A 55,030-nucleotide genomic window follows, 5' to 3' on the forward strand; every position below is an offset into this window, starting at 1 on the left:
GCGATCGCTCAGGGCCTCGAGACCGTACTCCTTATAGCGATCGAAGATCTTGTAGCCGGTCTTGCGCGATATGCCGAACTCGCGGCAGACCTCGGACATGGCTTCTCCTTCCAGAAGCCGGGCGACAAAGCGAAGGCGTTCTTCCATGACCGAACTCGCTCTCCACGGCATCGCCACCTCCCGCAGAACAAAAGCGGAAAGTGTAACCCATGTGTCCGGTACGTTCTGTCACCTATGTCTCGGGCCGCTCAGCAGAATCAATCCAGGTCTGGGCGTTCTTTCAGCTGAAAGCGCTCGTGTGACCGGCGCGAAAGCCCGGCGCAAGGATCGACGCGGCCGTTCAGCTCGATTCGCACCATCTTATATGTCTTATATGTGTGGGTATGCGTGTTGGTCCGCGCCTAGCGGTGGAACCGCCAGATCCGCCAATGCGAGGGCGAAATCAGCACCGCCTCGCCGGCCCAGACATTGTACCAGACGCCGGACCTGCGCCGGCACGGAAACGACCAGGGCAGAATCCCAGTCTTGTGCGGACGTCCGAGTTCCAGATCGCACTCATCGGGAGCGATCTGAATCGGCAGCCATCGTCCATTGGTATCGGGCTCGCTCATGCCGCACGGGTCTTATGTGGCGGCACGACGAAGAAACTTGATTCAGCGCAACCAGGCCCACCCGTGCGAACACGGGTGCGGATGCGATTCTCGGTTCAGTGCGTGGAGACCCACGCCCTCGCCTCGCGCTGTGCGGCCGAGATCTCGGCATCCGACATCTGCCCGGCGACTTCCTGGCGCAGCGTCACGGCGTCCTTGCGGCCCTTCAGGGCGGCGAGGTTGAACCATTTGTGCGCGGCGACGAGATCGACGAGCCCGGAACGGCCGCTCGCCCAATAGATCCCGCGCTCGAACAGCACGTCCGACAGCGCGGTCGCGTCGATCGGCGTTGCCGTCTCCAGATCGAAAGTACCCTGAAACATAACGCATCCCCTTTTTTTCTTGTGCCTTGCTCCCCCGAGCGCGGCTCCCGTCCAACTCTGATGTGCATGACCCTTGCTGGGACCGCGCACTGTTCAACTCATCCCTTGGGCTTCTTGCCCAACGCCGTTTGCCGGCTTGTTGGAGGCGATGATGGCGGGCAAATTTGAATGGCAGTTTAAGTATCGCGATGAAGCAGACGTAAACGCGAGCGCGCGGCGCCGGCGCGCAGAATTCAAGAAGTCGCTGATTTGCAGGCACTTCTGCGTTTCGTCAGATTTGGTTTACCCTGGGATTTTGGGACATCGATAACCATCGCGCGCGGTGGACGCATCCTGCGGCGTCCCCACTCGCTATCGTCGCCCGCGCCCGGGCTATCGCCAAGGCTTCGCCTGGCCCCGTCGTCCTTGAGCGCCGAAGCTTCGGCGAAGGCGGCAGAAGGGTGACCGGCACTCCAGAGATGGCAATGTCGCACGAGCAGCCCGGCGTACTGGATCGCCCGGCCGGAGCGCGGCGATGACACCGCGAATGGTGGAAGCGGCGTGCGAGCAGCGCGCAATCGGGCCGCAGCCCTCGCCTGCCCAAGGTGGAGCGGCCAGCGCAACGATGACGCCGTGGTCAGATCAGCAAGTGGGGAAAAGGAAATGCCGGCAATACCCCGGCCTCAGGAGAACGAGGGCGTCGGCGAACACGTCAGGACCAGATTCCACTTTGACCGCGAGGCCACTCGTGAAATTGCAGAACCGGAGAACCGGCCCCGCACCGAACGAAGAAAACTAGTTTCTTCTGCCGGACCGCAAAGAGAACGGTCCGACCGTTGACCTGATGTCTCGCCGACACCCTCTATCGTCGACCAGGACCTCTAGGAGGCGCTGATGACGTGCCGGCTGCTGGAGCCGGCAACTTCAGAAGCGAAGTTACTTCTTCTTCTTCGCGACCTTGCGGGTCTTCTTCGCAGTCTTCTTCACTGCGCTCTTCGCCTTCTTCGCCTTCTTCGCTTTCTTGGCCATGTTGCCCTCCGATGTGTGAGATGGCTTTAATCGCTGCGTGCAGTCGGGGATCGAATGCACACTCATCCCGAATACACCAACACAACGAAAAAAACAGCGTCTCGCTTAAAGAAGTGTTGACGACGCAACGCGCGTGCGCTTGGCGAACGCGATGCAAGCGCACCGAACGACACGTGCGAGCGACCGCACAGCGTGCGCGCAGCATCGACGTTCGCGGCGGATGCGATTGCAGAAAAACACTATGCAGCAAGTATTTTTCTTTGCGCGCGCATCGCGCGCGATCAACGCGATGATGCGCATCGCCGATCCCGCGATCACCTCGCAAGGGCGCTTCGCGGACTCTGAGTCGCGATTTTTGGCAACGAAAATATTTTCATGCTTAACGGCGCGAACGCTCGCCGGAGCGTGTGCGAGCCGCCGTTTTGCGCGAATCGCGTGACGGCGATTCGGCCGTTGCATCGCGTCTGGTCGGGATGAAGTTTACCGCCGAGGGTGCGCGCGAGCGTCGCATCGAGAACCGACAGCGAGGCGACGGAGCGTGTCCGTCACCTCGTTCGAACGCGCGAGGTTAGAGGCCGAGCTTCGACTTGAGCACGTCGTTGACGCTCTGCGGGTTGGCCTTGCCGCCGGACGCCTTCATCACCTGACCGACGAACCAGCCGAGCGACTGCGGCTTGTCCTTGACCTGCGCGGCCTTGTCGGGATTGGCCGCGATGATGTCGTCGACAACCTTTTCGATCGCCGAAAGATCCGTGACCTGCTTCATGCCGCGGCTTTCCACCAGCGCGCGGGGATCGCCGCCCTCCTGCCAGACGATCTCGAACAGGTCCTTGGCGATCTTGCCCGAGATCGTGCCCTCTCCGATCAGGTCGATGATGCCCGAGAGCTGCTCGGCGCTGACCGGAGAGCCCGTAATATCCCGGCCTTCCTTGTTGAGACGGCCGAACAGCTCGTTGATCACCCAGTTCGCCGCCATCTTGCCGTCGCGCGCGCGGTTGCCGAGCTTCTCGAGCACGGTCTCGTAGAACACCGCGCTCTCGCGCTCGGCGACCAGCACGCTCGCGTCATAGGGCGACAGGCCGAGATCGGCGACGAAGCGCGTCTTCTTCTGGTCCGGCAGCTCCGGCAGCTTCGCCTTCAGCTCGTCGACGAATTCCTGGCTGAACTCCAGCGGCAGCAGGTCGGGATCGGGGAAGTAGCGATAGTCATGCGCCTCTTCCTTGGACCGCATCGAGCGGGTCTCGCCCTTGTTGGGATCGAACCGACGCGTCTCCTGCTCGATCTGACCGCCGTCCTCCAGGATCTCGATCTGGCGCCGCGCTTCATACTCGATCGCCTGGCCGATGAAGGTGATCGAGTTCATGTTCTTGATTTCGCAGCGGGTGCCGAGCGGCCCACCGGGCTTGCGCACGGAGACGTTGACGTCGGCGCGCAGGCTTCCCTTCTCCATGTCACCGTCACAGGTGCCGAGGTAGCGCATGATCGAGCGTAGCTTGGTCACATAGGCCTTGGCCTGCTCGGCGTCGCGGATGTCCGGTTTCGAGACAATCTCCATCAGCGCCACGCCACAGCGGTTGAAATCGATGTAGGACAGCGACGGAGACCGGTCGTGCAGCATTTTGCCGGGATCCTGCTCCAGATGCAGCCGCTCGATGCCGATGGAGACACTGCGGCCGCCGTCGAGATCGATAATCACCTCGCCCTCGCCCACGACAGGCGACTTGTACTGGCTGATCTGATAGCCCTGCGGCAGGTCGGGATAGAAGTAGTTCTTCCGGTCGAACACCGAACGCAGATTGATCTGCGCGTTGAGACCGAGCCCGGTCCGGACAGCCTGCCTGACGCATTCCTCGTTGATGACGGGCAGCATGCCCGGCATCGCGGCATCGACCAGCGACACCTGCGTGTTCGGCTCGCCGCCGAACGCGGTCGAGGCGCCCGAGAACAGCTTTGAGTTCGACGTCACCTGGGCGTGAATCTCCATGCCGATGACCACCTCCCAATCACCGGTGGCGCCCTTGAGAAGCTTGTGCGTGGCCGTGCTCATGTCGTGCTCCCGAGCAGCGTGACAGCGATCCGCTCCCACTCCGCTTCCAATGAATCCTTTGCCGCGGGCTGGCCGGCCTGGCGGTACCAGTAGCCGGCATTGCCGAGATCGCCCTCGACGCGGTGCAGATAGGCGTGCACCCAGGCCGCGTCACGGCCGTTGTCGTCCTGGACGATCTTGTGCGCCTGATCCCAATCGCCCTTCGCGGCCCACCACAGGCCGGCGAGCGGCGCGCTCAGGTGTCGCGCGGGCGCCGCGCTGTCGAGGCTCGCGATGAACGCGGCGACATTCACCACCACCTCGCGGGCGTGAAGCGGCCGGCCGCCTGCTCGATCACCTCGCCGAGCGAGAACAGCGTCTCCTCCTCGAACGGACGGCCGATCAGCTGCAGGCCGAGCGGCAGGCCTTGCGCGTCCTTGCCGGCGGGCACCGCGATGCCGGGCAGGCCCGCCATGTTCACGGTCACCGTGAAGATGTCGTTGAGATACATCTCGACCGGATCCGCGCCGCCCTTCTCGCCGATGCCGAAGGCCGCCGACGGCGTCGCCGGCGTCAGGATCGCGTCGACGCCCCGCGCGAAGCAATCCTCGAAATCCTTCTTGATCAGCGTGCGCACCTTTTGCGCGCGCAGATAATAGGCGTCGTAGTAGCCGGCCGAGAGCACATAGGTGCCGATCATGACGCGGCGGCGAACCTCTGCGCCGAAACCTTCGGCGCGGGTGTTCTCGTAGAGCTCGACGATGTTCTTGGCCTGCTCGCGCAGGCCATAGCGGACCCCGTCATAGCGCGCGAGGTTGGAGGATGCCTCCGCCGGCGCCACGATGTAATAGGCCGGCAGCGCGTATTTGGTGTGCGGCAGCGACACCTCGACCAGTTCGGCGCCGGCCGCCTTCAGCCAGGCCGCGCCTTCGCTCCAGAGTTTCTCGATCTCGGCCGGCATGCCGTCGAGACGATACTCCTTGGGGATGCCGATCTTCATGCCCTTCACGGACTTGCCGATCGCGGCCTCGTAATCCGGCACGGCGATGTCGACCGAGGTCGTGTCCTTGGGGTCATGGCCGGCCATCGAGCGCAGCAGCATCGCGGCATCGCGCACGCTGCGCGCGATCGGGCCTGCCTGGTCGAGCGAAGAGGCAAAGGCGACAATGCCCCAGCGCGAGCAGCGGCCATAGGTCGGCTTGATGCCGACGGTCGCGGTGAACGCCGCCGGCTGGCGGATCGAACCGCCGGTGTCGGTCGCGGTCGCGCCCATGCAGAGCAGCGCCGCCACGGCCGAGGCCGAGCCGCCGGACGAGCCGCCGGGCACCAGCGTGGTGTTGCTGCCCTCGCGCCGCCAGGGATTGCCCACGGGACCGAAGCACGAGGTCTCGTTCGCCGAGCCCATCGCGAACTCGTCATTGTTGAGCTTGCCGAGCATCACCGCACCGTCGCGCCACAGCTGCGAGGTGATGGTGGACTCGTAGGTCGGCACGAAATTGCCGAGGATCTTCGAGCATGCCGTGGTGCGCACGCCCTTGGTCGCGAACAAATCCTTGATGCCGAGCGGAATGCCGGCGAGCGGGCCGGCATCGCCCTTGGCGATCTTCTCGTCCACGGCCTTGGCCATGTCGCGGGCCTGCTCCGGCGTCTCCATCACGAAGGCGTTGAGCACCCGCGCGGCTTCGATCGCGCTCAGATGCGCGTCGGTCAGCTCGAGGGACGTGAAAGTCTTGTCGGCGAGACCCTTGCGGGCCTCGGCGAGCGTCAGCGATGTCAAATCGGTCATTTATTGATCGGGCTGCAGAAGAACGGAGACAGGGTCTTGTCGTTGGCCGGGTCGTCTTTTTTGGCGGCCGCATTTGCAGCGGCCTCGATCTCGTCGAGCACGGCATTGACGGCGACGTTGGGATCGGCAGCCTTGCCCTGCCGCTCCATCTTGTCGAGGTAGTTCATGTAGGCCTGATAGGCCTTCTCATCGTCGCAAAGCAGGCACATCGGATCTAACCTGTTTATTCAACGACCTTGGGCACCAGGAAGAAGTGACCTTCGGTCGCGGGCGCGTTGGCAACGATATCGTCGGCGATCTCGCCGTCATCGACCACGTCCTGCCGCTTCTTCATCTGCATCGGGGTGACCGAGGTCATGGGCTCCACGCCCTCGACATTGACCTCCGAGAGCTGCTCGATAAAGGCGAGCATGGCGTTGAGCTCGCCCTGCAGATGCGGAACCTCGCCCTCGGAAACCGCGATGCGCGCCAGATGCGCGATGCGGCGGACGGTAGCGGCGTCGACGGACATTATATAAGGCCTCTCACGGCAAAACCTATGTGCCGTATAGCAGAGGCCGGTTTTGCGCCGCAACCGGCGCTAGCGCATGATCCGGAAAAGTGTGAAGCGGTTTTCCGAAAAGATCATGCGCAAACAAGAACCTAAAGCGCTTAGCTGGCCAGCGCTTTCATGCGGGCCAGCGCCGATTTGGCAAAATCCCGGGTCAATTCGGCCGCAGGGACCTCGCGGCCCAGCGCCACAGCCTGTCCGGCCCAGAGATTGGTGAAATCCACCCTGCCCTGCTTTTCGGCAGCCGTCTTCAATGGTCCCAGCGCGGTTGCGGCATGGGGAAACGGCGGGGCGTCCGGCGAGATCGGGCCGGCCTCGCGCATCAGGCGGTTCTGGATGCCGCGCGCCGGCCGGCCGGTCATGACATTGGTGATCACGGTGGAATCGTCCCGCGCTTCAGCCAGCGCCTTGCGGCCGCCGGCGCTGACCTTGGACTCCGGACAGCGCAGATAGGCGCTGCCGATCTGCACGCCCGAGGCACCGAGCGCGAAGGCGGCGGCGATGCCGCGCCCGTCCGCGATGCCACCGGCCGCGATCACCGGCACCTTCACGGCATCGGCGACCTGCGGCACCAGCGCGAACGTGCCGGGCTGCTCGGAGATCTTGTCGGTCAGGAACATGCCGCGATGGCCGCCGGCCTCGGCGCCTTGCGCAATGACGGCATCGACGCCGCGCTGTTCGAGCCAGACCGCCTCCTTCACCGTCGTCGCCGACGAGATGACGAGGCAGCCAGCGGCCTTGACGCGCTTGAGCAGCGCCTGCTCCGGGAGACCGAAATGGAAGCTGACGATCTCGGGCTTCAGCTCCTCGACGACCTGGCAGAAGGCGGCATCGAACGGCGCGCGGTTCGCCGCAGCGACCGGCGCCGCGGGATCGAGACCATGCTCGATGTAGTAGCCCGTGAGCCGCTGCTTCCAGCGCGCTTCAGCCTCAGTCGAAAGGTCAACCGGCGTGTGGCAGAAGAAGTTCATGTTGACCGGCGCCTTCACGCGCTGGCGGATGATGTTGACCTGCTCGCGCGCCTTCTCCGGCGACAGCATCGCGCTCGGCAACGAGCCGAGCCCACCGCCCTCTGCCACGGCGATCACCAGCTCCGCATCCATCACACCCGCCATCGGCGCCAGCACGATCGGAAATTCGGTCTTGAAGAGGTCGATCAGTCGACGGTCAGGCCACATCGTTCTTGCCTCGTATTCGCTCTTCCCCTCTCCCCTTGTGGGAGAGGGTGGATCGCCGCGCCAGCGGCGAGACGGGTGAGGGGTATCTCTCCTCAATCACCACCATACTAAGTTTGCGGAGAGATACCCCTCATCCGGCGCTTCGCGCCACCTTCTCCCACAAGGGGAGAAGGAAGGGCACCGGCCACCGAATTACGTTTTCCTTCCAACAGCTGCTCCGCCTCAATCGCAATCCGCTCGACGATCTCCGCCGCCGGTGGAATATCATGGATCAGTCCGACTGCCTCGCCGGCAATCACCGCGGCGACGTCGAAATTGCCGGCTGCCTTGGCCGCGGCATAATCCGCCGCGACCCCAGCGACATTCTGCATCAACTCGACTTCGCGACCACTCCAGCGCCGGGCATGATCATTGACCAGACACCGCCCGGTAAACGGCGCCGGCCAGACATTGTTGCGGGAGAGATCGAAGATGATGCCGCGCACAGTCGAGCCGCTGCTTGCCGCGCAGATGCGCCGCTTGGCCTCCTCTGCACCGTCGGCCTCCTCACTCGCATAGAAGCGCGTGCCAAGCAGCACGCCACTCGCGCCCAGCATCATCATCGCAGCAAGCCCACGCCCATCGGCGATGCCGCCGGCCGCAACCACCGGCACGCCCGCGGCAAGATCTACGATTGCGGGCACAAGATCGACCGTGGTGCGGGAGGCGCCGTGCCCGCCCGCCTCCGTCCCCTGCGCGATCAGGATATCGGCGCCGGCTTCGAGCGCCTGCCGCGCCATCGCCTCGTCCTGTACCTGGCAAATCAGACGCGCCCCGGCCGACTTGATCTTGTTCGCGAACGGCGCAGGATCTCCGAACGATAGCATGATCGCGGATGGTCTTGCGCCGAGCGCGATGTCGAGAAGCTCGGGCCGCTTGGCGAGGCTCCATGTAATGAAGCCGATCCCGAACGGCGCGGACAGCGAAGCGAGCTTCGCGGTCTCCCGCTCCAGCCACGTCCTCTCGCCATAGCCGCCGCCCAGAATGCCAAACCCGCCGGCGCCGCTCACGGCCGCGACCAGACGGCTGCCCGCGATGACATCCATCGGTGCCAGCAGGACGGGATGGCTGATCTCAAGCAGCGTGGTCAGCGGTGTCGCAATGGGCATGGTCCTTCCCCGATCTGGACAGCGAGAGTAAGTGCGATTAGCATTCTCGAAAATTGAATTGTTGCGAACGCTACCATCTCAAACGCGAAACGGTACGATGGAACTCAGCGATCTCCAGACCTTTGCGGCCGTCGCCCGCAGCGGCGGCATCACCCGTGCCGCGGAAGAGCTGAACACCGTGCAATCCAACGTCACCCAGCGCGTGAAAGCGCTGGAGGCGGAGATCGGCACGCAGCTGTTCGAACGCCATAGCCGCGGCATGACGCTGACCGGCGCCGGCAAGCGCCTCCTGCCCTATGCTCAGCGGATGGCCGCGCTGTCGCGCGAGGCCGTGCTTGCCGCGCGCGACGATGGCGAGCCGAAGGGACCGCTCGCGATCGGTTCGATGGAGACCACGGCGGCGGTGCGGCTGCCGCCGCTGCTCGCCGACTTCCATCGCCGCTTTCCCGCGGTGCGCCTGTCCTTGCGTACCGCGCCGACCGCCGACCTCGTCGCGAGCGTGCTCGAAGGCGCGCTCGATGGTGCCTTCGTCGCAGGTCCGATCGCGCACGACGACCTCACTGCGACGAGCGCCTTCCGCGAGGAGCTGGTGCTGGTCAGCGCGCGGCGCTGGACCTCCCTCGCCGAGCTGCGCGCCGGCACGCCGGAGTCCGGCCCGACGGCACTGGTGTTTCGCACCGGCTGCACCTACCGCCAGCGGCTCGAGCAGGTGTTCGTCGAGTTCGGCTGGCCCTCAGCCACGCGCTTCGAGCTCGGCACGCTTGACGGCATGATCGGCTGCGTCGCCGCCGACATGGGCGTGACGTTGCTGCCGCGTGCCGTCGTCGAGCGCAGCGCAATGAACGGCAGCGTCTCGATGCACACGCTGAGCACCTCGCACGCGCGCGTCGAGACACTCTTCATCCAGAGCCGCGCCGGACATCAATCCAGCGCGCTGAGCGGTTTTGCCGCTTGCCTGAAGACCGACCAGGACGTCATCGCAGCCTGACGCGGTGAGACGTTCCATCGCACGAAATTCAACGTCACAAATCTGCCGTACTTGAATCCGTCGACGTCGCGCTGCGTTCGGCGGCCGCAGCACCGCGCGCTGAAATATTTTGAAGCGCAGACGCCTTTGACGTTAGGATGCGGCACTGCCAGCGCAAATTACCATAACGAAGCCAAAACATCGGGAGGACTATCGATGCGCAATACGTTCGTGTTGTGCTGCGTCGCCGCGTTGTCGGCGATGTCAGGAACTGCAAGCGCTCAGGACTGGACGAAATCGAAATGGGGGCCGAACGACGAAATCGGCGCCGCCAACTACATGACGCCGGAGCTCGTGGTGAAAGCCGCCTCTCTGGTGAAGACCGGCAAGACCTACGCACTCGGCATTCCCGTCACGCCGCAGACGCCGGCCTATCCGCCGCGCGCCTTCAAGCTCACCATCGTGCAGCCCGGACAGGCCGGCATTCCAGGCCTCGGGCCCAACAAGGCCACCTATAACGACGACATCCTCGACACCTGGGTCGGCATCGGCAGCCAGCTCGACGGGCTCGGTCATCTCGGTGTCGAGCACGTCTATTACAACGGCAACAAGCTCGCCGACTTCGCCGATCCGAACGGATTGAAGAAGCTCGGCATCGAAAAGGTGCCGCCGATGGTCACGCGCGGCGTGCTGCTCGACATGGCCGCCTATTTCCAGACCGACGTGGTGAAGGAAGGAACCGCCTTCAACGTCAAGGAGATCGAGGAAGCCGCCAAGCAGCAGAACGTCGAAATCCGGCAAGGCGACGTCGTGATCTTCCACACCGGCTGGCTCAGCCTGATCGGCAAGGACGACAAGCGCTATTCCGCCGGTGAGCCCGGCCTCGGCGTCGAAGGCGCGAAGTATTTGACCGGCAAGGGCGTCGTCGCAGTCGGTGCCGATACCTGGGCCCTCGAGGTGCTGCCGTTCGAATCCAAGAACGTGTTCGAGGTGCACCAGATCCTGCTCGCGATGAATGGGACCTATATCCTCGAGAACATGGACACCGCCGCGCTCGCTCGCGACAAGGGCTATGAATTCCTGTTCGTGCTGGGCCAGCCGCGCTGGACCGGCGGCGTACAGGCAATGATCAACCCGATCGCGATCCGCTGACGTCGGACGCGCGTCTGGCGAAAGAAGCCGGGTGAGGACTTGCAGTGCCTCGATAGAGCGCACCGCTGCCCTCACCCGAACGTCGCCTCGGTTTCGCTGCCTCGCGAACCGAAGCGCTCATCAGAGTCGAATGTCCTCATAGGACTCGATCCGCCGCGGGCCGACCGAGGTCGCCTCGTGCGAATCCGCATCAGTGAGATTGCCGAAATCGAGCTTGGTCAATTTCGCGAGGTCCGCGATCGAGACCTGGAAGACACTGACATCCTCCTCCGACATCTTTTCGCGCAGATCCGCCTCCTGGATGCGATCGATCTCCATGACCAGCTTCCGCTGGCTCATCAGGAACGCCGCCGCCTTGAGAGCGTCGTCATCCTCGTTGCGTCGGATCAGAATCTTCCAGAAATATTTCGGGATCTGAACGCCGCCGAAGCTCGGATCCTTGTGCGGCCGCCCGGCCGGATTGGGCAGATCGGATCCATCGGCATCCGGCCCGTCGAACACCGGACCGTTCATGACGATGCCCTTCTCCTCGCCTTCAAGCAGGACATCGCGCGTGTAATCTTCCAGGCCCGCCCAGAGCTGCTTACCCTGGTTGAACGAGAAGAATTGCGGCGAGCAATTGGTGAAGTGGAAGGAATCGTCGCCATGCTGCTTGGCCGCGGCGACGGTGTCGCCCCAGGTCGCATCGAGGCGGCGCACGAGATGACCGCGATCGAACGGATTCTTGCTGCGGTCCGCTTCGAACGTGGCCTGCTTGCGGTAGAATTCGTCGCCGATCTGGGCATCGTCGTCGATGCGCGGATCGCGCAACCAGGAATCGCCTTCGCGCTTGCCGACGTCCTGTTGCTGCCCGCCGTCGATATTGACACAGCTGAAGAAGGCGAGCCGGCGCTCCTTGTTCATGACGACGCTGTAGTTGAAATATTTCAGCTCGGACTGCCTGGAGCTTCCCTTGAGCGTCGCGATTCTGGACTTGAGCGCGGCCGGAATCTTCGGCAGGGCCACCGAGAATTTACCGGTGCCGAGAAAATTTGCCTTGTATCCGGGACGCGATTTCAGCGTGCTCTGATCGATATGCACGGCCTCCATGGGCAGGCCGTTCGCACTGATGCGAGGCAGGAGGCCGGCCGGCGGAGCGATCAACGGCTTGCCACCGTTCGGCATACCGCCGTTCTGCGCCCCTCCGTTGCCCCCAGGCGGGCCCGGCTCGGGTGCCAGCGGCGCGAACGGAATCTCCTTCCGGAACATCGGCAATGGCACGCGGATCGGAACCACCAGCGAGGTGCCGTCGAGCGACTGCTCGACCCAGACATTGGCGCCGAACGCAGGCGCGGCGACCGGTGCGCGAACCTTCTCGACCTCGAGCCGGATCGGCGGCTCTTCCTCGTCCAGCACCGGCTTGATCAGGGGATGGGAGCCAACGGCGACCTTGAGATCGGCGACGATCGCGCTGATCCGGATGCCTTCATTGGCGATCCAGTCGATCAGAGATTCATCCATCGACGGCTTCCAGACCTTGCCATCCTTGGCCAGGGTGCGGCCCTGCGCATCCTTCCGGGGAACGCCGCTATGATGCAGCGCGACCACCTGCCAGAAGCGGTTGAACGCCGGCGAGCCCGACGATCCGGCCGTCGTATCGGTGTTGTACCAGAGGAAGTCGCCGACATATTTGAGCAGCTTGTTCTCGCGGACGCAGACCTGCTTCATCTGCCCGCTGGGGTGTTGGACGATGGTGAGGTACTCGCCGGGGTCTGCCTTGCCGGGCGCGCCGCGGAGCGGCAACCATCCCCAATCCTCGAGCTCCTCGTGGCCCGACAGCGAGGTCGGCGCCACCGCGACGACCGAGAAATCCAGCCTGTCATTGGTGTAGAAGAACTTGCCCGGCTCGAAACCGAACCGCACAGGCACACGCTCTTGTCCGGAGACGTCGAGCTCGTAGTTGAAATCGGCGATCGAATTGGCGGCGTCGGCCGGCTTGCCGAAGACATGATGGTTTGTCAGCAGCAGGCCCGGCCCGATCAGAAAGCCCGAGCCGTAGCCGAGCAGGTTCGACTTGAGATCCCTGAGCTGAATGCGGCAGACCGAGCGCGAGGCCGCAGTCCCCTTGGCGAGATAGTTGATGCTGTCGAGATCATTGCCCTGGATGATCCGCTCCAGGCCGATCTCGGCCTTCTCCACGTCCTGCGTCTCGGCCAGCAGCTGGCGCTGGCGCACGCGCATCTTCTCGACCGTCATCTCGATCGGACCGTCGCCCAGTTTCCGGTTCAAGGCTTCGGGTGAGAACTCGGCTTGCTTGAATCGCCTTTCTGAGCCCGCGATCAGGCTTGGCTTGATGAGCATCGGTGACCTCTCAAATGACTGGCGAATATTGGACCTGGTGAGCGCCTGAAAAAATCTGCGCGAAGTTGCAGCGCGGGCCGTATGGCCGATCGCTGCCGATCGTTCTGGAAATCGGGGCTCCGCCCCACACTACTTTAGACCGGTACATCTCCTGCCACGCAACCACCGGCATCATGCCATGGTCTGCAATGTCACCAGTGTGAGATTTCCCACATTTGATCGAAGCGCCCGCGCATCACGATTTCGCGCGCTGCTTGCTGCCGCTGGATCATCTACGGCTTCAGCTGCCACCGCCGCAGCGCCACGACGGCCCAGACCGCTTCGACCAGGCCGAACGGCCAGGCGCCCTGGAGAAAGCCATAGGCCGATCCGAGCGCGCAGGACGCGGCGAACAGCAGCACGAACCAATGGCTGCGATCTTCCAGGGCGTAAGTGACCAGCATCGCCGTGACGGCGAACAGGCCGAATAATGTCAGCGCGTCCATTGTTCCGGGTTCACTCCGCGGCGCGACGCATGATATGCGCTACGCATGCCGGCTCTTATCCTGCCCCTCATCGATGCTGCAACCCACTGGCCCGCCCGCGGCGCGCTGGTCGGGCTGGACCTCGGCACCAAGACCATCGGCGTTGCGGTGTCTGACCCGGACCGGCGGCTTGCGACCGGCGTCGAGACAATCCAGCGCAAGCAGTTCAAGCAGGATGCCGCCCGGCTGCTCGCGATCGCGGCCGAGCGCAGGGTGGTCGGCTTCGTGCTCGGCCTGCCCATCAACATGGACGGCAGCGAGGGTCCGCGCGCTCAATCCACCCGCGCCTTCGCCCGCAATCTCGCCGGCCTGACCGCCCTCCCCATCGGCCTGTGGGACGAGCGCCTTTCGACCGCGGCCGTCGAACGCGAGCTGATCGGCATGGACGTCAGCCGCGCCAAGCGCGCCGAGGTGATCGACGAGCACGCCGCGATCTTCATCCTGCAGGGCGCGCTCGACCGCCTCGCCAATCTGCGTCCAGGGACCGCCTGACCGATGGCCGTCGTGATCGCGGCGCTGCTGCCGGTCTTCATCCTCATCGTGCTCGGAATCGTGCTGAAGCGCAGCCTGATGCGGCTCGACACGCAATGGCACGGGCTGGAGCGACTGACCTATTTCGTGCTGTTTCCGATGCTGCTGATCCAGACGCTGGTGAAGGCCGACCTCTCCAAGGTGCCGGTCGCCGGCGTCGGCGGTGCGCTGCTGCTGTCGGCACTGGCGATGTCGCTGCTCTGCCTCGCGCTGCGCCCTGCCCTGGCCCGGCTCGATATCGACGGCCCCGCCTTCACCTCGATCTTCCAGGGCGCGACGCGCTGGCAGACCTTCGTCGGGCTGTCGGTGGCCGCCAACATGTTCGGCGATGTCGGGCTGGCGCTCGCCTCCGTGGCGATGGTCGCGATCATTCCCCTCGTCAACGTATTGAGCGTCGTGGTGCTCGCTCATTACGCCGCGCCCGAGAAGCAGTCCGCAGGCACGATCGTCATGACGGTGATCCGCAATCCGCTGATCTGGGCCTGCGCGATCGGGCTCTTCGTCAATGTCACCCACCTGCCGTTGCCAAAACTCTGGCACGACGTGGCGGACGCGCTCAGCCGCTCCTCGCTAGCGATCGGCCTGCTCGTCACCGGCGCGGGCCTGCATCTCGAAGGCCTCTTGCGTCCAAGCATGGCCGCGGCCATCGGCGTCGTCTTCAAGCTCGCACTGATGCCTGCGCTGGCGCTGGCGCTGGCCGCCTGGTTCGGCCTGTCAGGCGACAGCCGCGCGATCGTGGCGATCTGCGCGGCGGTGCCGACCTCGTCCAGCGCCTATGTGATGGCGCGCCAGATGGGCGGCGACGCGCCGCTGCTGGCGCAGATCATCACGCTGCAGACGATTCTGGCGGCCATCACGATGCCGATCGCGATCGCGCTGGCGGCCTAGCTCCCCAGCCACATCGTCAGCACCACCGCGGTCAGATTGTTCAGCGCGTGCAGCACGATGGTGAGCCAGAGCGAATTCGCCCGATAGCGCATATAGCCGAACCACAGGCCGATGGTGAAGACTTCGGCGAGGAAGTACATGTCGTATTGCAGGTGCACGATGGTCCAGACCAGCGACGACAGCAGGATCGCGCCCGGCACGCGCAAGAAGCTCGCCGACCAGCCGCGATAGAGGAAGCCGCGCGCCAGGATCTCTTCCGACACCGGCGCAGCCACGCTGAAGGCGAATAGCAGCAACAGCGCCGCGCCCTTGTCGCGGCCCGATTTCAACAGATCAGTCATGAAGCCCGGCGTCGCCTCGCGGCCGAGCGCACGCGACATCGTCTCCCAGACCAGCACCAGCAGGATGAGGCCGACCGCACCGAACAGGAGCTGCTTCCAGGACGGCCAATGCAGCGCGAGATAGTCGACGAAGGAGGCTTTCTTGATGGCAATGGCGAGCCACACCGCCAAAAGCGTCGCCGGCAGGCCCATGATGACCGACAGCGCGAGCGCCTGCGGATCGTGGCCGACCGCCTGGAGCGAGGCGAAGTCCATGGGAAGACCACGCTGCGCCACCAGCAGGACGACGGCGCCGATCTGCCCGACGAACATCGCGGCGAAGATAAAAAGGCCCCACAACGCGGTGCCCCAGAACATCCAGACGCGCGGCGGCGCTGGCGTCATAGTCAGCGGCGGATGGTCGGGATTGAGGGAGTCCATCAGAAGGCTTTCGTTGGGAAGACTCACGGCAGCGCCCGCTCCAGCAGCGCGCGGGCCTCGCCGCTCTCCAGCTCGACGGCGCCGTACATGCTGGCGTGATTGGCCGCAAGGCGCGTACTCGCGAACAGTTCGGCATTGCGCGGGGAAACACCGTTGAGAGCCACAGCAGCGGCCAGCAGCGCCAGTTTCTCGACGGCGAGACGCGCGAAGCGCTCGCCATCGGCGCGGCGGAAAGTCTTGCCGATGAACGCGGCCGCGTCTCCTGCCCCAGGCAAGCCCTTCGTCTCGGCCGCAAGCGATTGCAGCACAGCCGTCGCCGGCTCCGGCTCGCGCGAGAGCGCGCGGAGCACGTCGAGGCACATCACATTGCCCGAGCCCTCCCAGATCGCGTTGACCGGCGACTCCCGGTAGTGCCGCGCCAGAATGCCGTCCTCGACATAGCCGTTGCCGCCAAGGCATTCCATGGCCTCATAGAGGAACGGCGGCGCACTCTTGCAGGTCCAGTATTTGATCGCGGGCGTCAAGAGCCGCATGTAGGCGGCCTCCGCCGCATCGTGCGGTGTGCGGTCGAAGGCGCGGCAGAGCCGCATGACCAGGGCCGTGCTCGCCTCGACATGCAGCGCCATGTCGGACAACACCGCCTGCATCAGCGGCTGATCGGCGAGATGTTTCTGGAACACGCTGCGGTGGCGGGCGTGATGCAGCGCATGCGCAAGCCCCGAGCGCATCAGGCCGACGGAGGCGATCGCGCAATCCTGCCGCGTCAGCTGCACCATCTGGATGATGGTGCGGATGCCCTTGCCTTCCTCGCCGACCCGTTCCGCATAGGCACCGATGAACTCGACCTCGGACGAGGCATTGGAGCGATTGCCGAGCTTGTCCTTCAACCGCTGGAACTGGATCGCATTCACCGAACCATCCGGAGCGAAGCGCGGCATGAAGAAACAGGTCAGCCCGCTGTCCGCCTGCGCGAGCACCAGGAAGGCATCGCACATCGGCGCCGACATGAACCATTTGTGGCCGGTGATGCGGTAGGCCTCGCCCTCGCGCACCGCGCGCGTCATGTTGGCACGCACGTCGGTGCCGCCCTGCTTCTCGGTCATGCCCATGCCGAGCGTCATGCCGCGCTTCTGCCACCACGGCGCAAAGCTCGGGTCGTAGCTCCGGGTCGACAGCACCGGCATCACCCTGCCGAGCAGGTCCGGCTGCATCGCCAACGCGCCGACCGAGGCGCGCGTCATCGTGATCGGACAGAGATGGCCGGTCTCGACCTGTGCGGCCATGTAGAATTTCGCCGCGCGGATGACCTCGGCGGCATCGCCCGCCGGCTTTCCGTCTGCCGTCCAGGTCGAATTGTGCACGCCGGCATGGGCGCTGTGCGCCATCAGCTCGTGATAGGCCGGGTGAAACTCGACCTGGTCGCGGCGGTTGCCTTTTGCGTCGAAGGTGCGCAGCTTCGGCGTATTCTCGTTCGCGACGCGCCCGCGATCGGCCATCGCGGCCGAGCCCCACTGCTTGCCAAACTCGGACAGCTCGCGTTCCGCCGCCGCACCGCCATTGGCCTTCACCGCATCGACCAGCGGCCGATCCGCGGCGAACAGGTCGACATCCTCGAACGGCGGCGACTGGTTGAAGACCTCGTGGGTCGCGAAGCTCGGCTGGGTCATGGTGCTTCCTCGGCGCGGAATCAGTTCCGGCGCGGCTGGATCGGGAAATCATAGGCCGCCCCGCCGGCCCCCGGCAGGGAAAAATGCCACCACTCCTTCGAATAGTTCACAAAGCCTTGCCTGGCCATCGCAGCCGCCTGCGCCAGATGCGCTGCTCGGACGTAATCGCCGGTGCCGCGGTATGGCCCTTCGCATCGGTACAGTCGTAGCCGGTGCCCATGTCGACGCTGCCTTCCGGCGCGCGCGCTTCGACCGGCGCGGTGCAATCCGCATAGGCTCTTGATGGGTCGTATTTGGCGGAGTTGTCAGCCTTCAGATCGACCAAAGTGAGATCGAGCGCGGCGCCCGTCGAATGCTGCGACCGGCTCGCGATGTAGCCGAGGCGGAACAGCTCGGTCTTGGGAATTTTGGGATTGTAGCGCCGCTCGGCGGCGCTCTCGTGACCGTTCTGCGACCACTTGACCATGTCGAGCGAGGCCCGCGCCGGCCGGTAGCAGTCGAACATCTTGAGCGAGAGGTCTTGCGCCGCCAGCTCCTGCTGCACCGCCTTGAGCCGCAGCCCGACTTCGCGCTTCACCACGCACTCGCCGGCGTTGTAGCCGGCGAGCGGCCGGCCGACGAAATTGTTCGCGGTGGCGTAGCGGATGTCCTGGATGATGCCGGGAACGATGTCACGCAGATAGACGAAGCCGCCGGGGAGCGATTGGGCGTGGGCCGCGCTGATTGTTGCTGCAGCCAAGAGCACAGTCAGGATTGTTTTCACGAAATGCCCCCACATCGTCATGGCCGGGTTTATCCCGGCCATCCACGTTCTTTTTGCGTCAAATGCGATAGAAGAACGTGGATGCCCGGGACAAGCCCGGGCATGACGTCGAGGCCACGCCGCAGCGTCGGGACCGACAGATCAGGGGATAACTCCCCGCCCCGGCTTTGGCCCTTGCCCCCCCATCCATCCGCGCCTATAGCTCTCGTTTTAATGACATCGAAATCGACCTTCGTCCTTGGCCACCGGCATTTGCTGGGCATCGAGGGCCTTTCCGCGGCCGACATCACCGGCCTCCTCGACCTGTCCGAAGAATATGTCGAGCTCAACCGCCAGGTTGACAAGAAGCGCACCGTCCTGCGGGGACGGACGCAGGTGAACCTCTTCTTCGAGGCCTCCACACGGACCCAATCCTCGTTCGAGCTTGCGGGAAAGCGGCTCGGTGCCGACGTCATGAACATGTCGGTGTCCTCCTCGTCCATGAAGAAGGGCGAGACGCTGATCGACACCGCCATGACGCTGAACGCGATGCACCCGGATATCCTGGTGATGCGCCATCACGCCTCCGGCGCGGTGGAACTGCTGGCGCGCAAGGTTGACGGTTCCGTGATCAATGCCGGCGACGGCGCCCATGAGCATCCGACCCAGGCCCTGCTCGACGCGCTCACCATCCGCCGCAACAAGGGCCGGATCGAGGGGCTCGTGGTCGCGATCTGCGGCGATGTGCTGCATTCGCGCGTCGCCCGCTCGAACATCATCCTGCTCAACACGATGGGCGCCCGCGTCCGCGTGGTCGGCCCCACCACGTTGCTACCGCCGGGCATCGAGCGGATGGGCGTCGAGGTCGCGCGCGACATGCGCGAGGGGCTCAACGGCGCCGACATCGTCATGATGCTGCGGCTGCAGCGCGAGCGCATGAACGGCTCCTTCGTGCCGTCCTCCAGCGAGTACTTCAACTATTTCGGGCTCGACCAGAAGAAGCTCGCCTACGCCAAGCCGGACGCACTCGTGATGCATCCGGGCCCCATGAACCGCGGCGTGGAGATCGACTCGATTGTGGCCGACGGCGCACAGTCCCTGATCCGCGAACAGGTGGAGATGGGGGTGGCCGTGCGCATGGCCGTGCTGGAAGCGCTCGCCCGTAACCTGCCGAACGCGTGATGCCGATGTTGACCGATCGCCGCCCCATCCTGCTCGCCAACGCCCGCGTCGTCGATCCCTCCCGGGATTTCGACGGTGTCGGCGACGTCCTCATCGCCGACGGCGCCATCCGCGAGACCCGCCGCGGCATCGGCGCGGCCGGCGTCCCCGAAGGCACCGACATCGTCAACTGCTCCGGCAAGATCGTCGCGCCCGGCCTGATCGACATGCGCGCCTTCGTCGGCGAGCCCGGCTTCAGCCATCGCGAGACCTTTGCCACCGCGAGCCAGGCGGCCGCGACCGGCGGCATCACCACCATCATCTGCCAGCCCGACACCTCTCCGGTGATCGATAATTCGGCGACCGTCGACTTCGTGATGCGCCGCGCCCGCGACACCGCGATCGTCAACATCCAGCCGATGGCGGCGCTCACAAAGGGCATGCACGGCGATGAGATGACCGAGTTCGGTTTGCTCAAGGCCGCGGGCGCCGTCGCCTTCAGCGATGGCGTCAGAAGCGTGACCAATGCGCAGGTGATGCGCCGCGCGCTGACCTACGCCCGCGATTTCGACGCGCTGATCGTCCACTACACCGAGGATCCCGATCTCGTCGGCGAAGGCGTGATGAACGAGGGCGAGTTCGCATCGCGGCTCGGCCTGATGGGCATCCCGAATGCCGCCGAGGCCGTGATCCTCGAACGCGACATGCGCCTCGTGGCCTTGACCGGCGGCCGCTATCACGCGGCCTCGCTGACCTGCATCGACTCGCTCGAGATCCTCCAGCGCGCGCGCGACGCCGGGCTCGCCGTCAGCGCCTCGGTCTCGATCAACCATCTTGCGCTGAACGAGAACGACATCGGCCCCTACCGTTCGTTCCTGAAACTGTCGCCGCCGTTGCGGACCGAGGACGACCGCCGCGCACTGGTGGCCGCAATCGCCTCCGGCCTCCTCGACGTCATCATGTCCGACCACAATCCGCAGGACGTCGAGGTCAAGCGCCTGCCGTTCGCCGAAGCCGCTCCCGGCGCCGTTGGACTCGAGACCATGCTGCCCGCCGGCCTCCGCCTCGTGCATAATGGCGAGATGGAACTGAAGACGCTGATCCGCGCGATGTCGACCAGGCCGGCCGAACTGCTCGGCCTGCCCGGCGGAACCCTGCGCGCAGGCAGTCCGGCCGACGTCATCGTGATCGATCCCGACGTGCCCTGGGTGGTCGATCCCGCCGACCTTAAATCGCCCTGCAAGAATACTCCGTTCGACGAGGCCCGCTTTACAGGCCGCGTGGTGCGCACCATTGTCGGCGGACGCACGGTTTACGAGCATGTCTGACCTGTGCAATCGTTCGGCTCGGAAGTCGGGCCTTTGGAGCTGCCGCCATGGGGCTTGAAACATTTTTGCCGGTGGCCTTCGTCATCGGCTACCTCCTCGGCTCGATCCCGTTCGGGCTGGTCCTAACCCGGCTCGCCGGCACCCAGGATATTCGCTCGATCGGCTCCGGCAGCATCGGCGCCACCAATGTGCTGCGCACGGGACGCAAGAGCCTTGCCGCGGGCACCCTGCTGTTCGACGCCCTCAAGGGCACCGTGGCCGTGGTGATCGCCGGCTACATTGCGGGACCCAATGCCGCCATGGTCGCCGGGCTCGGCGCGTTCCTCGGCCATCTGTTCCCGGTCTGGCTCAAGTTCCGGGGCGGCAAGGGCGTGGCCGTCTATATCGGCATCCTGATCGGCCTGTTCTGGCCCGGCGCCGTCGTGTTCTGCCTGATCTGGCTGGCGACCGCCTTCACCACCCGCTACTCCTCGCTCTCCGCGCTGGTGGCGGCGTTCGTCACGCCGATGTTCCTGTGGTGGTTCGGGCATCTCGCCTTGTCGGCGCTGACGGCACTGCTGACGCTGCTGCTGTTCTACGCGCACCGCGAGAACATCAAGCGCTTGCAGACCGGCAAGGAGAGCCGGATCGGCGAGAAGGCCTGAAGCCGGACATCTACGGATATCGAAGCGACCCTTCTGCATTATATGCCAAATCCTGTTCGCAACTCGGCGCATGCTCGCGGCCGGCAGTAGCGAACAGGTTCCACGCCTGTCATCCTGACAGAAGAAACGGCGTTACGCGATTGCTCAGAATGAGCGAGAAGATTGACGGCGCGCATGACGGGGTTGGTTCGCAGGGCACGGCGGCAAGCCGGCTGCTGTCGGCGACCAATATCTGGTCCGATGCGCCCGCACCGCCGCCTGCGCCAACGCTCACTGCCGTTTCGCCGCCGGCTCCGCCACCTGCCCCCGTCGCTCCCGCTCCTGTTGTAGTCGAGGTCCGACCTGCGGCTGCCCAGGTTGCATCGGCGCAGGCTCGCGCCACCCCCTGGCCGCCGCGAAAGCTCTCGCTGGCGCTGCAGGGCGGCGGCACCTTTGCCGCCTTCACCTGGGGCGTGCTGGAGCGGCTGCTGGAAGAGCCGATCGAGATCGACACCATCAGCGGCGCCAGTGCCGGCGCCATTAATGCGCTCCTGCTCGCCTCCGGCCTTGCCGAAGGCGGCCGCGAAGCGGCACGGGCACGACTGAGCCGGTTCTGGCTCCGCCTGCTGCACGAGGCCTCGTTCCGCTCGCTGATGCTGGTCGGTGGCTTCTCGCCGGCGGGAAGCTCGGTCGCGTTCGGTCCGACGCTGCGCTCCGGCCAGTTCGATCCTTTCGATCTCGATCCGCTGCGACAGGCGCTGTCGCGCGACATCAATTTCGCCGCGCTGCTCAATCCGGACTGCCCGAAGCTCTTGATCGCGGCGACACGGATCCGCGACGGGCAGCAGCACATCTTCCGCAACGACGCCATCACCGCCGACGTCGCGCTGGCCTCGACCTGTCCGCCCCTGGTTCACTGCGCCGTCGAGATCGAGGGCGAAGCCTTTTGGGACGGCGGCTTTGGCGGCAACCCGCCCTTGCTGCGGCTGGCGCAGGACACGACGACGTCCGATGTCCTGCTCGTCCAGGTCACGCCGGCGCGCGACAGCTACGTGCCGATCACGCTCGCCGCGATCGACCGCCGGCTGGACCAGATCGCGGCCAACGCCGCCCTCAATGCCGAGATCGCGGCGATCGAATGGGCGCAAGCGCGTGCCGCGCCGTCGCTGCGCCTCACCAGGATCGCGGCGGAAGATTCCGTTGACGGCCTGGCACAACGTTCGTCCACCGATCTCGGCCGCGGCTTCATTCGCCTGCTGCACCGAAGCGGTCGCGCAGCCGCAGAGCGCTGGCTCGGGCAAGATGCAAAGGTCGGCGCACCGCTCTCTGCGCCCGCACAGTCCCTTGTCGCGTCCGAACCCGCGCTAGCCTGACTTCGCCAGCGCGTTCTCCAGGAACCATGCCGCCGCGAGTGCGACCGGATCGTTGCCGAAGCGCGCGATCACCTGCACGCCGATCGGCAGGCCGCCCGCCTTCAGCACCGGCACGTTGACGCAAGGATTGCCCATCAGCGTCCACAGCCGGTTGTAGCGAGGATCGCCTGTCGTCGCGAGCTCCTTGGCCGGTGCCGTGCCGGGCGCGGAATAGGTCAGGAGCACGTCGACGCCCTCGAACAATTCGCCGAGCTCGCGGCGGCCACGACGGCTGATCCGGCGTGCCTCGTCATATTCCTTCGGCGTCAGATGGGCGGTGGCATCGAGGCTTGCCCGCAGCATCGGCGCGATCTCGTCGTGACGTTCGGAAAACTCCCAGGCCAGCGCGCGATGCGCCTCAAAATCCTGGACGACGGGATGGATGCGCCAGGCCTCCTGCACCGCCTCGGGCAGATCAATGGCCTGCACGCTGGCACCGGCGCGCTCCGCCGCCTTGATCGCGGCCTGCAAGCCTTCTTCGGCCGCCGGCTCCACGGCACCGGCAAATTCCTGCCGGACGACGGCAATGCGTGGCGCCTTGGCCGGGACGATGCCGGAAAACTCGGAGCGGCCCGTCATCGCCAAAAGTCCGCGCGCAAGATCCTCCGCACGCGCGCCGAACAGGCCGACCGTGTCGAGTGCCCACGAATAGCACTTCACGCCAACCGTCGGCAGCATGCGGAACGACGGCTTGATCGCGGCAGTCCCGCAATAGGCCGCGGGCCGGATCACCGAGCCGCCGGTCTGGGTGCCCAGCGCCAGCGGGATCATGCCGGCACCGACCGCCGCCGCCGAGCCCGAGGATGAGCCGCCCGGCGAGTGGCCGAGATCGTGCGGATTGAGCGTCGGGGTTGGATCGCGCGACGCGAATGCCGTGGTCGTGGTCTTGCCGATGATGGTGGCGCCTGCCCGCTTCAGCATCATGACAACAGGCGCATCGCTGCGCGGCTGCCAGCCGCGATAGATCTCCGAGCCCATCTCGGTCGGCATATTGGCGGTGTCGATGATGTCCTTGATGCCAACCGCGATGCCCCGCAGCGGGCCGGAGGCCTGCGCCTTCGCGGATTTGTCATGACGGACGAAGGCGCGAACGTCCTTCTCTTTGGCCTCGATCGCCGCATGCGACTGGGCGATGGCGGCATCGGGCGAGAGCTCGCCCGCTTCGATGCGGCGCTGGAGGTCGGCGAGTGAGATCATGGCAATACCCTTCTTATTGGGATCGCTTTTAGCATCGGGGCGAGGCCACGCAAGCGCACGCCGCTGTTGCGCAACGCCCTCAGGTTGTTCCATGCTGCGGCCACAAGGAGACGCCGTGGACGCCATCAATCCGAGCGTGGAGCTGACCGAAGCTGAGCGGATCGACCGCATGCGGCTGATCCGCTCCGACAATGTCGGACCGCGCACCTTCCGTTCGCTGGTCGATCATTTCGGCAGCCCGCGCGCCGCACTGGAGCGGCTGCCTGATCTGGCGCGCCGCGGCGGCGCGCAGCGGTCTGGGCGCATCTATAGCGCGGACGAGGCCAAGGCCGAGCTCGCCGCCAGCCGCAAATTCGGCATCGCCTGGCGCGCACCCGGCGAGGACGGCTATCCGGCCCGGCTGGCGATGATCGACGATGCGCCGCCGCTGCTCGCGGTGCGCGGCGATACGAAGACCTTGATGCGGCCGATGATCGCCATCGTCGGCTCGCGCAACGCCTCCGGCGCCGGGCTGAAATTCGCAGGCCTGCTGGCGCGCGAGCTCGGCGAAGCCGGATTCATCGTCATCTCAGGGCTCGCCCGCGGCGTCGATCAGGCCGCCCATCGCGCCAGCGTCGCAAGCGGCACGATCGCGGTGCTCGCCGGTGGACATGATTGCATCTATCCGCCCGAGCATGGCGACCTGCTCGCAGCGATCCTCGACCACGCCGGCGCTGCGATTTCCGAGATGCCACTCGGCCACGAGCCGCGCGCCCGCGACTTTCCCCGCCGCAACCGCCTGATCTCGGGCGCCTCGCTCGGCGTCGTCGTGGTGGAAGCGGCGCACCGCTCGGGCTCGCTGATCACCGCGCGCATGGCGGCCGAACAGGGCCGCGAGGTGTTCGCCGTGCCGGGCTCGCCACTCGATCCGCGTGCCGCCGGCGCCAATGATCTGATCAAGCAGGGCGCGACCCTCGTCACGGAAGCTTCCGACATCATCAACGCGGTTGCACCGATCATGGAGCGGCCGCTGATGCACCCCGTCAGCGAGCCCGACAGCGAGCCGTTCGAGAGCGATCCGCAAAGCCACGACCGCAACCAGATCACCGGCCTGCTCGGCCCCACCCCGATCTCGATCGACGATCTCGTGCGGATGTGCGGCGCCTCACCTGCGATCGTGCGCACCGTGCTGCTGGAGCTCGAGCTCGCCGGCAAGCTGGAGCGTCACGGCGGCGGGCTGGTGTCGCTGCTTTAGCTCTCGTTGCGCTCGTCGAACTTCGTCCGCGCCGCCGCGATCTGCTGCTGATGCGCGATCGCCCACTCGCCGAGCGCCTTCACCGGCTGTTGGAGACCACGGCCGAGATCGGTCAACTCATAGTCGACCCGCGGCGGGATGGTGGGGAAGATCGTGCGCGTAACGAGGCCGTCGCGCTCCAGCCCCCGCAGCGTCAATGTCAGCATGCGCTGCGAGATGCCGTTGATCATGCGCTTAAGCTCGTTGAAGCGCTTCGGCCCGTCGCTCAGCATCATGATGACGAACACGCTCCATTTGTCACCGACGCGAGAAAGCACGGAGGCGACCCCACGGCAGTCCGCATGGTCGGGATGCGGCATTGGATCGGGCCTCGGCGTCGCAGGAAAACCGGTGTTCTTAGGTTTCAAAGATGTGCCCATGGCTCAAAAAAGTGCGTTCTTGCGGGGTTTTCGATAGTCACTCATGTAGCTCTGGTTACAAACTTATACCAAGGTGACCCCAAATGAAACTGCTTCATCTCGACTCCAGTGTGCTCGGCCCCCACTCCGTCTCCAGGCAGGTCTCCGCCGCCATCGTCGACCGGCTCCGGCAGGCGACGCCCTCACTGGACATCACTTATCGCGACCTGACCCAGACCCCGCTGGCCCACCTCTCGGGATCGCACCTCGCCGCCGCGCAAGGCGCGCCCGCGCCGGCGGAACTCGGACCCGACCTCGCCGCGAGCGCAGCTGCGCTGGATGAGTTCCTGGCCGCCGACATCGTCGTGATCGGCGCGCCCATGTACAACTTCACCATTCCCAGCCAGCTCAAGGCCTGGATCGATCGCATCCTGGTGGTGGGGAAGACCTTCAAATACGGCGCAGCCGGGCCCGAGGGGCTCGCCGGCGGCAAGCGCGTGATCGTGGCGATCTCGCGCGGCGGCTATTATGGCGCGGAGACGCCGTATGCGGCCGGCGAGCATCTCGAAACCTATCTGCGCTGGGTGTTCGGCTTCATGGGCATCGCCGGCGTCGAATTCATTCCGGCCGACGGAGTCCAGGTCGGCCCGGACCACCGCGAGAAGTCGCTGGCCGGCGCCCTTCAGGCAGCCACCAGCCTGCGCGCGGCATAGTCCTCGCGAGCGCAGAACCGTCCGGCGCAACACACGATCTGCGCCGGACGACTTAAGGCTCGGAGGAGCGATCAACCGCGATAGATCGGCGCGCCGCTCGGCGAGGCCACCGCGCCGCCGTCGACGAAGATCTCCTGGCCTTGTACGTGCGCGGAATCATCGGAGGCGAGGAACAGCACCGTCTTCGCAACGTGATCGGTTTCGCCGATGCGCCCCAGAGGCGTCGACAGCGCGATCCGTTTCTCGAACGCCTTCTCGGCTTCCGGTGTTGCCGTTGCAGGTCCCCAGATCGGCGTGCGGGTCGCGCCGGGGGCGACCACGTTGACGCGGATGCCGCGCGGCGACAGCTCCGAGGCCATGATCCGCGCCATCGCGCGCACGCCGGCCTTCGCGGCGCCGTAAGCCGAGTAGCCGGGAATGCCGAGCACTGAGATCACCGAGCCGTTGAGGATGATCGAGGCATTGTCGCTGAGATAAGGCAGTGCCGCCTGCACCGTGAAGAATACGCTTGTCAGGTTCGTGCTGATGACCTTCTCGAAGACCTCGAGCGTGGCCGAGCCGAGCGGCGTGCCGCCGGCGATGCCGGCGTTGGCGAACACGATGTCAAACTTGCCGAACTTCTCGGCGCCCTGCTTGATCGCAGCTTCCGTCGCGGCGATGTCGGTGGCGTCCGCGGCGAGCGCGAGCGCGTTCGGCCCGAGCTCCTTGGCCGCCGCCTCCAGCGTCTGTTTGTTGCGTCCGGTGATCACCACCTTGGCGCCTTCGGCCACGAACAGTTTTGCGGTCGCAAGGCCAATGCCGCTGTTGCCGCCGGTGATCAGGGCCGTCTTGTTCTTAAGTCTCACGTTCGCCTCCAGTGGTTGCATCATAAAACTAAGTTGCCATCTAGGGCACATGGTTTTATCATGCAACCACACAAGCGCGTGATCGGCACACCGATCGTGCGAACGCGACAGGACCGGAACGATGGTGAAACGAACCAGCTTCGAGGGCGATGCCTGCCCGATCGCGAGGTCGCTGGACGCGCTCGGCGATTGGTGGTCGCTGCTGATCATCCGCGAGGCGCTGTTCGGCCTGCGCCGCTTCGGCGAATTCCAGAGCAAGCTCGGCATGGCCAAGAATATTTTGTCGGTCCGGCTGCGCTCGCTGGTCGACCACGGCATCCTGGCAACCGCCCCCGCCTCCGACGGCAGCGCCTACCAGGAATATGTGCTGACGCCGAAGGGCCGCGGTACCTTCCCGATCCTGGTGGCGCTCAGGCAATGGAGCGAGGAGTTCGACGACGCGCCTGAGGAGATCGCGACCATTTTGGTGGATCGCGCCAAGGGCCGCCCGGTGAAGAAGCTGGAAATGCGCGCGGAGGATGGCCGGCTGCTTAGCCCGGCGGATACGACTCTAAAGCCACGGCCGGCGTCGCGACGGCGGTCGGCGTGACGAGCCCGGCTCTCGCCACACCGTCAATGCGAGGAACCCTTGCGACGAAGCAATCCAGTCTGCCCCCCGCGGAAAGACTCTGGATTGCTTCCGCCTTCGCCAAGGCTTCGGCGGACAAGTCGCTGTGCTCGCAAATGACGGGGATAGAACGGCGCCCATATCTTGCACCGTCACCCTGAGGTGCTCGCCTCTTCGGCGAGCCTCGAAGGGCGACGGCCCGGCTGCATCCCGGCCGTGCATCCTTCGAGGCTCCCGGCGCGATGCCGCGCATCGCGCCACTCGCGCCTCAGGATGACGGGTTGGATAGTGCCCTCACGACAGCTTGCGCTTGCTCCGCAGCCTCACATGCTCGTCGGCCTCGAGCTTGGTCATGCCCAGGAGATAATGCAGCACGTCGAGCTTGTGGCGCTCGGCGAGCTTGCGCAAGGCCCCGACCTGCTCGGCGATGAAGGCGACGGCCTCGTCCACGCCGCCCTCCCCCGGTTCCTCGTGACGCGAGCCTCCCGGCGCGCCTGATGCGGCGCGCGCCCGTTTCTTTCCCGGCCTAGTCACCAGACCCCACCCGAATCCATGCCCCGCGGAAACATTACGCCGATAGCGATCGCAACTCCAAGGTGGTATTTTGCAACTTTCTCGATATGAAACTTTTCCCATCCGGGCGGCTTTCAACAGCCCTCGATTTGACAGCGAGGGCCTCACCACCCATGTTCGGGGCGAAACGGCCGACCCGAGTCCTTTCGTTTTCGGCCTCAGATTTTCCCGTAAGTTACTGGAACTACATGAATATCGTCATTGTGGAGTCGCCGGCGAAAGCCAAGACGATCAACAAATATTTGGGCTCGTCCTATGAGGTTCTGGCCTCGTTCGGCCATGTCCGCGACCTGCCCGCGAAGAACGGCTCCGTCGATCCCGACGCCAATTTCAAGATGATCTGGGAGGTCGACCCCAAGGCGGCCGGCCGGCTCAACGACATCGCCAAGTCCCTGAAGAACGCCGACCGCCTGATTCTCGCCACCGACCCTGATCGCGAGGGCGAGGCCATCTCCTGGCACGTGCTCGAGGTGCTGAAGGAAAAGCGCGCGCTGAAGGACCAGAAGATCGAGCGGGTGGTGTTCAACGCCATCACCAAGCAGGCGGTCTCGGACGCGATGAAGCATCCGCGCCAGATCGACGGCGCGCTGGTCGACGCCTATATGGCGCGCCGGGCGCTGGACTATCTGGTCGGCTTCACCCTCTCCCCGGTGCTGTGGCGCAAGCTGCCGGGCGCCCGCTCCGCCGGCCGCGTGCAGTCGGTGGCGCTGCGCCTCGTCTGCGACCGCGAGCTCGAGATCGAGAAGTTCGTCGCGCGCGAATATTGGTCGCTGATCGCGACCCTGCTCACCCCGCGCGGCGATGCGTTCGAGGCCCGCCTGGTCGGCGCCGACGGCAAGAAGATCCAGCGCCTCGACATCGGAACCGGCGCGGAAGCCGAAGACTTCAAGAAGGCGCTGGAGACGGCCGCCTACACCGTGACATCCGTCGATGCGAAGCCGGCCCGGCGCAATCCGCAGGCGCCCTTCACCACCTCGACGCTGCAGCAGGAAGCCAGCCGCAAATACGGCTTTGCGCCGGCGCACACGATGCGCATCGCCCAGCGCCTTTATGAGGGCATCGACATCGGCGGCGAGACCACCGGACTCATTACTTATATGCGTACCGACGGCGTGCAGATCGCCCCCGAGGCGATCACCCAGGCGCGCAAGGTGATCGGCGAGGATTACGGCAACGCTTACGTGCCGGACGCGCCGCGCCAGTATCAGGCCAAGGCCAAGAACGCCCAGGAAGCGCACGAAGCGATCCGCCCGACCGACATGTCGCGCCGCCCCGACAGCATGAGCCGCAAGCTCGACGCCGATCAGGCGCGACTTTATGAGCTGATCTGGAAGCGCACCATCGCGAGCCAGATGGAATCGGCCGAGCTGGAGCGCACCACCGTCGACATCACGGCCAAGGCAGGCTCCCGCACGCTGGAGCTGCGCGCCACCGGCCAGGTGGTCAAGTTCGACGGCTTCCTCGCGCTGTACCAGGAAGGCCGCGACGACGAGGAGGACGAGGATTCCCGCCGCCTGCCCGCGATGAGCCCGAACGACGCGCTCAAGCGGCAGAGCCTGTCCGTCACGCAGCATTTCACCGAACCGCCGCCGCGCTTCTCCGAGGCTTCGCTGGTCAAGCGCATGGAAGAGCTCGGCATCGGCCGGCCCTCGACCTACGCCTCGATCCTGCAAGTCCTGAAGGACCGCGGCTACGTCAAGCTGGAGAAGAAGCGCCTGCACGGCGAGGACAAGGGCCGCGTCGTGATCGCGTTCCTCGAGAGCTTCTTCGCCCGCTACGTCGAATACGATTTTACGGCCGGTCTCGAAGAGCAGCTCGACCGCATCTCCAACAACGAGATCTCCTGGCAGCAGGTGCTGAAGGATTTCTGGACGGGCTTCATCGGCGCCGTCGACGAAATCAAGGATCTGCGCGTAGCCCAGGTGCTCGACGTGCTCGACGAGATGCTGGGCCAGCACATCTATCCGCCCCGCACGGATGGCGGCGATATCAGGCAGTGCCCGAGCTGCGGCAATGGCCGGCTGAATCTCAAGGCCGGCAAGTTCGGCGCCTTCGTCGGCTGCTCGAATTATCCGGAGTGCCGCTACACTCGTCAGCTCGCCGCCGATGGCGAAGCGACCGCTGACCGTTCGCTCGGCCAGGATCCCGAGACGGGTCGCGATGTCTGGGTCAAGGCCGGCCGCTTCGGGCCCTATATCCAGCTCGGCGAGCAGAAGGATTATGAGGAAGGCGAGAAGCCGAAGCGCGCCGGCATTCCGAAGGGCACCTCGCCCGGCGATGTCGAGCTCGAGCTTGCGCTGAAGCTATTGTCGCTGCCGCGCGAGATCGGCAAGCATCCGGAGACCGGTCAGCCCATCACCGCCGGGCTCGGCCGCTTCGGGCCGTTCGTCAAGCATGAGAAGACCTATGCCAGCTTGGAGGCCGGCGACGAAGTATTCGACATCGGCCTCAACCGCGCAGTGACGCTGATCGCGGAGAAGGTCGCCAAGGGCCCGAGCCGCCGGTTCGGCGCCGATCCCGGCAAGGCGATCGGCGATCATCCCTCGCTCGGCACCGTCACCGTGAAGAGCGGCCGCTACGGCGCCTATGTCACCGCGGGCGGCGTCAACGCGACGATCCCCGCCGAGTTCGAAAAGGACACCGTCACGCTGGCCCAGGCGATTGCGCTGATCGACGAGCGCGCAGCCAAAGGCGGCGGCAAGAAGCCGAAGAAGGCGGCGAAGCCGGCCAAGGCCAAGAAGACTACGGCGAAGGCTGCGGACGGCGATGACGCCGCACCGAAACCGAAAAAGGCCGCCGCGAAGAAGGCGGCCAAAACCAAATCCGAATCCACCAGCAAGGCGCGCGCAGCCGTGTCGTCGACCGCAAAAACGTCGCCGACCAAGGCCGCCGCCCCCAAGGCTCCGGCCAAGAAGAGCGCCGGCAAGACTTGAGATCAAGAATTAGAGGTTAAGTGAAACGCAAGAATGACCGTGGCTTTCCCGACAGGCAAGCCATCGTCGCCTTCATCAAGGCAAATCCCGGAAAGGTCGGGACCCGCGAAATTGCGCGCGAGTTCGGCCTGAAGAACGCCGATCGCGTCGAGCTCAAGCGCATATTGCGCGAGCTCGCCGACGACGGAACCATCAAGAAGAAGCGCCACAAGGTGTCCGAGCCGGACGCGCTGCCGCCGACGCTGGTCGCCGACATTACCGGCCGCGACGCCGACGGCGAATTGATCGCCTCCCCCACCGAATGGGACGAGGTCGAGAGTGGCGAGCCCCCCAAAATCCGCATCCAGATGCCGCGCCGGCCGAAGCCAGGCACCGTCGCCGGCGTCCGCGATCGCGTGCTGCTGCGCGTCGAGCGCACGGACGACACCGAAGGCCCGGCCTATCGCGGCCACATCATCAAGGTTTTCGACAAGGCCAAGAGCCGCATCCTCGGCGTGTTTCGCAGTCTGCCCGAAGGCGGCGGACGGCTCGTCCCCGTCGACAAGAAGGCCGCGGACCGCGAGTTGAACATCGCCCCGGCCGACACACACGGCGCGCAGGACGGCGATCTCGTCAGCGTCGACATCGTCCGCACGCGCAGCTTTGGGCTGGCGTCCGGTCGCGTGAAGGAGAAGCTCGGCTCGGTCAAGTCGGAGAAGGCGATCAGCCTGATCGCGATCTACGCCCACGACATCCCGCTGCAATTCTCGCCTGCCGCCGAGCGCGAGGCAGAAGCCGCTGAGCCCGCGAACCTGAAGGGCCGCGAGGATTGGCGCGACGTGCCGCTTCTCACCATCGATCCGCCCGACGCCAAGGATCACGACGACGCGGTGCATGCTGAGGCCGATCCCGATCCCAACAACAAGGGCGGCTTCATCGTCAACGTCGCCATTGCCGATGTCAGCTTCTACGTACAGCCGGGCAGCGCGCTCGACCGCGACGCGCTCGATCGCGGCAATTCGGTCTACTTCCCCGACCGCGTCGTGCCGATGCTGCCCGAGCGCATCTCCAACGATCTCTGCTCGCTGGTGCCGGGCGAGCCGCGTGGCGCGCTCGCGGTTCGGATGGTGCTCGGCCCCGATGGCCGCAAGCGCTCGCACAGCTTCCACCGCATCCTGATGCGCTCGGCGGCGAAGCTGAGCTACGCGCAGGCGCAGGCCGCGATCGACGGACGGCCCGACGACACCACCGGCCCCCTGCTCGATCCGATCTTGCGGCCGCTCTACGCCGCCTATGCCTGCGCCAAGCGCGCGCGCGACGAGCGCGATCCGCTCAATCTCGATCTGCCTGAGCGCAAGATCCTCTTGAAGAGCGACGGCACGGTCGACCGCGTCGTGGTGCCCGAACGTCTCGATGCGCACAAGCTGATCGAGGAGTTCATGATCCTCGCCAACGTTGCAGCCGCCGAGATGCTGGAGAAGAAGTCGCTCCCGCTAATCTACCGCGTGCACGACGAGCCGACCTTGGAGAAGGTCCACGCGCTCGCCGAATTTCTGGAGACGCTCGACGTTCCCTTCGCCAAATCAGGCGCGCTGCGTCCCACCACATTCAACCGCGTGCTGGCCCAGCTCGAAGGCCATGATTACTATCCGCTGGTCAGCGAGGTCGTGCTGCGTGCCCAGGCGCAGGCCGAATACTCGTCCGAGAACTACGGGCACTTCGGCCTGAATTTGCGCCGCTACGCGCATTTCACCTCGCCAATCCGCCGCTATGCCGACCTCGTGGTGCATCGCGCGCTGGTCCGCGCGCTCGGCCTCGGCGAAGGCGCCCTGCCCGACAGCGAGACGCCGGAAACCTTAAGCGAGGTCGCAGCCCACATCTCGGTGACCGAGCGGCGCGCGATGAAGGCGGAACGCGAGACCGTCGACCGGCTCATTGCCCATCACCTGGCTGATCGCATCGGCGCGAGTTTCCAGGGCCGGGTCTCCGGCGTCACCCGCGCCGGCCTGTTCGTCAAGCTCGCTGAGACCGGCGCCGACGGCCTGATCCCGATCCGATCCCTCGGCACGGAATATTTCAACTATGACGAGAGCCGACACGCCCTCGTCGGCACGCGCAGCCGCACCATGTATCAGCTGGGGGACGTGGTCGACGTCCGCCTGATCGAAGCAGCGCCGATCGCGGGCGCGCTGCGCTTCGAGCTGCTGTCGTCCTCCAGTGAGACCGCGCCGCGCGAACGCAGGTCATCCGGTCCGCAGCGCCGCCCCTCATTCAAGGCGCATCCCGGACGCAGCCCGGATAGAAAACGCAAGCCGCCGAAGCCAAAATCCGGCAAACCGAAGAAGGGCCAGGGAAAGAATAAAGGAAAGAACAAGGGAAAAGGTGGCGGTAAAAAGGGCAAAGCATGGTGACGATGAGCACGGCCCCAAAAATCTGGACGCGCGAGACGGGTCTCGTCGAGAAGCGCGATCTCTTGACGGCGATGAAGCGCGGCTTTCGCGGCCGCTGCCCGCGCTGTGGCGAGGGCAAGCTGTTCCGCGCCTTCCTGAAGACCGCAGACGATTGCGCCAAATGCGGCCTCGATTTCACGCCGCACCGCGCCGACGATCTGCCCGCCTATCTCGTCATCGTCATCGTCGGTCACATCGTGGTGCCCACGATCCTCTGGATCGAGACCAATTACACGACGCCGGTCTGGCTCAGCTTCGCGGCCTATCTGCCCTTCACCTTCGTCGCCTCGCTTGCGCTGCTGCAGCCGGTCAAGGGAGCTGTGGTCGGCCTGCAATGGGCTCTGCGCATGCACGGGTTTGACGAGAACCCTCCGGATGGTATTCCGCCTGTGTAAGCAAGAAGCAAAAAGCGTTTGGGTGAGGACATGACGGATATTGCGCAGGTCGCGGAGAAGGCCAAGGTCCACGAGGAAAAGGAAGCCGATCATCATCCCTATTTCCGTCCGAGGGATGCGGCAACGCTGATCCTGGTCGACCGCAGCGGCGCCATTCCGAAGGTGCTGGTCGGCAAGCGCCACGACAAGGTGGTGTTCATGCCCGGCAAGTTCGTCTTCCCGGGCGGACGCGTCGACAAGGCCGACTATCGCGTGCCCTGCGCTGCGCCCATCACCGCCGAGCTGGAGGCCAATCTCGCCAAGGGCAGCCCGAAGACGCCGGCCTCGCGCGCGAAGTCGCTCGCCATTGCCGCGATCCGCGAGGCCTGCGAAGAAACCGGTCTCTGCCTCGGGCGCACGGCCGAGGGCAAAGTGTCAAAGCTCGACGGGCCCTGGAAGCCGTTCGCCGATGCAGGCCTCCTGCCCGATCCCTCCAGCCTGTTCCTGATCGCGCGCGCGATCACTCCGCCCGGCCGCGTCAAGCGGTTCGATACGCGCTTCTTCACCGCGGACGCCTCCGCGATCACCCACCGCGTCGACGGCGTGATCCATGCCGATGCCGAACTGGTCGAGCTGGTCTGGGTCGAGCTCGGCTCGAAGCCGCTGGCCGATTTGCATCCGATGACGCGCAACGTGCTCAACGAGCTCCACACCCGCCTTGCCACCGGCCCGCTGCGCCACGATGCGCCAGTCCCGTTCTTCCATTTCTACGGCGGCAAGATGCAGAAGGATATTTTGGGCTAGTCAGTCCGCGTCCGGCTCGGTGCCGACATAATCGCGCGCCGGCAGCTTGAGGACGCGGCCGATCTCGCTTGCGAGCTGATCGGCCTCCTCACGACGCGTGAAGCTCTGAAGCGTGATCGGCTCGATGCCCTTGTTGCCGCAGAGATTGACGTCGTACGTCGTCAGATCCGTGTCGTAGTCGTCGGTGACGCTGATGAAGTGATAGTCGGCGAGATTGCGCGACGAGCGGATGTTCAGCGGGCCGAACTGCCTGGTGATCACGATCTGGCGCAGCGTCTCGTTGAGCACGACGAAGTAGCGGAACGTCAGCAGGATGATGCCGGGGATGCCGACGAGCAGCCCGAACCCCGTGAACACCAGCACCGGCACGAGATCGTCGGCGAGCCTTCCAAAACCGAAAAAGTCCTGGCGCAGGCCGAGCGCAACGTTCCACAGCAGATAGCCACTTGCCGCCAGCAGCGGCAGCGACAACAGCCGGCCGACCCATGGCATGGGCCGGTCGATGCGGACGATGCCGCCGTCCACGGTCATTGCGCCGGCCATTGAAGCGTCTCCTCGCGGGGTCATGGCTTGGTCGGCGCGAGCAGCGGATTGGTTCGACGTGACGCCTCGATGCGGGCTGGTCAAGCTGCTCTGGGTCGAGCTCGGCTCAAAACCGCTCGCCGATCTGCATCCGATGACGCGCAAGCTGCTCAACGCGACAGCCCGCTCCGCCGCGATGCGCCGGTGCCGTTCTTCCATTTCTATGGCGGAAAGATGCGACGAGATGTGCTAGGTGAAGGGAAAGAGCGCTTGAACAACCGGAGGATCGGATGATGCGCTTCGTAAGGCCTCTGCTCGCTTCCGTGGCGTTGTGCGGCCTGCTCTCGCCGCCCGCCCGTGCGGAGCTCGACGTCGCCAGATTGAAGCAAACCATCGAAACCGCCTTCGAGAGCGAATACCCGAAGCTCGACGCGCTCTATAAGGACATCCACGCCCATCCCGAGATTGCCTTCCAGGAGGAGAAGACCGCAGCGAAACTCGCCGGCGAGATGCGTGCGATTGGTTTTGAAGTCACCGAGCACGTCGGCAAGACGGGCCTTGTTGCCATCTACAGGAACGGTGACGGTCCCACCATCATGGTTCGCACCGAGCTCGATGCGCTGCCCATGGAGGAGAAGACCGGCCTGCCCTATGCCAGCCGCGACAAGCAGATCTGGCAGGGCCGCGAGACATTCGTCGCCCATAGCTGCGGCCATGACATCCACATGGCGAGCTGGGTCGGCACGGCGAAGACCCTGGTCGGCATCAAGGACCAGTGGCACGGTACGCTGATGTTCATCGCGCAGCCCGCCGAGGAAGAGGTCGCGGGCGCAAGGGCGATGATCGCCGATGGCCTGTTCACCCGCTTTCCGAAACCCGATGCGGGGTTTGCCCTGCACGACGGCAGTGGAGCCTACGGCTCCGTCACCTACAGGGTCGGGGTCGGATCGTCGAATGTCGACGGTCTGTTCATCAGATTCGTCGGCCGCGGCGGCCATGGCGCGATCCCGCAGGCGACGATCGATCCCGTGATGATGGCATCGCGCTTCGTCGTCGACGTCCAGAGCGTGATCAGCCGCGAGAAGGACCCGACCGAATTCGGCCTTGTCACCATCGGCGCGATCCACGCCGGCACCGCCGGCAACATCATCCCCGACGAGGCCAGGGTGATCGGCACGATCCGCAGCTTCAAGCCGCAGGTGCGCGCGAGGATGCTGGCCGGGATCGAGCGGACGGCGAAAGCGGCGGCGGCGATGGCGGATGCACCGGCGCCTGAAATCCACCTCGACGAAGGGACCAAGGCGGTGGTGAACGATGCCGCTGTGGTCGGCCAGGCCGAGCGGGTGCTGAAAGCGGCCTTCGGCGACAAGTTCAACGTCAGCCCTGCGAACACGACCAGCGAAGACTACTCGGAATATGTCAACGCCGGCGTGCCGTCGATGTTCTTCAACATCGGCGTTTATGAGCCCGACCGCGTCGCCGCCGCGCGCAATGGCAGCGGCCCGCCGCTTCCCGGCAATCACTCGCCGCAATTCGCCCCGGTGCCGAAACCGACCATCCAGACCGGCGTCACCGCGATGACGCTCGCCGTGCTGAGCGCCTTCGATCAAAGGGCTCGGGGGCAGTAGTCCTCTCGCCTCGGTGTCTGCGGCTTGATCGATTCTCAGATGCGCAATTGCATCTCGCCGCGACGTGGCGGCCCGGAATGACGCGAACGTGCTGAGGTTTGATCGAAAAACGAAAAAATCTTCCCGCCTCCCCCGATGGCGGAGTTCCGCCGCATGCCTATGTCTTCCCGAGCGTCACCAAGAACGGACACCGGGCGATGGCACAACGGCAACTCAAGCTTGGCGCGTTCATGCGCCCGATCAGCATCCACACCGGCGCCTGGCGCTATCCCGGGGCCTGGCCGGACGCCAATTTCAACTTCTCGCACATCAAGACGCTGATCCAGAAGCTCGAGGCCGGCAAGTTCGACGCCTTCTTCATGGCCGATCACCTCGCTGTGCTGAACATGCCGGTCAATGCGCTCAAGCGCAGCCACACCGTGACATCGTTCGAACCGTTCACGCTGCTGTCGGCGCTCTCGGCGGTCACCGAGCGGATCGGCCTGATCGCGACGGGCTCGACCACGTTTGACGAGCCCTACCACGTCGCGCGCCGCTTCGCCTCGCTCGATCATCTCAGCGGCGGCCGCGCCGGCTGGAATATCGTCACGACATCGAACCCGGACGCGGCCCTGAATTTCGGCCTCGATGATCACATGGAGCATGCCGAGCGCTACAAACGCGCCCGCGAGTTCTACGATGTCGTCACGGGCCTGTGGGATTCCTTCGCCGACGACGCCTTCGTGCGCGATGTCGAGAGCGGGCTATTTTTCGATCCCGCGAAGATGCACACGCTCGACCACAACGGCAAATATCTGAAGGTGCGCGGCCCCCTCAACATTGCCCGTCCCGTGCAGGGCTGGCCGGTGATCGTGCAGGCCGGCGCCTCCGAAGACGGCAAGCAGCTCGCGGCAGAGACGGCGGAAGCCGTGTTCACCGGCGGCGGCAGCCTCGCCGACGGACAAAAGCTCTATGCCGACATCAAGGGCCGCATGGAGAGGATCGGCCGCGATCCCGAGCATCTGAAGATCCTGCCCGGCGCCTTCGTCGTGGTTGGCGACAGCGTCGATGAAGCCAAGGAGAAGCGCGCGCTGCTCGACAGCCGCGTGCATTACGACAGCGCCATCGCCTCGCTCTCGGTCATCCTCGGCACCGATGCCTCCGGCTTCGATCCCGACGGACAACTGCCTGACATCCCCGAGACCAATGCCAGCAAGAGCGGCCGGCAGCGCATGGTCGACCTCGCCAAGCGCGACAAGCTCACCGTGCGCCAGCTCGCTCAGCGCGTCGGCGGCTATGGCGGGCTGTCCTTCGTCGGCACGGCCAAAACCATCGCCGACCAGATGGAGGAATGGCTGGTCGGGCGCGGCTCCGACGGCTTTAACATCATGTTCCCGTTCCTGCCCGCCGGCCTCGACGATTTCGTCGACAAGGTCGTCCCCGAGCTGCAGCGGCGCGGGATTTTCCGGAAAGAGTATGAAGGGCCCACTTTGAGGGAGAATCTGGGCTTGCCACGGCCGAAAAACCGGTTCTTCGAGGGGTAATCGGGCCGTTTTGGGGGGCTTTTGCCGCTAGAGCCCCGTACGGGGGCTCTAGGTTGTTGTTTTTGACGCGTTTTCTTGACGCGAACCGGTGCCCACTTCGCTTGAAAACGCTTCGAAACCTTGACATCAGGCGGTTTCTGGCTAGGTTGCCGGCCAACGCGGGCCGTTTGGCCGGCTCCAGATTCCCTTCATTCCTGAGGTTCTGAACATGGCCAAAGCGGTCACCATCAAGGTCAAGCTCGTGTCCTCGGCCGACACCGGCTTCTACTACGTCGCCAAGAAGAATTCGCGCACCATGACCGACAAGCTGGTCAAGAAGAAGTACGATCCCGTGGCGCGCAAGCACGTCGAATTCCGCGAAGCCAAGATCAAGTAAGATCGCGGACAAGCTGCTGAGTTTTGCGGGGCCCTCACGGGCCCCGTTTTTCTTTACCTATCCTTCTCCGTTATCCTGAGGCGCGAGCCGTGCGATGCAAAGCATCGCGCGGAGAGCCTCGAAGGATGAACGGCCGAGATGCGGCCGGGCTGTCGCCCTTCGAGGCTCGCCCTGCGGGAAACCGCAGGACGAGCACCTCAGGGTGACGGTCAGAGAGCGCAAGCCGCCGCCACATCGGCGCGCTGCGCTGCAGAGTCGTTCCCAACCGCTTCGCTTCCGCCTTCGTTCTTCGAGCTTCGGTGGACAAGCCGCCCAGCAAGCGCATTCTCTTGTTGGTTGCCATGGCGATGGCGAATTTATCGCTAAGCGATCCCTCAACCCCCGGTTGCTCAATCCTAAATGTCTGTTACCGTGCACATACCGGCACGGAATTTCCGTCCGGATTTGGGAAGGACATGGTCATGAGATTGTCATCGAGCCTTGTCGTGCCTTCAACCATCGCAGCCTTGTCGACTATCCTGCTGTGCGCCCCGGCCGCATCGCAAATCCCGACCGGCTCCGCCGCCACGCTTCCCCCTGTCACGGTCGATGCGCCGAAACAGGTGGCAAAGCCGCACGTGTCGGAGCGGGGAGCAAACACAACGGCGCCGCGTCGGACTGCGTCAACCACTCGAACGGCAACCGCGCGCACGCCTTCCTATGCACCGGGTTCTGTGATGGGGAGGATAGCCAGCCTGGAGAAAGTCGCCAGCAGCTGCAACGGTGGCTGTGCATCAAGCTTCCGGCACGGCAAGGAGCCGTGGATCGGATGCAGCGAGTCGGGCGGCAATGTGAACTATGGACCCTTCTCGCCAACGTGCCGAGACACCATCACCCATTCATCCTACGAGAATTGCGTCGAGACGAAGGTGTTCCTGGGCGAGTTTCGAAACAGAGCCCACTGGTTTTGCAGCAGCCTGCAGGCCGGCAACAGGTTCAAGGTCGCCGATCTCAAGCGCTCAGGACATCGCTAGTCCATACCGCTCGCCGATTGCTGCAAGCGCTTATCCCGATCCGTCATCCTGAGGTGCGAGTGGCGCGATGCAAGAGCATCGCGCCGGGAGCCTCGAAGGATGAACGGTCGAGATGCAGCCGCGCCGTCGCCCTTCGAGGCTCGCCGAAGGCGAGCACCTCAGGGTGACGGTGTAAGCCCAGAAGCCTACGCCGCCTTCAGCACTGGCGTCGGCGGTTGCGACGGCCTGACAAGCGCGAACGCCACCTGCACGATGCCCCCTGCCAAGCCGAGCGCCACGCCGATGCGCCAGGCCATGGTGTAGGAGCCGAGCGCGTCGTAGAGCACTCCTCCTCCATAGGCGCCGAGGAAGCTGCCGATCTGGTGGCTCATGAAGGCGAGGCCCTGGATCATCGCCTGCCAGCGCAGGCCGAACATCTCGGCGACCGCGCCCGCGACCAGCGGCCCGACGCCCATCCAGAGGAAGCCCATGATGGCGCCGAACAGCAGCGTCGAGAACGGCGTTGCCGGCAGCATGAAGTACCAGGCGAGCGCCAGCGAGCGCAGGATGTAGATCGCGCCCAGCAGCGCCAGCTTGTTCCAGCGTTGGCCCGCCCAGCCGAAGAACAGCGAGCCGAGCACATTGAAGCCGCCGATCATGCCGAGCGTCTGCGCGCTCAGCATCGGATCGAGGCCGCAGATCGCGAGGTACGACGGCAGATGCGTGGTGAGGAAGACCAGTTGCATGCCGCAGACGAGATAGGCGCAGGTCATCACCACGAAGGAGGCATTGCCGAACGCGGTCCTCGCCGCGGTCGCAGCCGTGGCATCGTCGATCTCGTCGGCAGCCGGCTTCGGCAGCGGGACCTGGTCGACGCGCCCCGCGTACCACGCGGCCGGAATCATCAGCACCGACATGACGACGAAGCCGACAAGTCCGACGCGCCAGCCAAACCCCTCATTGAGCATCTGTCCGATCGGCGCCGACAGCAGCGCGCCGAGCGAACCCGCGCCGGAGACAATGCCGAGCACAGTCGAGCGCACCGTTTCGGGCACCGCGCGCGCCGCCACCGACATCGCGATAGCGGCCGCAGTGCAGGCCAGCGATGTGCCGATCAGCACGCCCGCGCCGATCATGATGCTGACGAGGCCGTTCGCGGTCGCCATCAGAATGAGGCCCACGATGTACATCAGCGCGCCGACGATCATGATCGGGCGGAAGCCGTAGCGAACCGTCATCGCGCCGGCGAGCGGCTGGAGGAAGCCCCAGGCGAGGTTCTGCACCGCCAGCGCCAGCGTGAAATCCGAGATCGAAATGTGGATGTCGTGGGTCAGCGGCTGCATGAAGATGCCGAGGCTCTGCCGCAGCCCCATGCTCAGCGTCAGCATGATCGAGGCGCCGATCAGGATGGGCAATGTCGGACGCAGGACCTGCAGCAGGGGCATTTTCGTCTCCCTCGGGGGCACGGCGCAAATGCCGTCGTCTGAAATATCGGTTGATTTTGGTTACACAGACCTGTGTACTTAGGCTATGTTGCGCCCCAGCTGTCAAGCCAAGAGGATGCGCGTCGCTGCATGGCTCCCCCGCCCGCCCCACAGACGATGAAAGAGCGGATCCTTGAGACCGCCGACAAGCTGTTCTATCTGCAGGGCATTCGCGCCGTCGGCGTTGACACCATCGCGGCCGAGATCGGCATCTCCAAGCGCACGCTCTACAACCACTTCCCGTCCAAGGACGCGCTGATCGCGGCATACCTCGAGCGCCGCTTCGTGCACGCATCCCCCTCGGACAAGCCGCCGGCCGAACAGATCCTCGGCACCTTCGATTCGCTGGAGCGGCGGTTTGCGGCCAAGGACTTTCGCGGCTGCCCGTTCGTGAACGCGGTTGCTGAGCTGGGCCCTCAGGACCGCGCCGTGAAGAAGATCGCGGTCGCCTTCAAGGAAAGCCGCCGCCTCTGGTTTCGCGACCGCCTGAACGAGCTCGGTGTAGCCGAGGCGGACGCGCTCGCAACGCAGCTGGTGCTGCTGGTCGACGGCTCGATCGCGCAGGACCTCGTGCGGGATGATCCGGCAATGGCAAGAGCTGCGAAGGAAGCGGCGAAGGTGCTGTTGCGGAATGCAGGGGTGGATGTGGGGAAGCCGGCGGAGAAGCGACGCAAGCCGACGCCACAATAACCCTCGCCGCATCGTTCGGTGTCATCACCCGCGAAAGCGGGTGATCCAGTATTCCAGAGGCAGCTGTGATTGAATCGAGAGGCCGCGGCGTTCCCCGCTTTCGCGGGGAATGACAGCGGAGTTTGTGGAGGAAGCGTGGACGCCTGACTACACGTCAGGCCATTTCGCGACGCTACCAACATCCTCCCTGTTTTGCCCGACGGGTCAAACGGCGCGACGGTCCGCGCAAGCTATCTTTGCCGCGCACGTAACCCGTTGATCCGGCTAGCGCCGGCTACTGTGCATGGGGTTGTTTTCGCGAATTTTGCGAGGGCGGCCCTCACGCCGCCTGCGATACCACGCGGTTGCGCCCGTCGTGCTTGGCCCGATACAGCGCGGTGTCGGCGCGCTTGAGCACGTCAGCGACCGCCTCGCCCTTCTGCTCCAGCGTGGTGAGGCCGATCGAGATCGTGACCTCGATGCGCTTGGCGCCTTTGTGGATCGCGAACGGCTCGCCCGCGATCGAGCGGCGCAGGCGCTCGGCGACCATGCCGGCGACGTGGAGATCGGTCTCCGGCATCACGATGACGAACTCCTCGCCGCCATAGCGGCAGGCAAGGTCAATACCGCGGATCGACTTGCGCACCCGCACCGCGAATTCACGCAGCACGTCGTCGCCGGCGTCGTGGCCGTAATTGTCGTTGATCGACTTGAAGAAGTCGATGTCCAGGATCATCAGCGCCAGCGGCTTGCCGCGGGTCGAAGCCTGCTCGGCGAGCGTCGCCAGATGGCTCTCCATGTAGCGGCGATTGTGCAGGCCGGTGAGCGCGTCCGTGATCGCCATCTCGATCGAGTTCTGCACATTGTCGCGCAGATGATCGGTATAGCGGCGGCGGCGGATCTGGGTGCGGGCCCGCGCCAGCAGCTCGGTCTTGTCGATGGGGCGCAGCAGATAGTCATTGACGCCGATCTCGAGGCCGCGGAGCAGCCGCGTCGAGTTCTCGGGGTCCGCAATCGCCAGGATCGGCACATGGCGCGTGCGCTCCAGCGAGCGCGCCTGGCTGCAGAGCCTCAGGCCGTCGAAATTGTTGAGGTCGAGCGAGACGATCAGCAAATCGTAATTGCCCTCGGCGGCGTGGAACAGCGCCTCCGTCGGGTTCGGCTCGACGTCGATGGTGTGCTCGGCGGCGAGGATCGTCGCCAGCCGCTCGTAGGAGGACGGACGGTCGTCGACCAGCAGGATGCGGCCGCCCTTGCCGGTGTCGGCCACGGCGCTGCGCTCGGGTGCCTGCATGCCGATCTCGAGCGAGGTGATGGCGCGCATGCGCAGCTCGTCGGTCATCATCTTCAGCCGCGTCAACGAGCGCACCCGCGCGATCAGAACGACGTCGGAGACGGGTTTGGTCAGGAAGTCGTCGGCGCCCGCTTCCAGCCCCCGGTTACGGTCGGACGGACTGTCGAGCGCCGTCACCATCACGACGGGAATGTGGTGCGTGGCCGGATCGCTCTTGAGGCGGCGGCAAACTTCAAAACCGTCGATGTCGGGCATCATCACGTCGAGCAGGATGATGTCGCATTCAGCGCGATGACAGATCGCCAGCGCCTCGGTGCCGTTCGAGGCGGTCATCACGTCGAAATATTCGGCGGACAGGCGGGCTTCGAGGAGTTTGACGTTGGCAGGGACGTCATCGACGACCAGGATACGCGCGGACACTGTGAACTCACTTCCTATCCGATAAAACGCCGGACCGTCTCAATGAATTTGCCGACCGAGATCGGCTTGGACAAATAGGCCTCGCAGCCGCCCTCGCGGATGCGCTCTTCGTCACCCTTCATCGCGAACGCCGTGACCGCGACGACGGGAATGGCGCGCAGCTCCGGATCGTCCTTGATCCAGCGCGTCACCTCGAGGCCGGAGACCTGCGGCAATTGGATATCCATCAGCACGAGGTCGGGCCGCATCTTGCGAACGAGGTCGAGCGCCTCGTAGCCGTTGCTGGTGCCGGAGGTCTGGTAGCCGTGCGCCTCCAACAGGTCGCGGAAGAGCTTCATGTTGAGCTCGTTGTCTTCCACGATCAGGACGGTCTTAGCCATCCCGCCCTCCTGATTGGTCCGAAGGACCCATACATGTAACGCCTCAGGCGCCGCTCGCCGGCGCTTCGAAAACTGGATTCAAACTAGCCTCAGATTCGCTTGAGTTTCGTTAAACCCGAGGGTCGACTTTCTGCGATGTGGTTTCCAGTTGCTTGCCTGGGGTCGGAAGACTCAGGGCCGAGACTCGGGCATGATGATTCCAAATTAGAGACCGAAAGTTAACGGAAAGGCAAACCGTCCCCTTGAAAAAGCCTGTTCACAACCCCCGCGAAGTCGCTGAAATCGTTGCGATTCAGGCGCTCTCTTTCGTTGCGAGCGATCCCGAGCGGCTGGGCCTGTTTCTGGCCGAGACAGGGGTCGGTCCGGAGACCCTGCGCAATGCCGCCGCGGACCCCAATTTCCTGCTCAGCGTGCTCGATTTCGTGCTGCGCGATGACGCCACTGTGAAGGCCTTTGCCTCGACCGCGGAACTGCATCCGACCAACGTCGCGGCGGCGCGGCAGGTCCTCGGCGACGCGCTCGGCGACCCCTCCTGGGAGCGCGACGTGCCGTGACCGTTCCCGACCCGGCCGGGCCTCGTTGCTTCTGCCGGGATTGTTCGGCCGATCTCGACATGGGCGTGCGGCGCTGTTCCGCCTGCGGTTCCCCTCGCCTCGTCCGCCACCGCGCGCTCGCGGGCCTGACCATCGCCCACATCGACTGCGACGCCTTCTATGCGACGGTCGAGAAGCGCGACAATCCTGACATTGCCGACAGGCCGGTCATCATCGGCGGGGGAAAACGCGGCGTGGTGTCGGCCGCCTGCTACATCGCCCGCACCTACGGCGTGCGCTCGGCCATGCCGATGTTCAAGGCGTTGGAAGCCTGCCCGCACGCGACCGTGATCCCGCCGGATATGGCCAAATATGTCCGCGTCGGCCGCGAGGTGCGTCAGGCCATGCAGGCGCTGACGCCGCTGGTCGAGCCGCTCTCGATCGACGAGGCCTTCCTCGATCTCTCCGGCACCGAACGGGTGCACGGCATGATCCCGGCAAAGGTGCTGGCGCGCTTTGCCCGCGACGTCGAGCGCGACATCGGCATCTCCGTCTCGGTCGGCCTGTCCTGCAACAAGTTTTTGGCCAAGATCGCCTCCGACCTCGACAAGCCGCGGGGCTTCGCCGCGCTCGACCAGGAGGAAGCGCGATCGATGCTTGCCGAGAAGCCCGTCGGCTTCATCTTCGGCGTCGGACCTGCGACGCAGGAGCGCCTGGTGCAGCGCGGCTTCCGCATCATCGCCGATCTGCAGAAGGCCGACGAGATCGAGATGATGCGGCAGTTTCCGAGCGATGGCCGCCGGCTCTGGCGCCTCGCCCGCGGCATCGACGACCGCCGCGTCGAGCCCGATCGCGGCGCCAAGACCATTTCGAGCGAAACCACCTTCGAGACCGACATCCGCGATTTCGCGACGCTGGAGAAGATCCTGTGGCGGCTGTGCGAGAAGACCTCGTCGCGGCTCAAGAGCAGCGAGCTTGGCGGCTCGACCGTCACGCTGAAGCTGAAGACCGCAGATTTCCGCCAGCGCACGCGCTCGCAGTCGATCGCGGCCCCGACCCAGCTCGCCGCAAAGATCTTTGCGATCTGCCGCGAGATGCTGGCCAAGGAGATCGACGGCACCGCCTTCCGCCTGATGGGCGCCGGCGTCAGCGCGCTGCGCGAGGGTTCGCCCGCCGACGACACCGACATGCTCGACCGCCGCGCCGCCCACGCCGAGCGCGCGGTGGACAGCCTGCGCAAGAAATTCGGCAGCGCCGCGGTGATCCGCGGGATCGCGTATGAGGGCCCGGAGAAGGCGCAGGAGTGATCGGGACCTGTTCTGCTCAGTCGCGTTCAAAGATCCGTGCACCCGGATAGGCGCGCCTGGCATACTGAACGACCAGCTGCCGATCCTGCGTTTCCAGGAACGGAGTTCGGATCTGACAAGACCCGACAATGAGGTGCCACAAACCGTTGAGCTTTCGAATGACGACATTCATTGAGCTTCCTCGTAGTGACCCGAGTGGACTCAAATTGTAAGAATCCGCCGCCGTCACTCAATTGTACGAGCGTAAGGTCGGCGTATGAGAAGGCTTAGAGGAGATATACAAAGGTATGTTGGCCAAGGCTTCAGGGGTTGGCCCGTGACAGGGGAACGCGATCTCGACGCGCTGCTGAGCAACATGAAGCCGGAGATGCTGAACGGCACCTTCGTGTTCTGCGCGATACCGCAGAACGAGCCCGTGCCCGCAGGGCTCAATCCGCTGCTGACATTTCGCGAGCAGGAAGGCACGACGCTAGTGATCTCTCGCGAAGAGGCTGAAGCGGCGGGGCTGCGCTACGCATTCCCCTCACGCCTGATCACCCTGACGGTTCACTCTGCGCTCGATGCGGCGGGCTTCCTGGCCGCGATCACGGCCCGTCTCGCTGAAGCCGGCATCAGCGTGAACGCGGTGTCGGCCTTTCACCACGACCATCTCTTTGTGCCCGCCGACAGGGCCGACGAAGCAATGGCCGTCCTGCGAGAGGCGTCCAAAGCGAAGCACGTGTAGCCCGGATGGAGCGCAGCGAAATCCGGGGCAGTGCGTCCTCAGCGGCAGACTTCCCGGATTGCGCTGCGCTCCATCCGGGCTACGAAAATCAATCCGCGACCGCCACCGCCTCGATTTCGATCAGCCATTCCGGCGCTGCGAGCGCGGAGACGCCGACCAGGGTCGACGCCGGCGGCTCCATGCCTTCGAAGAAGGCCGAGCGGGCCTTGCCGATGATCGGGCGCAGCTCCGGCCTGTAGTTCACGACGAAGGTCGTGATCTTCACGATGTTGGAATAGCTCGCACCGGCCGCTTTCAGCGCGTGTCCGAGATTCTGCATCACCTGCGTGGTCTGCGCGGCGATATCGCCCTCACCGACGATCCGCCCCTCCTCGTCCACCGACACCTGGCCCGAAATGTAGATGGTGCGCGCGCCGGTGGCGGTGACGACGTGCGAATAAGCGGGATTGTGATGCAGGCCGCTGGGACGGAGATGATCGAGCTTGGGCATGGGCTGGCTCCCTGAGGTTTTTGGTTAGGAGGGAGCGTAGCGGGAGATCATGACAAGAGCTAGATGCGACGCGCAACACTCGTGCACCGTCATCCTGAGGTGCGCGCCATGCGACGCGAAGCGGCGTATGGGAAGCCTCGAAGGATGCACGGCCCCGCTGATACGGCCGGGCCGTCGCCCTTCGAGGGCCGCTGAAGAAGCGGCCACCTCAGGGTGACGGTGATGGTGTGCGCGGTACGCAGCTGTAGCAACAATCCCTCAATTACAGGGCTTGCTGTCCTTGACGTCGAACTTGCCCATCGCGCCGGAAATGACAAAGTCGTTGTAATCGAGCACGAGCTGGCGCGAGACGCCGTTTTCGTAGAGTTCGAACGCCATCGCATAGACCGGCGTCTGCTCGCCCTCTTTCTGCTGGGCCTCGCGGTCGAAATAGCTGACCGTGACGGGCCAGCGCTTGAGCGATTTCATGTGCTCGTCGGAGGTCGACGGATCCGGCGCGGCGGCGCGGTCCGCGGGGATCGGCTGGCCGATCACGGTCAGCGTGTTGTAGACCTTCTGGCCGTCGTCGGAGCCGTCATAGACGGAGAGCTCGAGCAGCGGCTTGCCGTCCTTGGCGGCGGCGATGATGCGCTGGATCTGCTCGGTCGGGAACACGATCTTGCCGTCGAGCGTGAAATTCTTGGGCGCCGGCAGCTTCAGCTTGACATTGATGTGGTCGCCGTCGCGCTCGGCCGAGCCGTCGACGCGGCCGGCGTCGGCCTCGTTCATGCGGGTCTCGATCTTGAAGCGGTAGCTTTTCCCCCCGGCGTCTTCCCACGAGTTGGAGCGGAGGTCGCTCAGCGTGACCTTACCCTCGCCGCTGTCGAGCTCGGACACCTGGCGGAATTCAGAGGTGTAGCCCTCGCACGAGCTTCCGGTGAAGTTGTAGAGAATTCGGCCCCGCGCGCTGCTCACCGAATTGGAGCGCGATTTCACCAGGCTGAGATCGTAAAGTGCCTGGTGCGCAAGGAACGGACCGTTGGCGGCCTGCGCGCTGTCGGCGAGGCCTAAACCGGCCGCCGCGAGCGCCATTACACCGAGCGAAGTCCGGAAAAGGTGCACCATGTCTGTTCCTTGGGGACGCGTCCTTGGGATGCGCAGATTCGACATTTTAATGACCGTTCCATTGCGTCGCAACTGAGGCCGTTTCACGTAAAGTTGCGGCCCTGCCGTTGAACCTGCGGCCTCGCCTCGGCAAAAGGCAGCCTGCTGCGGTTTACTTGCATGTGGCGGCACGATGGGCGAAACAGGGCGCGGCCGGCCTCCCACGGATGCGCCGGGGCGAATGGAATTTCTGGACAACGAGGTCGAACATGGCGGGCACGGTCGAGCAAAAGCTGGCGGAACAGGGCATCAAGCTGCACGAGGCCCCTACCCCCGTGGCCAATTACGTCCCGTTCGTGCGCACCGGTAATTTGCTGTTCGTCTCCGGCCAGGTCTGCTTCGACCCCGCCGGCAAGCTGATCGCCAAGGGCAAGCTGGGCGCCGGCGTCTCGATCGAAGACGGCGCGGCGGCGGCCCGCGGCTGCGCGGTCAATTTGCTGGCCCAGGTCAAGGCGGCACTCGGCGACCTCGACAAGGTGGTGCGCGTGGTGCGCCTCGGCGGCTTCATCAACTCGGCCCCCGACTTCCTGGACGGGCCGAAGGTGCTCAACGGCGCCTCCGACCTGATGGTCGCCGCCTTCGGTGACAAGGGCCGCCATGCCCGCACCACCGTCGGCGTCGCCTCGCTGCCGGCAGACGCGGCGGTCGAGGTCGATGGCGTGTTCGAGGTCGCCTGACGCGCATGCGCGCTCCTGATTGGCTGACAGCCCGGCCGGTCGCCCATCGCGGCCTGCATGACATTTCCCGCGGCGTTGTCGAGAACATGCCCGGCGCGGTGCAGGCTGCGATATCGGGCAATTTTTCGATCGAGGTCGATATCCAGCTCTCGGCCGACGGCGAGGCCATGGTGCATCACGACCATGCGCTCGGCCGCCTCACCGAGGCCACCGGCGAGGTCGTGTCGAAGACCGCGGCGGAGCTGAAGGCTGTCAAATTCAAGGACACGGACCAGCGAATGATGTCGCTGTCCGACCTCTGCGCCATGGTCGCCGGCCGGGTCCCGCTGGTGATCGAGGTGAAAAGCCATTTTGGCGGCGACCGCAAGCTGGTGAAGCGGATGGCCGAGGTGCTGGCGTCCTATGACGGCCCCGCCGTCGGCATGTCGTTCGATCCCGATCAAGTGCTGGCACTGCGCGAGCTGTTGCCCTCCCGCCCGCGCGGCATCGTCGCGCAGCGGACCTATGAGGACGACTATTGGGCCAAGCTCACGCAGGAACAGCGCGACAGCATGCTGTATCTGCGCCACGGCTTTCAGACCCAGCCCCACTTCGTTGCCTTCAGGGTCGACGACCTCCCGGCCCCCGCTCCCTGGATCGCCCGCAACGTCTTCGGCTGCGCCCTGCTCGGCTGGACCGTCCGCACCCCGGAGCAGCGGATACGGGTCGGGCAACATGCCGATCAGATGATCTTTGAGGGGTTCGTGCCGTAGGAATGGTCTCGTGTCCCGGACAAGCTGCAACGCTTTAGCGTTGCGGCGCAGAGCCGGGACCCGGAAGGCGGCACGCTACGCGGTGAGATGGGCCCGGCTCTGCAGCGCGGACGATGCCTCGCATCGCCGGCGCGCTACGCTGCGTCCGGGGCACGAGAGCTGCGTTCCCGCCCCCTTGAAGTCGCTGCTGCAATGCACGATCTTGGGCAACAATGGCATCATCCGAAATCACGCTCGAGGCCGTACCTTCGATTGGTGAGGTATCCCCGGAGGACTGGGACGCCTGTGCCAATCCCGGCAAGGCTCTTAACGAAAAGGCTCTTAACGAAAAGGCCTGCAACGGGCTTGGCGCGGGAACCTCATCTGGACTTCCAGGCGACTCCCTCGGCCTCTTAAAACCCGCCTATAACCCTTTCGTCTCGCACGCCTTTCTGTCCGCCGTCGAGAAATCCGGTTCGGCGACAATCCGCACCGGCTGGGGACCGCGGCATCTCGTGGCCAAGGTCGACGGCCGCGTCGCCGGTGTCGTGCCCTGCTATCTGAAATCGCATTCGCAAGGCGAGTACGTCTTCGACCGCGGCTGGGCGGACGCCTATGAGCGCGCCGGCGGGCGCTACTATCCGAAGCTCCAGGTCTCGGTTCCCTTCACGCCGGCCACAGGCCCGCGCCTGCTGGTCCGTGACGGCGTCGATCACGAGCGCATCATGGACGCACTGGCGAGCGGGCTGGTGGCGCTCTGCGGCGTCAGCAAGGCCTCCTCCGTCCACGTCACCTTCGCACAGAAGGCCGAGTGGAAGCTGCTCGCCGAGCACGGCTTCCTGCAGCGTACCGACCAGCAGTTCCACTGGCACAATGAGGGCTTTACTGGCTTCGACGACTTCCTGGCGACGCTGAACTCGCGCCACCGCAAGTCGATCAAGCGCGAGCGGCGCGACGCGCTTCCCGCCGGGATCACGATCCACTGGCTCACCGGCAAGGACATCACCGAGGACGCCTGGGATGCGTTCTTCATGTTCTACATGGAGACCGGGTCGCGCAAATGGGGCCGTCCCTATCTGACGCGCGAGTTCTTCTCGCTGATCGGCGAGACCATGAGCGAGGACGTGCTGCTGGTGATGGTCCGCCGCAACAATCGCTGGATCGCGGGCGCGATCAACTTCATTGGCTCGGACACGCTGTTTGGCCGCAACTGGGGCGCGGTCGAGCATCACCCGTTCCTGCATTTCGAGGTCTGCTATTACCAGGCGATCGACTTCGCGATCAAACGCGGCCTTACCCATGTCGAGGCCGGCGCGCAAGGCGAGCACAAGATCGCGCGGGGCTACCTGCCGCGCACCACCCATTCCGCGCACTTCATCGCCGATCCCGGCCTGCGCCGCGCCATCGACGATTACCTCAAGCGCGAGCGCGCCTATGTCGCCGAGGCCGGACGGGAGCTTGCCGGGCTCGGCCCGTTCCGGAAAGGCGCCGACGAGGCGCCTTGACGGTTTGCCGTCGCTGGTGACAGTAAGCGCAAAATTCCAAGCGCAAATTTCTTGGGGAGCCGCCATGACCGCCTACGACACCAACAACATCTTCGCCAAGATCCTGCGCGGTGAGCTGCCCTGCTCCAAGGTCTATGAGGACGAGCACGTCTTCGCGTTCCTCGACATCATGCCGCGCGTGCCTGGCCACACGCTCGTGATCCCGAAGGCCCCTGCCCGCAACATCCTCGACATCAAGCCTGACGACTACGCCCACGTCGCCCGCGGCGCGCACAAAATCGCGGCGGCTGCAATGAAGGCGTTCAAGGCCGACGGCATCACCATCCAGCAATTCAACGAGCCCGCCGGCGGACAAGTGGTGTTTCACCTGCACATGCACGTGATGCCGCGCCACGACGGCGTGGCGATGCTGCCGCCCGCCAGCCGCAAGGAAGACGCCAAGGTATTGGAAGAGCACGCGGCGAGACTGATCGCGGCGTTGAAGGGTTGATGTCATTCCGGCGCGCGCCCCCTTGGCGCGAGCCCGGAATCCATTTCACCACCGACGCTGACGCCTGATGGATTCCGGGCTCGCGCCTTCGGCGCGCCCCGGAATGACAGATTACTCCGTCTCGAAATCCCCCGGCTGCGGCGCCGCCAATGGCGTGAACTCGCAGCGGTCGGGCTTGATGTCGATCAGCGGCGTGTTGTCGATGCAATCGAGACCGCGCACCAGGATCGCATTGCCCTCGATGCCGACCAGCTTCACGATCGACGTGCCGATCGGATTGGGCCGCACCGGCGAGCGCAGCGAGAACGTGCCGCGGGTCTTTTCGTTGTTCTTCGGGCTCTGCAGGATGATGTCGCGGCGCGATTGGTCGAGCCAGTAGAGCACTTCGAGATTGCTGTAGAAATCGACCCCCTTGATGGCCGGCACGAACGGCTCGAAGATCTCGAGCCGGCAGATCGGACCATCCTGACGCCCCTGCCGCGGCGTCTCCAGCCGCGAGGTCCAGGGCGTACGAATACGCCCGATGAAGACGAGACCGGCATCTTGCGTCGGTGGCAGCTCGATGGCGACCTCGCCCTCGCGGAGCTCCTGTTCGCGAACCATATTTCCTGTTCCTTGACTGTTCGCCGGCGGTTTTAGCCCAACCACCACTTGCCGGCCAGCATGAAGACTTCACCGGTCACCACGCCCGCGAAAATCGAGCGGCGGGTCAGCAGGAAGACGACGAGGCCAGCGCCAACCGCGCCATAGCGTAGGGTATCGGGCACGCTCGCCAGCGCCCCCGGCGGCTCGACCACGATCTGGGCGATGACGCCGGCCAGAATCGCGGTGGCGACCGCCCGCACCCAGACCAGCAGTTCGGAGCCTTCGTCGATGCCGCCGCCGAACCACAGTCCCAGCATGCGCCATATCTGGTTGGGAATGACGCCGGCGACGAACAGCACCGCCAGCGCGTGCCAGTCGCCGATCGCTTGCGCAAAGCTCATGCGCGCACCTCGCGCCACCAATGCACGCCATAGGCGATCGTGCCGGCCACCACCCCGCTGATCAGGATATCGACGCCGGAGCTCATCTTCGCGGCGAGCGGATACAGCAAGATGCCCAGCACGAGCGCGACGACATCGGCGACCTCGCGGCTGTTGCGCGCGGTCGAGAACAGGAAGGACAGCGGCGTCAGCAGCAGGATCGCCGCGCCAAGCGTCTGGGTCAGGTTGGCGGCGAGGAAATAGCCGACCGTGTTGGCGACGAGGCACACCGAGACGAGGCCACAGCCGAGCCCGTGAACGAAGGCGATGCGCCGCTCACGCGGCACAAGCGGCAGGAAGCGGTGGCATTCGACCCACAACGTCACCGCGGTGAGATGCGCGGCAAAGACCAGCTCGCGCCGTTTGGTCGTCGGCGTGCGCATCAGCGGCAAGACCGAGACCACCATCGGAAACAGCCTGATAGCGCTGACGGTCACCGCGATCGCGGACTGGATGATGGTGGCGCCGGAGCCCAGTGTGGTGATCAGGATGATCTGCGCCGGCCCCGCCCAGACGAACAGCGTCGAGGCGAGCGCCCAGACCAGGCTGAAATGGGTGTCATGGGCCAGCGCGCCGATGCCGAGATAGGTCACGAACAGCACGATGGTGAGGATCGTCTGCGTGATCGAGCGCAGCCCCCAGCCGAAAGCGAGCCAGGGACTATTCCATTGCGGTGAATCGAGCGGAGGGAGCGCCACGGAGTTTTGGCCGGGTTGCGGAATCGTGCCCGCATAACGGGTGACGCGGCGGCTCGCGTCAAGGAAACACGTGGCGGGGCTGGCATGCGCGCCGACGAGGCCCCCTACCCGCTCACACCCCTGTTCTTCAGCACGAAGCACGCGCCGCCTGCCTTCCTGATCCGGTTACAGAGATCATCCGCCTCACTGCGCGTGTCGGCACCGATGCGCACCTGGTAGAACGCGCGGGTGCCGCGGCTACGCATCACCGAGCTCAAAAGGCTCGGATCGTGGTCGCCGATTGCGGTGCCGAGCCGCGTGACGGCGCGGGAATACATCGCCAGCGCCCTGTTGCGGTCGAAACCGGCGGCGAGCTGCACGCCCCAGGCTTTTGCGGCCGCCAGCTCGACATGCTGCTCGAGCTCGGCGACGAAAGCATTCGGCGCGCGCTTGAGCAGCGCCATCAGGTCGCGACAGCTGGTCGGCGGCGCGCTCGGCGGGCCCTTGCCGGTCGCACCCGCCTTGGCCCAGGCATCGACGCTCGTCCCAGTGATCGCGTAGACGTAGTTACGAGTCTGCTCCGGCATGCCGCCGGTGCCGGCGAGCCATTCCTGCACGCGCCGCGGACCTGCGTTGTAGGCAGCGGCCGCAAGGCCGAGATTGCCGAACTGGTTGCGCAGCTCATTCAGAAACTCTGCCGACTTCGGCAATGCCTGCACCGGATTGAACGGATTAAGCAGACCGCGCTCGCTCGCGGTGCCCGGCATGAACTGCGCGATCCCCTGTGCGTGCTCGCCGCTGCGTGTCGTCGGGCCTACCGCGTCGGCCTGGAAGCGGCTTTCCTGCCAGATCACCCGGGCGAAAAATTCCAGCGGGAGATTGGCATCGCGCGCGGCGGCCTCGATGATCAGGCAGATCGACTCCCGCGTGTCGCTCTCGCGCGCCGAATCGGGCGATGGCGACGGTTTTGCGGGGGCTTCGGGGCCGAGCTGCGTGGGAGGAACCGGTGCGTCCTCGGCCAGCGCCGGCGTGCAGACGAACGCTGCCACGAGCAACCGCCAGATCAGCTTCTGGACCCCACCAAGCTGCATTTCGCTCCAAGCCCTTGAACTCGGGCCCCAAGGCAACTAGCAACGGCCGGAACAATCAACGCTGAGCTCGGCCAAAATGCGGACAATCTATTTTGATCTCGACGGCACACTCACCGATCCAAAGCCCGGGATCACCGGTTCGATCCAGTATGCCCTGAAAAAACTCGACCAGCCGGTCCCGAGCCAGGACGAGCTGACCTGGTGCATTGGGCCGCCGCTGCATGCCAGCCTGAAGAGGCTCGTCGGAACCGACGAACTTGCTGACCGGGCGCTGCTACTCTACCGCGAGCGGTTTTCCGAGGTCGGCCTGTTCGAGAATGCGCTCTATCAGGGCATCCACGACACGCTCGCCGCGGTGGCCGCAACGACGCCGCGCATGTTCGTGGCGACCAGCAAGCCCGCGGTCTACGCTACCCACATCGTCGATCATTTCGGCCTGAAGCCGTACTTCGAGCGCGTGTTCGGCTCCGAGCTCGA

General features: G+C 65.1%; 57 protein-coding genes and 2 pseudogenes (1 of these 59 cut by a window edge). 30 read left to right on the top strand and 29 right to left on the bottom strand.

Annotated elements, in window-relative coordinates:
- From A3AS_RS0129410 to A3AS_RS0129420, 3 genes are all read right to left on the bottom strand, one after another.
- Positions 1 to 171: helix-turn-helix domain-containing protein (locus tag A3AS_RS0129410; protein WP_026202485.1), on the bottom strand; the 171-nt coding region annotated here is incomplete at its 3' end.
- A gap of 230 nt (positions 172 to 401) precedes the next feature.
- Positions 402 to 611 (bottom strand): hypothetical protein, encoded by a 210-nt coding sequence (locus A3AS_RS0129415; protein ID WP_018321085.1) that lies wholly within the window; start codon positions 609 to 611, stop codon positions 402 to 404.
- Positions 612 to 706: 95 nt separating this feature from the next.
- On the bottom strand, positions 707 to 973 hold the full coding sequence (locus A3AS_RS0129420) for a hypothetical protein (RefSeq protein ID WP_018321086.1): 267 nt from the start codon (positions 971 to 973) through the stop codon (positions 707 to 709).
- A gap of 1,234 nt (positions 974 to 2,207) precedes the next feature.
- Between A3AS_RS0129420 and A3AS_RS47755 the strand changes: the two genes are divergently transcribed.
- A complete protein-coding gene (locus A3AS_RS47755; RefSeq protein ID WP_157644430.1) occupies positions 2,208 to 2,420 on the top strand; it encodes a hypothetical protein in 213 nt (70 codons plus the stop codon).
- 129 nt (positions 2,421 to 2,549) lie between these two features.
- Here the strand turns inward: A3AS_RS47755 and gatB are convergent, their stop codons facing one another.
- The 7 genes from gatB to A3AS_RS0129460 form a co-directional block, all read right to left on the bottom strand.
- Positions 2,550 to 4,028 (bottom strand): Asp-tRNA(Asn)/Glu-tRNA(Gln) amidotransferase subunit GatB, encoded by a 1,479-nt coding sequence (gatB, locus tag A3AS_RS0129430; protein WP_018321088.1) that lies wholly within the window; start codon positions 4,026 to 4,028, stop codon positions 2,550 to 2,552.
- Complete coding sequence (locus A3AS_RS0129435) at positions 4,025 to 4,327, bottom strand: hypothetical protein (protein ID WP_018321089.1); 303 nt, start codon at positions 4,325 to 4,327, stop codon at positions 4,025 to 4,027. The genes gatB and A3AS_RS0129435 overlap by 4 nt, the downstream gene beginning before the upstream one ends.
- A complete protein-coding gene (gene gatA, locus A3AS_RS0129440; protein ID WP_018321090.1) occupies positions 4,318 to 5,793 on the bottom strand; it encodes an Asp-tRNA(Asn)/Glu-tRNA(Gln) amidotransferase subunit GatA in 1,476 nt (491 codons plus the stop codon). Before gatA ends, A3AS_RS0129435 begins: the two co-directional genes overlap by 10 nt.
- Positions 5,790 to 6,002 (bottom strand): hypothetical protein, encoded by a 213-nt coding sequence (locus A3AS_RS0129445; RefSeq protein ID WP_018321091.1) that lies wholly within the window; start codon positions 6,000 to 6,002, stop codon positions 5,790 to 5,792. The genes gatA and A3AS_RS0129445 overlap by 4 nt, the downstream gene beginning before the upstream one ends.
- A 14-nt stretch (positions 6,003 to 6,016) precedes the next feature.
- A complete protein-coding gene (gene gatC / locus A3AS_RS0129450) occupies positions 6,017 to 6,304 on the bottom strand; it encodes an Asp-tRNA(Asn)/Glu-tRNA(Gln) amidotransferase subunit GatC (protein ID WP_018321092.1) in 288 nt (95 codons plus the stop codon).
- 140 nt (positions 6,305 to 6,444) lie between these two features.
- Positions 6,445 to 7,521: a nitronate monooxygenase family protein gene (locus tag A3AS_RS0129455; RefSeq protein ID WP_018321093.1), complete on the bottom strand. Its 1,077-nt coding sequence runs from the start codon at positions 7,519 to 7,521 to the stop codon at positions 6,445 to 6,447.
- Between the two features lie 107 nt (positions 7,522 to 7,628).
- On the bottom strand, positions 7,629 to 8,669 hold the full coding sequence (locus tag A3AS_RS0129460) for a nitronate monooxygenase family protein (protein ID WP_018321094.1): 1,041 nt from the start codon (positions 8,667 to 8,669) through the stop codon (positions 7,629 to 7,631).
- 97 nt (positions 8,670 to 8,766) lie between these two features.
- Between A3AS_RS0129460 and A3AS_RS0129465 the strand changes: the two genes are divergently transcribed.
- Entirely contained in the window at positions 8,767 to 9,657 is an 891-nt protein-coding gene (locus A3AS_RS0129465) for a LysR family transcriptional regulator (protein ID WP_018321095.1), read from the top strand.
- 195 nt (positions 9,658 to 9,852) lie between these two features.
- On the top strand, positions 9,853 to 10,788 hold the full coding sequence (locus A3AS_RS0129470; RefSeq protein ID WP_018321096.1) for a cyclase family protein: 936 nt from the start codon (positions 9,853 to 9,855) through the stop codon (positions 10,786 to 10,788).
- Between the two features lie 120 nt (positions 10,789 to 10,908).
- On the opposite strand, the gene A3AS_RS44010 is transcribed toward A3AS_RS0129470, so the two are convergent.
- On the bottom strand, positions 10,909 to 13,128 hold the full coding sequence (locus tag A3AS_RS44010) for a DNA/RNA non-specific endonuclease (RefSeq protein WP_018321097.1): 2,220 nt from the start codon (positions 13,126 to 13,128) through the stop codon (positions 10,909 to 10,911).
- A gap of 272 nt (positions 13,129 to 13,400) precedes the next feature.
- Positions 13,401 to 13,613, bottom strand: coding sequence for a hypothetical protein (locus tag A3AS_RS0129480; protein WP_018321098.1), 213 nt, complete (start codon positions 13,611 to 13,613; stop codon positions 13,401 to 13,403).
- Between the two features lie 45 nt (positions 13,614 to 13,658).
- Between A3AS_RS0129480 and ruvX the strand changes: the two genes are divergently transcribed.
- Both ruvX and A3AS_RS0129490 read left to right on the top strand, forming a co-directional pair.
- Positions 13,659 to 14,144 (top strand): Holliday junction resolvase RuvX, encoded by a 486-nt coding sequence (gene ruvX, locus A3AS_RS0129485; protein ID WP_018321099.1) that lies wholly within the window; start codon positions 13,659 to 13,661, stop codon positions 14,142 to 14,144.
- A 3-nt stretch (positions 14,145 to 14,147) separates the two neighbouring features.
- Positions 14,148 to 15,071: an AEC family transporter gene (locus A3AS_RS0129490; RefSeq protein ID WP_018321100.1), complete on the top strand. Its 924-nt coding sequence runs from the start codon at positions 14,148 to 14,150 to the stop codon at positions 15,069 to 15,071.
- On the opposite strand, the gene A3AS_RS0129495 is transcribed toward A3AS_RS0129490, so the two are convergent.
- The 3 genes and pseudogenes from A3AS_RS0129495 to A3AS_RS0129505 all read right to left on the bottom strand — a co-directional run bounded on the left by A3AS_RS0129495 (position 15,068) and on the right by A3AS_RS0129505 (position 18,277).
- On the bottom strand, positions 15,068 to 15,832 hold the full coding sequence (locus A3AS_RS0129495) for a CPBP family intramembrane glutamic endopeptidase (protein WP_018321101.1): 765 nt from the start codon (positions 15,830 to 15,832) through the stop codon (positions 15,068 to 15,070). The genes A3AS_RS0129490 and A3AS_RS0129495 overlap by 4 nt on opposite strands.
- A 23-nt stretch (positions 15,833 to 15,855) precedes the next feature.
- A complete protein-coding gene (locus A3AS_RS0129500; protein WP_018321102.1) occupies positions 15,856 to 17,499 on the bottom strand; it encodes an isovaleryl-CoA dehydrogenase in 1,644 nt (547 codons plus the stop codon).
- A gap of 20 nt (positions 17,500 to 17,519) precedes the next feature.
- Positions 17,520 to 18,277: pseudogene (locus A3AS_RS0129505) on the bottom strand (M15 family metallopeptidase).
- A 198-nt stretch (positions 18,278 to 18,475) separates the two neighbouring features.
- Between A3AS_RS0129505 and A3AS_RS0129510 the strand changes: the two are divergent.
- The 4 genes from A3AS_RS0129510 (at position 18,476) to A3AS_RS0129525 (ending at position 22,726) form a co-directional block, all read left to right on the top strand.
- Entirely contained in the window at positions 18,476 to 19,423 is a 948-nt protein-coding gene (locus tag A3AS_RS0129510; RefSeq protein WP_018321103.1) for an aspartate carbamoyltransferase catalytic subunit, read from the top strand.
- Positions 19,424 to 19,428: 5 nt separating this feature from the next.
- The gene (locus A3AS_RS0129515; protein ID WP_026202486.1) at positions 19,429 to 20,730 is read left to right on the top strand and encodes a dihydroorotase; all 1,302 of its coding nucleotides are present in this window, start codon (positions 19,429 to 19,431) and stop codon (positions 20,728 to 20,730) included.
- A gap of 47 nt (positions 20,731 to 20,777) precedes the next feature.
- Positions 20,778 to 21,374, top strand: coding sequence for a glycerol-3-phosphate 1-O-acyltransferase PlsY (gene plsY / locus A3AS_RS0129520; protein WP_018321105.1), 597 nt, complete (start codon positions 20,778 to 20,780; stop codon positions 21,372 to 21,374).
- Positions 21,375 to 21,523: 149 nt separating this feature from the next.
- Entirely contained in the window at positions 21,524 to 22,726 is a 1,203-nt protein-coding gene (locus A3AS_RS0129525; RefSeq protein WP_026202487.1) for a patatin-like phospholipase family protein, read from the top strand.
- Here A3AS_RS0129525 and A3AS_RS0129530 read toward each other — a convergent pair.
- Positions 22,718 to 23,962 (bottom strand): amidase, encoded by a 1,245-nt coding sequence (locus A3AS_RS0129530; RefSeq protein ID WP_018321107.1) that lies wholly within the window; start codon positions 23,960 to 23,962, stop codon positions 22,718 to 22,720. The two genes, A3AS_RS0129525 and A3AS_RS0129530, sit on opposite strands and share 9 nt — an antisense overlap.
- A gap of 91 nt (positions 23,963 to 24,053) precedes the next feature.
- Here A3AS_RS0129530 and dprA point away from each other — a divergent pair, with 91 nt between their 5' ends.
- On the top strand, positions 24,054 to 25,196 hold the full coding sequence (gene dprA / locus A3AS_RS0129535) for a DNA-processing protein DprA (protein WP_018321108.1): 1,143 nt from the start codon (positions 24,054 to 24,056) through the stop codon (positions 25,194 to 25,196).
- Here the strand turns inward: dprA and A3AS_RS0129540 are convergent.
- Positions 25,193 to 25,615, bottom strand: coding sequence for a helix-turn-helix domain-containing protein (locus A3AS_RS0129540; RefSeq protein WP_018321109.1), 423 nt, complete (start codon positions 25,613 to 25,615; stop codon positions 25,193 to 25,195). The two genes, dprA and A3AS_RS0129540, sit on opposite strands and share 4 nt — an antisense overlap.
- Positions 25,616 to 25,698: 83 nt before the next feature.
- Here A3AS_RS0129540 and A3AS_RS0129545 point away from each other — a divergent pair, with 83 nt between their 5' ends.
- Positions 25,699 to 26,307 carry an FMN-dependent NADH-azoreductase gene (locus A3AS_RS0129545; RefSeq protein ID WP_018321110.1) on the top strand — a complete coding sequence of 203 codons (609 nt, stop codon included), beginning with the start codon at positions 25,699 to 25,701 and terminating at the stop codon, positions 26,305 to 26,307.
- A 71-nt stretch (positions 26,308 to 26,378) separates the two neighbouring features.
- Here A3AS_RS0129545 and A3AS_RS0129550 read toward each other — a convergent pair whose 3' ends face one another.
- Positions 26,379 to 27,152 (bottom strand): SDR family oxidoreductase, encoded by a 774-nt coding sequence (locus A3AS_RS0129550; RefSeq protein ID WP_026202489.1) that lies wholly within the window; start codon positions 27,150 to 27,152, stop codon positions 26,379 to 26,381.
- Between the two features lie 121 nt (positions 27,153 to 27,273).
- On the opposite strand from A3AS_RS0129550, the gene A3AS_RS0129555 reads away from it, so the two are divergent.
- Positions 27,274 to 27,741 carry a helix-turn-helix domain-containing protein gene (locus A3AS_RS0129555; protein WP_018321112.1) on the top strand — a complete coding sequence of 156 codons (468 nt, stop codon included), beginning with the start codon at positions 27,274 to 27,276 and terminating at the stop codon, positions 27,739 to 27,741.
- A 312-nt stretch (positions 27,742 to 28,053) separates the two neighbouring features.
- Here the strand turns inward: A3AS_RS0129555 and A3AS_RS0129560 are convergent, their stop codons facing one another.
- On the bottom strand, positions 28,054 to 28,209 hold the full coding sequence (locus tag A3AS_RS0129560; protein ID WP_240536454.1) for a hypothetical protein: 156 nt from the start codon (positions 28,207 to 28,209) through the stop codon (positions 28,054 to 28,056).
- Between the two features lie 311 nt (positions 28,210 to 28,520).
- Between A3AS_RS0129560 and topA the strand changes: the two genes are divergently transcribed.
- The 4 genes from topA to A3AS_RS0129580 are packed head-to-tail and all read left to right on the top strand — an operon-like array spanning position 28,521 to position 34,872.
- Complete coding sequence (gene topA / locus A3AS_RS0129565) at positions 28,521 to 31,265, top strand: type I DNA topoisomerase (protein ID WP_018321114.1); 2,745 nt, start codon at positions 28,521 to 28,523, stop codon at positions 31,263 to 31,265.
- Between the two features lie 20 nt (positions 31,266 to 31,285).
- The gene (rnr, locus tag A3AS_RS0129570; RefSeq protein ID WP_018321115.1) at positions 31,286 to 33,655 is read left to right on the top strand and encodes a ribonuclease R; all 2,370 of its coding nucleotides are present in this window, start codon (positions 31,286 to 31,288) and stop codon (positions 33,653 to 33,655) included.
- Positions 33,649 to 34,089: a DUF983 domain-containing protein gene (locus A3AS_RS0129575; RefSeq protein WP_018321116.1), complete on the top strand. Its 441-nt coding sequence runs from the start codon at positions 33,649 to 33,651 to the stop codon at positions 34,087 to 34,089. Before rnr ends, A3AS_RS0129575 begins: the two co-directional genes overlap by 7 nt.
- 30 nt (positions 34,090 to 34,119) lie before the next feature.
- A complete protein-coding gene (locus A3AS_RS0129580; RefSeq protein WP_018321117.1) occupies positions 34,120 to 34,872 on the top strand; it encodes an NUDIX domain-containing protein in 753 nt (250 codons plus the stop codon).
- On the opposite strand, the gene A3AS_RS0129585 is transcribed toward A3AS_RS0129580, so the two are convergent.
- Entirely contained in the window at positions 34,873 to 35,415 is a 543-nt protein-coding gene (locus A3AS_RS0129585; RefSeq protein ID WP_018321118.1) for a hypothetical protein, read from the bottom strand.
- Between the two features lie 76 nt (positions 35,416 to 35,491).
- Here A3AS_RS0129585 and A3AS_RS49345 point away from each other — a divergent pair.
- From A3AS_RS49345 to A3AS_RS0129610, 5 genes and pseudogenes are all read left to right on the top strand, one after another.
- Positions 35,492 to 35,688: pseudogene (locus tag A3AS_RS49345) on the top strand (hypothetical protein); the annotation flags it as partial.
- Positions 35,685 to 37,022: an amidohydrolase gene (locus A3AS_RS0129595; RefSeq protein ID WP_018321120.1), complete on the top strand. Its 1,338-nt coding sequence runs from the start codon at positions 35,685 to 35,687 to the stop codon at positions 37,020 to 37,022. The pseudogene A3AS_RS49345 and the gene A3AS_RS0129595, both read left to right, overlap by 4 nt.
- A gap of 197 nt (positions 37,023 to 37,219) precedes the next feature.
- On the top strand, positions 37,220 to 38,545 hold the full coding sequence (locus A3AS_RS0129600) for an LLM class flavin-dependent oxidoreductase (RefSeq protein WP_018321121.1): 1,326 nt from the start codon (positions 37,220 to 37,222) through the stop codon (positions 38,543 to 38,545).
- A gap of 208 nt (positions 38,546 to 38,753) precedes the next feature.
- On the top strand, positions 38,754 to 38,921 hold the full coding sequence (rpmG, locus tag A3AS_RS0129605; protein WP_007603295.1) for a 50S ribosomal protein L33: 168 nt from the start codon (positions 38,754 to 38,756) through the stop codon (positions 38,919 to 38,921).
- Positions 38,922 to 39,220: 299 nt separating this feature from the next.
- Positions 39,221 to 39,934 carry a hypothetical protein gene (locus tag A3AS_RS0129610; protein ID WP_245283314.1) on the top strand — a complete coding sequence of 238 codons (714 nt, stop codon included), beginning with the start codon at positions 39,221 to 39,223 and terminating at the stop codon, positions 39,932 to 39,934.
- 185 nt (positions 39,935 to 40,119) lie between these two features.
- Here the strand turns inward: A3AS_RS0129610 and A3AS_RS0129615 are convergent, their stop codons facing one another.
- Positions 40,120 to 41,358 (bottom strand): MFS transporter, encoded by a 1,239-nt coding sequence (locus A3AS_RS0129615; protein ID WP_018321123.1) that lies wholly within the window; start codon positions 41,356 to 41,358, stop codon positions 40,120 to 40,122.
- 129 nt (positions 41,359 to 41,487) lie between these two features.
- On the opposite strand from A3AS_RS0129615, the gene A3AS_RS0129620 reads away from it, so the two are divergent.
- Positions 41,488 to 42,087, top strand: a complete 600-nt coding sequence (locus A3AS_RS0129620; RefSeq protein ID WP_026202491.1) for a TetR/AcrR family transcriptional regulator — start codon at positions 41,488 to 41,490, stop codon at positions 42,085 to 42,087.
- Positions 42,088 to 42,406: 319 nt separating this feature from the next.
- Here the strand turns inward: A3AS_RS0129620 and A3AS_RS0129625 are convergent, their stop codons facing one another.
- Both A3AS_RS0129625 and A3AS_RS0129630 read right to left on the bottom strand, forming a co-directional pair.
- Complete coding sequence (locus A3AS_RS0129625) at positions 42,407 to 43,780, bottom strand: PleD family two-component system response regulator (RefSeq protein ID WP_018321124.1); 1,374 nt, start codon at positions 43,778 to 43,780, stop codon at positions 42,407 to 42,409.
- Positions 43,781 to 43,794: 14 nt separating this feature from the next.
- Positions 43,795 to 44,160, bottom strand: coding sequence for a response regulator (locus A3AS_RS0129630; protein WP_008566616.1), 366 nt, complete (start codon positions 44,158 to 44,160; stop codon positions 43,795 to 43,797).
- Between the two features lie 242 nt (positions 44,161 to 44,402).
- Between A3AS_RS0129630 and A3AS_RS0129635 the strand changes: the two genes are divergently transcribed.
- The 3 genes from A3AS_RS0129635 to A3AS_RS0129650 all read left to right on the top strand — a co-directional run bounded on the left by A3AS_RS0129635 (position 44,403) and on the right by A3AS_RS0129650 (position 46,724).
- Positions 44,403 to 44,714, top strand: a complete 312-nt coding sequence (locus A3AS_RS0129635; protein WP_018321125.1) for a DUF3572 domain-containing protein — start codon at positions 44,403 to 44,405, stop codon at positions 44,712 to 44,714.
- Positions 44,711 to 46,000: a DNA polymerase IV gene (locus tag A3AS_RS0129640; protein WP_018321126.1), complete on the top strand. Its 1,290-nt coding sequence runs from the start codon at positions 44,711 to 44,713 to the stop codon at positions 45,998 to 46,000. Before A3AS_RS0129635 ends, A3AS_RS0129640 begins: the two co-directional genes overlap by 4 nt.
- Positions 46,001 to 46,316: 316 nt before the next feature.
- Entirely contained in the window at positions 46,317 to 46,724 is a 408-nt protein-coding gene (locus tag A3AS_RS0129650) for an ACT domain-containing protein (protein ID WP_018321127.1), read from the top strand.
- 88 nt (positions 46,725 to 46,812) lie between these two features.
- Here the strand turns inward: A3AS_RS0129650 and A3AS_RS0129655 are convergent, their stop codons facing one another.
- Positions 46,813 to 47,214, bottom strand: a complete 402-nt coding sequence (locus A3AS_RS0129655; protein WP_018321128.1) for a RidA family protein — start codon at positions 47,212 to 47,214, stop codon at positions 46,813 to 46,815.
- A gap of 258 nt (positions 47,215 to 47,472) precedes the next feature.
- Positions 47,473 to 48,318, bottom strand: a complete 846-nt coding sequence (locus tag A3AS_RS0129660; protein ID WP_026202492.1) for a cell envelope integrity EipB family protein — start codon at positions 48,316 to 48,318, stop codon at positions 47,473 to 47,475.
- A 248-nt stretch (positions 48,319 to 48,566) separates the two neighbouring features.
- On the opposite strand from A3AS_RS0129660, the gene A3AS_RS0129665 reads away from it, so the two are divergent.
- The 4 genes from A3AS_RS0129665 (at position 48,567) to A3AS_RS0129680 (ending at position 51,760) form a co-directional block, all read left to right on the top strand.
- Positions 48,567 to 49,034, top strand: coding sequence for a RidA family protein (locus tag A3AS_RS0129665; protein WP_018321130.1), 468 nt, complete (start codon positions 48,567 to 48,569; stop codon positions 49,032 to 49,034).
- A 5-nt stretch (positions 49,035 to 49,039) separates the two neighbouring features.
- On the top strand, positions 49,040 to 49,786 hold the full coding sequence (locus A3AS_RS0129670) for a glycerophosphodiester phosphodiesterase (RefSeq protein ID WP_018321131.1): 747 nt from the start codon (positions 49,040 to 49,042) through the stop codon (positions 49,784 to 49,786).
- Positions 49,787 to 49,998: 212 nt separating this feature from the next.
- Positions 49,999 to 51,270: a GNAT family N-acetyltransferase gene (locus A3AS_RS0129675; RefSeq protein WP_018321132.1), complete on the top strand. Its 1,272-nt coding sequence runs from the start codon at positions 49,999 to 50,001 to the stop codon at positions 51,268 to 51,270.
- A 64-nt stretch (positions 51,271 to 51,334) separates the two neighbouring features.
- Positions 51,335 to 51,760, top strand: coding sequence for an HIT domain-containing protein (locus tag A3AS_RS0129680; RefSeq protein ID WP_018321133.1), 426 nt, complete (start codon positions 51,335 to 51,337; stop codon positions 51,758 to 51,760).
- 111 nt (positions 51,761 to 51,871) lie between these two features.
- Here A3AS_RS0129680 and tsaA read toward each other — a convergent pair whose 3' ends face one another.
- The 4 genes from tsaA to A3AS_RS0129700 form a co-directional block, all read right to left on the bottom strand.
- Positions 51,872 to 52,363 carry a tRNA (N6-threonylcarbamoyladenosine(37)-N6)-methyltransferase TrmO gene (tsaA, locus tag A3AS_RS0129685; RefSeq protein ID WP_018321134.1) on the bottom strand — a complete coding sequence of 164 codons (492 nt, stop codon included), beginning with the start codon at positions 52,361 to 52,363 and terminating at the stop codon, positions 51,872 to 51,874.
- A 32-nt stretch (positions 52,364 to 52,395) separates the two neighbouring features.
- Positions 52,396 to 52,746, bottom strand: a complete 351-nt coding sequence (locus A3AS_RS0129690) for an AzlD domain-containing protein (protein ID WP_018321135.1) — start codon at positions 52,744 to 52,746, stop codon at positions 52,396 to 52,398.
- Positions 52,743 to 53,483 carry an AzlC family ABC transporter permease gene (locus tag A3AS_RS0129695; RefSeq protein WP_018321136.1) on the bottom strand — a complete coding sequence of 247 codons (741 nt, stop codon included), beginning with the start codon at positions 53,481 to 53,483 and terminating at the stop codon, positions 52,743 to 52,745. Before A3AS_RS0129695 ends, A3AS_RS0129690 begins: the two co-directional genes overlap by 4 nt.
- 104 nt (positions 53,484 to 53,587) lie before the next feature.
- Positions 53,588 to 54,553 carry a lytic transglycosylase domain-containing protein gene (locus A3AS_RS0129700; protein ID WP_018321137.1) on the bottom strand — a complete coding sequence of 322 codons (966 nt, stop codon included), beginning with the start codon at positions 54,551 to 54,553 and terminating at the stop codon, positions 53,588 to 53,590.
- Positions 54,554 to 54,629: 76 nt separating this feature from the next.
- Between A3AS_RS0129700 and A3AS_RS0129705 the strand changes: the two genes are divergently transcribed.
- A protein-coding gene (locus tag A3AS_RS0129705; RefSeq protein WP_018321138.1) for an HAD family hydrolase crosses the window boundary here: on the top strand, positions 54,630 to 55,030 show its 5' portion. Its footprint extends 238 nt past the window's final position; only the first 401 of its 639 coding nucleotides appear in the window; it begins with the start codon at positions 54,630 to 54,632; its stop codon lies beyond the right edge, outside the window.

Origin of the sequence: Bradyrhizobium sp. WSM2793 (genome assembly GCF_000379585.1) — a bacterium.
Lineage (GTDB): Bacteria > Pseudomonadota > Alphaproteobacteria > Rhizobiales > Xanthobacteraceae > Bradyrhizobium.

Excerpts from the sequence above, each read along its gene's own strand:
- A3AS_RS0129525 (WP_026202487.1), top strand. The coding sequence starts at position 21,524 with ATGAGCGAGAAGATTGACGGCGCGCATGACGGGGTTGGTTCGCAGGGC.
- A3AS_RS44010 (WP_018321097.1), bottom strand. The coding sequence starts at position 13,128 with ATGCTCATCAAGCCAAGCCTGATCGCGGGCTCAGAAAGGCGATTCAAG.
- A3AS_RS0129615 (WP_018321123.1), bottom strand. The coding sequence starts at position 41,358 with ATGCCCCTGCTGCAGGTCCTGCGTCCGACATTGCCCATCCTGATCGGC.
- A3AS_RS0129530 (WP_018321107.1), bottom strand. The coding sequence starts at position 23,962 with ATGATCTCACTCGCCGACCTCCAGCGCCGCATCGAAGCGGGCGAGCTC.
- A3AS_RS0129465 (WP_018321095.1), top strand. The coding sequence starts at position 8,767 with ATGGAACTCAGCGATCTCCAGACCTTTGCGGCCGTCGCCCGCAGCGGC.
- A3AS_RS0129575 (WP_018321116.1), top strand. The coding sequence starts at position 33,649 with ATGGTGACGATGAGCACGGCCCCAAAAATCTGGACGCGCGAGACGGGT.
- A3AS_RS0129540 (WP_018321109.1), bottom strand. The coding sequence starts at position 25,615 with ATGGGCACATCTTTGAAACCTAAGAACACCGGTTTTCCTGCGACGCCG.
- A3AS_RS0129470 (WP_018321096.1), top strand. The coding sequence starts at position 9,853 with ATGCGCAATACGTTCGTGTTGTGCTGCGTCGCCGCGTTGTCGGCGATG.
- A3AS_RS0129515 (WP_026202486.1), top strand. The coding sequence starts at position 19,429 with ATGTTGACCGATCGCCGCCCCATCCTGCTCGCCAACGCCCGCGTCGTC.
- A3AS_RS0129415 (WP_018321085.1), bottom strand. The coding sequence starts at position 611 with ATGAGCGAGCCCGATACCAATGGACGATGGCTGCCGATTCAGATCGCT.
- gatB (WP_018321088.1), bottom strand. The coding sequence starts at position 4,028 with ATGAGCACGGCCACGCACAAGCTTCTCAAGGGCGCCACCGGTGATTGG.
- A3AS_RS0129665 (WP_018321130.1), top strand. The coding sequence starts at position 48,567 with ATGGCGGGCACGGTCGAGCAAAAGCTGGCGGAACAGGGCATCAAGCTG.
- A3AS_RS0129675 (WP_018321132.1), top strand. The coding sequence starts at position 49,999 with ATGGCATCATCCGAAATCACGCTCGAGGCCGTACCTTCGATTGGTGAG.
- A3AS_RS0129555 (WP_018321112.1), top strand. The coding sequence starts at position 27,274 with ATGGTGAAACGAACCAGCTTCGAGGGCGATGCCTGCCCGATCGCGAGG.
- A3AS_RS0129655 (WP_018321128.1), bottom strand. The coding sequence starts at position 47,214 with ATGCCCAAGCTCGATCATCTCCGTCCCAGCGGCCTGCATCACAATCCC.
- dprA (WP_018321108.1), top strand. The coding sequence starts at position 24,054 with ATGCTGCGGCCACAAGGAGACGCCGTGGACGCCATCAATCCGAGCGTG.
- ruvX (WP_018321099.1), top strand. The coding sequence starts at position 13,659 with ATGCCGGCTCTTATCCTGCCCCTCATCGATGCTGCAACCCACTGGCCC.
- A3AS_RS0129580 (WP_018321117.1), top strand. The coding sequence starts at position 34,120 with ATGACGGATATTGCGCAGGTCGCGGAGAAGGCCAAGGTCCACGAGGAA.
- plsY (WP_018321105.1), top strand. The coding sequence starts at position 20,778 with ATGGGGCTTGAAACATTTTTGCCGGTGGCCTTCGTCATCGGCTACCTC.
- A3AS_RS0129680 (WP_018321133.1), top strand. The coding sequence starts at position 51,335 with ATGACCGCCTACGACACCAACAACATCTTCGCCAAGATCCTGCGCGGT.
- topA (WP_018321114.1), top strand. The coding sequence starts at position 28,521 with ATGAATATCGTCATTGTGGAGTCGCCGGCGAAAGCCAAGACGATCAAC.
- A3AS_RS0129480 (WP_018321098.1), bottom strand. The coding sequence starts at position 13,613 with ATGGACGCGCTGACATTATTCGGCCTGTTCGCCGTCACGGCGATGCTG.
- A3AS_RS0129455 (WP_018321093.1), bottom strand. The coding sequence starts at position 7,521 with ATGTGGCCTGACCGTCGACTGATCGACCTCTTCAAGACCGAATTTCCG.
- A3AS_RS0129545 (WP_018321110.1), top strand. The coding sequence starts at position 25,699 with ATGAAACTGCTTCATCTCGACTCCAGTGTGCTCGGCCCCCACTCCGTC.
- A3AS_RS0129495 (WP_018321101.1), bottom strand. The coding sequence starts at position 15,832 with ATGGACTCCCTCAATCCCGACCATCCGCCGCTGACTATGACGCCAGCG.
- tsaA (WP_018321134.1), bottom strand. The coding sequence starts at position 52,363 with ATGGTTCGCGAACAGGAGCTCCGCGAGGGCGAGGTCGCCATCGAGCTG.
- A3AS_RS0129500 (WP_018321102.1), bottom strand. The coding sequence starts at position 17,499 with ATGACCCAGCCGAGCTTCGCGACCCACGAGGTCTTCAACCAGTCGCCG.
- A3AS_RS0129445 (WP_018321091.1), bottom strand. The coding sequence starts at position 6,002 with ATGTGCCTGCTTTGCGACGATGAGAAGGCCTATCAGGCCTACATGAAC.
- A3AS_RS0129460 (WP_018321094.1), bottom strand. The coding sequence starts at position 8,669 with ATGCCCATTGCGACACCGCTGACCACGCTGCTTGAGATCAGCCATCCC.
- A3AS_RS0129595 (WP_018321120.1), top strand. The coding sequence starts at position 35,685 with ATGATGCGCTTCGTAAGGCCTCTGCTCGCTTCCGTGGCGTTGTGCGGC.
- A3AS_RS0129630 (WP_008566616.1), bottom strand. The coding sequence starts at position 44,160 with ATGGCTAAGACCGTCCTGATCGTGGAAGACAACGAGCTCAACATGAAG.
- A3AS_RS0129620 (WP_026202491.1), top strand. The coding sequence starts at position 41,488 with ATGGCTCCCCCGCCCGCCCCACAGACGATGAAAGAGCGGATCCTTGAG.
- A3AS_RS0129600 (WP_018321121.1), top strand. The coding sequence starts at position 37,220 with ATGGCACAACGGCAACTCAAGCTTGGCGCGTTCATGCGCCCGATCAGC.
- A3AS_RS0129585 (WP_018321118.1), bottom strand. The coding sequence starts at position 35,415 with ATGGCCGGCGCAATGACCGTGGACGGCGGCATCGTCCGCATCGACCGG.
- A3AS_RS0129420 (WP_018321086.1), bottom strand. The coding sequence starts at position 973 with ATGTTTCAGGGTACTTTCGATCTGGAGACGGCAACGCCGATCGACGCG.
- rpmG (WP_007603295.1), top strand. The coding sequence starts at position 38,754 with ATGGCCAAAGCGGTCACCATCAAGGTCAAGCTCGTGTCCTCGGCCGAC.
- A3AS_RS0129660 (WP_026202492.1), bottom strand. The coding sequence starts at position 48,318 with ATGGTGCACCTTTTCCGGACTTCGCTCGGTGTAATGGCGCTCGCGGCG.
- A3AS_RS0129670 (WP_018321131.1), top strand. The coding sequence starts at position 49,040 with ATGCGCGCTCCTGATTGGCTGACAGCCCGGCCGGTCGCCCATCGCGGC.
- A3AS_RS0129700 (WP_018321137.1), bottom strand. The coding sequence starts at position 54,553 with ATGCAGCTTGGTGGGGTCCAGAAGCTGATCTGGCGGTTGCTCGTGGCA.
- A3AS_RS0129690 (WP_018321135.1), bottom strand. The coding sequence starts at position 52,746 with ATGAGCTTTGCGCAAGCGATCGGCGACTGGCACGCGCTGGCGGTGCTG.
- A3AS_RS0129490 (WP_018321100.1), top strand. The coding sequence starts at position 14,148 with ATGGCCGTCGTGATCGCGGCGCTGCTGCCGGTCTTCATCCTCATCGTG.
- A3AS_RS0129510 (WP_018321103.1), top strand. The coding sequence starts at position 18,476 with ATGACATCGAAATCGACCTTCGTCCTTGGCCACCGGCATTTGCTGGGC.
- gatC (WP_018321092.1), bottom strand. The coding sequence starts at position 6,304 with ATGTCCGTCGACGCCGCTACCGTCCGCCGCATCGCGCATCTGGCGCGC.
- gatA (WP_018321090.1), bottom strand. The coding sequence starts at position 5,793 with ATGACCGATTTGACATCGCTGACGCTCGCCGAGGCCCGCAAGGGTCTC.